48 protein-coding genes (2 of these 48 cut by a window edge) are annotated in these 56546 nt (G+C 70.1%); 30 read left to right on the top strand and 18 right to left on the bottom strand.

The annotated features are described in order from the left end of the window. A protein-coding gene (locus V7Q42_RS02435) for a L,D-transpeptidase (RefSeq protein ID WP_333822199.1) crosses the window boundary here: on the top strand, window positions 1-389 show its 3' portion. It extends 343 nt beyond the left edge of the window; the window shows 389 of its 732 coding nt (coding positions 344-732); its start codon lies beyond the left edge, outside the window; its stop codon occupies window positions 387-389. A 185-nt stretch (window positions 390-574) separates the two neighbouring features. Here the strand turns inward: V7Q42_RS02435 and V7Q42_RS02430 are convergent, their stop codons facing one another. After that, window positions 575-1369 (bottom strand): DUF2189 domain-containing protein, encoded by a 795-nt coding sequence (locus V7Q42_RS02430; protein ID WP_333822197.1) that lies wholly within the window; start codon window positions 1367-1369, stop codon window positions 575-577. A 369-nt stretch (window positions 1370-1738) separates the two neighbouring features. Between V7Q42_RS02430 and V7Q42_RS02425 the strand changes: the two genes are divergently transcribed. Continuing rightward, window positions 1739-2143: a c-type cytochrome gene (locus tag V7Q42_RS02425; protein ID WP_333822195.1), complete on the top strand. Its 405-nt coding sequence runs from the start codon at window positions 1739-1741 to the stop codon at window positions 2141-2143. Between the two features lie 112 nt (window positions 2144-2255). Here the strand turns inward: V7Q42_RS02425 and V7Q42_RS02420 are convergent, their stop codons facing one another. After that, a complete protein-coding gene (locus V7Q42_RS02420; RefSeq protein ID WP_333822193.1) occupies window positions 2256-3593 on the bottom strand; it encodes a DUF3422 family protein in 1338 nt (445 codons plus the stop codon). 288 nt (window positions 3594-3881) lie between these two features. Here V7Q42_RS02420 and V7Q42_RS02415 point away from each other — a divergent pair, with 288 nt between their 5' ends. The 6 genes from V7Q42_RS02415 to V7Q42_RS02390 all read left to right on the top strand — a co-directional run bounded on the left by V7Q42_RS02415 (window position 3882) and on the right by V7Q42_RS02390 (window position 9084). Next, on the top strand, window positions 3882-4667 hold the full coding sequence (locus V7Q42_RS02415; protein WP_333822190.1) for a (Fe-S)-binding protein: 786 nt from the start codon (window positions 3882-3884) through the stop codon (window positions 4665-4667). A gap of 2 nt (window positions 4668-4669) precedes the next feature. After that, window positions 4670-6097 carry a LutB/LldF family L-lactate oxidation iron-sulfur protein gene (locus V7Q42_RS02410; RefSeq protein ID WP_333822188.1) on the top strand — a complete coding sequence of 476 codons (1428 nt, stop codon included), beginning with the start codon at window positions 4670-4672 and terminating at the stop codon, window positions 6095-6097. 37 nt (window positions 6098-6134) lie between these two features. Continuing rightward, window positions 6135-6812 (top strand): LutC/YkgG family protein, encoded by a 678-nt coding sequence (locus tag V7Q42_RS02405; RefSeq protein ID WP_333822186.1) that lies wholly within the window; start codon window positions 6135-6137, stop codon window positions 6810-6812. Between the two features lie 123 nt (window positions 6813-6935). Then, the gene (locus tag V7Q42_RS02400) at window positions 6936-7412 is read left to right on the top strand and encodes a hypothetical protein (protein WP_333822185.1); all 477 of its coding nucleotides are present in this window, start codon (window positions 6936-6938) and stop codon (window positions 7410-7412) included. A gap of 167 nt (window positions 7413-7579) precedes the next feature. Then, complete coding sequence (locus V7Q42_RS02395; RefSeq protein ID WP_333822184.1) at window positions 7580-8503, top strand: DMT family transporter; 924 nt, start codon at window positions 7580-7582, stop codon at window positions 8501-8503. A gap of 167 nt (window positions 8504-8670) precedes the next feature. Beyond that, window positions 8671-9084 (top strand): hypothetical protein, encoded by a 414-nt coding sequence (locus tag V7Q42_RS02390; protein WP_333822183.1) that lies wholly within the window; start codon window positions 8671-8673, stop codon window positions 9082-9084. A gap of 63 nt (window positions 9085-9147) precedes the next feature. On the opposite strand, the gene V7Q42_RS02385 is transcribed toward V7Q42_RS02390, so the two are convergent. Further along, a complete protein-coding gene (locus V7Q42_RS02385) occupies window positions 9148-10026 on the bottom strand; it encodes a LysR substrate-binding domain-containing protein (RefSeq protein ID WP_333822182.1) in 879 nt (292 codons plus the stop codon). A 199-nt stretch (window positions 10027-10225) separates the two neighbouring features. Between V7Q42_RS02385 and V7Q42_RS02380 the strand changes: the two genes are divergently transcribed. After that, window positions 10226-10582 carry a DUF1127 domain-containing protein gene (locus V7Q42_RS02380; RefSeq protein ID WP_333822181.1) on the top strand — a complete coding sequence of 119 codons (357 nt, stop codon included), beginning with the start codon at window positions 10226-10228 and terminating at the stop codon, window positions 10580-10582. 68 nt (window positions 10583-10650) lie between these two features. On the opposite strand, the gene V7Q42_RS02375 is transcribed toward V7Q42_RS02380, so the two are convergent. Next, window positions 10651-11418: a DUF937 domain-containing protein gene (locus V7Q42_RS02375; RefSeq protein WP_333822180.1), complete on the bottom strand. Its 768-nt coding sequence runs from the start codon at window positions 11416-11418 to the stop codon at window positions 10651-10653. 166 nt (window positions 11419-11584) lie between these two features. Between V7Q42_RS02375 and V7Q42_RS02370 the strand changes: the two genes are divergently transcribed. Continuing rightward, window positions 11585-12958 carry a glutamate--cysteine ligase gene (locus V7Q42_RS02370; RefSeq protein ID WP_333822179.1) on the top strand — a complete coding sequence of 458 codons (1374 nt, stop codon included), beginning with the start codon at window positions 11585-11587 and terminating at the stop codon, window positions 12956-12958. A 129-nt stretch (window positions 12959-13087) separates the two neighbouring features. On the opposite strand, the gene V7Q42_RS02365 is transcribed toward V7Q42_RS02370, so the two are convergent. From V7Q42_RS02365 to V7Q42_RS02355, 3 genes are read right to left on the bottom strand one after another with little or no spacing between them, the layout of a single operon-like run. Beyond that, a complete protein-coding gene (locus V7Q42_RS02365; RefSeq protein ID WP_333822178.1) occupies window positions 13088-13474 on the bottom strand; it encodes a helix-turn-helix domain-containing protein in 387 nt (128 codons plus the stop codon). 10 nt (window positions 13475-13484) lie between these two features. After that, a complete protein-coding gene (locus tag V7Q42_RS02360) occupies window positions 13485-13736 on the bottom strand; it encodes a type II toxin-antitoxin system RelE family toxin (RefSeq protein WP_333822177.1) in 252 nt (83 codons plus the stop codon). A gap of 46 nt (window positions 13737-13782) precedes the next feature. Beyond that, window positions 13783-14529 (bottom strand): 16S rRNA (uracil(1498)-N(3))-methyltransferase, encoded by a 747-nt coding sequence (locus tag V7Q42_RS02355; protein WP_333822176.1) that lies wholly within the window; start codon window positions 14527-14529, stop codon window positions 13783-13785. Between the two features lie 169 nt (window positions 14530-14698). Between V7Q42_RS02355 and xseA the strand changes: the two genes are divergently transcribed. From xseA to V7Q42_RS02335, 4 genes are all read left to right on the top strand, one after another. After that, window positions 14699-16162: an exodeoxyribonuclease VII large subunit gene (gene xseA, locus V7Q42_RS02350; protein ID WP_333822175.1), complete on the top strand. Its 1464-nt coding sequence runs from the start codon at window positions 14699-14701 to the stop codon at window positions 16160-16162. A 24-nt stretch (window positions 16163-16186) separates the two neighbouring features. Beyond that, window positions 16187-16966 (top strand): SDR family oxidoreductase, encoded by a 780-nt coding sequence (locus V7Q42_RS02345; protein ID WP_333822174.1) that lies wholly within the window; start codon window positions 16187-16189, stop codon window positions 16964-16966. Between the two features lie 108 nt (window positions 16967-17074). Beyond that, on the top strand, window positions 17075-17962 hold the full coding sequence (locus tag V7Q42_RS02340) for a universal stress protein (protein ID WP_333822173.1): 888 nt from the start codon (window positions 17075-17077) through the stop codon (window positions 17960-17962). Window positions 17963-18263: 301 nt separating this feature from the next. Continuing rightward, window positions 18264-20990, top strand: coding sequence for a bifunctional acetate--CoA ligase family protein/GNAT family N-acetyltransferase (locus V7Q42_RS02335; protein WP_333822171.1), 2727 nt, complete (start codon window positions 18264-18266; stop codon window positions 20988-20990). Window positions 20991-20997: 7 nt separating this feature from the next. Here the strand turns inward: V7Q42_RS02335 and V7Q42_RS02330 are convergent, their stop codons facing one another. Next, complete coding sequence (locus V7Q42_RS02330) at window positions 20998-22680, bottom strand: bifunctional aminoglycoside phosphotransferase/ATP-binding protein (RefSeq protein ID WP_333822169.1); 1683 nt, start codon at window positions 22678-22680, stop codon at window positions 20998-21000. Between the two features lie 138 nt (window positions 22681-22818). Here V7Q42_RS02330 and V7Q42_RS02325 point away from each other — a divergent pair, with 138 nt between their 5' ends. Continuing rightward, entirely contained in the window at window positions 22819-23196 is a 378-nt protein-coding gene (locus V7Q42_RS02325) for a hypothetical protein (protein ID WP_333822168.1), read from the top strand. A gap of 279 nt (window positions 23197-23475) precedes the next feature. Next, window positions 23476-25152, top strand: a complete 1677-nt coding sequence (locus V7Q42_RS02320) for a thiamine pyrophosphate-binding protein (RefSeq protein WP_333822167.1) — start codon at window positions 23476-23478, stop codon at window positions 25150-25152. Between the two features lie 34 nt (window positions 25153-25186). Here the strand turns inward: V7Q42_RS02320 and V7Q42_RS02315 are convergent, their stop codons facing one another. After that, window positions 25187-26059, bottom strand: a complete 873-nt coding sequence (locus tag V7Q42_RS02315; protein ID WP_333822166.1) for a TIGR01459 family HAD-type hydrolase — start codon at window positions 26057-26059, stop codon at window positions 25187-25189. Between the two features lie 163 nt (window positions 26060-26222). Here V7Q42_RS02315 and mutL point away from each other — a divergent pair, with 163 nt between their 5' ends. Continuing rightward, a complete protein-coding gene (gene mutL / locus V7Q42_RS02310) occupies window positions 26223-28088 on the top strand; it encodes a DNA mismatch repair endonuclease MutL (protein ID WP_333822164.1) in 1866 nt (621 codons plus the stop codon). Window positions 28089-28262: 174 nt separating this feature from the next. On the opposite strand, the gene V7Q42_RS02305 is transcribed toward mutL, so the two are convergent. The 3 genes from V7Q42_RS02305 to V7Q42_RS02295 all read right to left on the bottom strand — a co-directional run bounded on the left by V7Q42_RS02305 (window position 28263) and on the right by V7Q42_RS02295 (window position 32538). Then, window positions 28263-29939: a methyl-accepting chemotaxis protein gene (locus V7Q42_RS02305; protein ID WP_333822162.1), complete on the bottom strand. Its 1677-nt coding sequence runs from the start codon at window positions 29937-29939 to the stop codon at window positions 28263-28265. 209 nt (window positions 29940-30148) lie between these two features. Further along, window positions 30149-30712, bottom strand: a complete 564-nt coding sequence (rsmD, locus tag V7Q42_RS02300) for a 16S rRNA (guanine(966)-N(2))-methyltransferase RsmD (protein ID WP_333822161.1) — start codon at window positions 30710-30712, stop codon at window positions 30149-30151. Continuing rightward, entirely contained in the window at window positions 30709-32538 is a 1830-nt protein-coding gene (locus tag V7Q42_RS02295) for a pseudouridine synthase (RefSeq protein WP_333822159.1), read from the bottom strand. Before V7Q42_RS02295 ends, rsmD begins: the two co-directional genes overlap by 4 nt. 218 nt (window positions 32539-32756) lie before the next feature. Here V7Q42_RS02295 and V7Q42_RS02290 point away from each other — a divergent pair, with 218 nt between their 5' ends. Continuing rightward, window positions 32757-33185 (top strand): nucleoside deaminase, encoded by a 429-nt coding sequence (locus V7Q42_RS02290; protein ID WP_333822215.1) that lies wholly within the window; start codon window positions 32757-32759, stop codon window positions 33183-33185. A gap of 67 nt (window positions 33186-33252) precedes the next feature. Here V7Q42_RS02290 and ubiA read toward each other — a convergent pair whose 3' ends face one another. Beyond that, the gene (ubiA, locus tag V7Q42_RS02285) at window positions 33253-34215 is read right to left on the bottom strand and encodes a 4-hydroxybenzoate octaprenyltransferase (protein ID WP_333822157.1); all 963 of its coding nucleotides are present in this window, start codon (window positions 34213-34215) and stop codon (window positions 33253-33255) included. Window positions 34216-34622: 407 nt separating this feature from the next. Between ubiA and purD the strand changes: the two genes are divergently transcribed. The 4 genes from purD (at window position 34623) to V7Q42_RS02265 (ending at window position 40272) form a co-directional block, all read left to right on the top strand. Beyond that, complete coding sequence (gene purD / locus V7Q42_RS02280) at window positions 34623-35900, top strand: phosphoribosylamine--glycine ligase (RefSeq protein ID WP_333822154.1); 1278 nt, start codon at window positions 34623-34625, stop codon at window positions 35898-35900. A gap of 323 nt (window positions 35901-36223) precedes the next feature. After that, window positions 36224-38194: an acyl CoA:acetate/3-ketoacid CoA transferase gene (locus V7Q42_RS02275; RefSeq protein ID WP_333822152.1), complete on the top strand. Its 1971-nt coding sequence runs from the start codon at window positions 36224-36226 to the stop codon at window positions 38192-38194. A gap of 46 nt (window positions 38195-38240) precedes the next feature. Further along, a complete protein-coding gene (locus V7Q42_RS02270; RefSeq protein ID WP_333822151.1) occupies window positions 38241-39167 on the top strand; it encodes an alpha/beta fold hydrolase in 927 nt (308 codons plus the stop codon). Between the two features lie 199 nt (window positions 39168-39366). Next, window positions 39367-40272: a patatin-like phospholipase family protein gene (locus V7Q42_RS02265; protein ID WP_333822149.1), complete on the top strand. Its 906-nt coding sequence runs from the start codon at window positions 39367-39369 to the stop codon at window positions 40270-40272. A 79-nt stretch (window positions 40273-40351) separates the two neighbouring features. On the opposite strand, the gene V7Q42_RS02260 is transcribed toward V7Q42_RS02265, so the two are convergent. Continuing rightward, the gene (locus tag V7Q42_RS02260) at window positions 40352-40957 is read right to left on the bottom strand and encodes a DUF6101 family protein (protein ID WP_333822147.1); all 606 of its coding nucleotides are present in this window, start codon (window positions 40955-40957) and stop codon (window positions 40352-40354) included. Between the two features lie 356 nt (window positions 40958-41313). Here V7Q42_RS02260 and V7Q42_RS02255 point away from each other — a divergent pair, with 356 nt between their 5' ends. From V7Q42_RS02255 to lpxK, 6 genes are all read left to right on the top strand, one after another. Next, complete coding sequence (locus tag V7Q42_RS02255; RefSeq protein ID WP_333822146.1) at window positions 41314-42657, top strand: TldD/PmbA family protein; 1344 nt, start codon at window positions 41314-41316, stop codon at window positions 42655-42657. After that, entirely contained in the window at window positions 42644-43459 is an 816-nt protein-coding gene (locus tag V7Q42_RS02250) for a 3'(2'),5'-bisphosphate nucleotidase CysQ (protein WP_333822145.1), read from the top strand. Before V7Q42_RS02255 ends, V7Q42_RS02250 begins: the two co-directional genes overlap by 14 nt. A 66-nt stretch (window positions 43460-43525) precedes the next feature. Further along, window positions 43526-43768, top strand: coding sequence for a DUF4170 domain-containing protein (locus V7Q42_RS02245; protein WP_333822143.1), 243 nt, complete (start codon window positions 43526-43528; stop codon window positions 43766-43768). A gap of 280 nt (window positions 43769-44048) precedes the next feature. Continuing rightward, window positions 44049-44753 carry a lysophospholipid acyltransferase family protein gene (locus V7Q42_RS02240; protein WP_333822141.1) on the top strand — a complete coding sequence of 235 codons (705 nt, stop codon included), beginning with the start codon at window positions 44049-44051 and terminating at the stop codon, window positions 44751-44753. Next, window positions 44746-46038, top strand: coding sequence for a 3-deoxy-D-manno-octulosonic acid transferase (locus V7Q42_RS02235; RefSeq protein ID WP_333822139.1), 1293 nt, complete (start codon window positions 44746-44748; stop codon window positions 46036-46038). Before V7Q42_RS02240 ends, V7Q42_RS02235 begins: the two co-directional genes overlap by 8 nt. Then, window positions 46038-47054: a tetraacyldisaccharide 4'-kinase gene (lpxK, locus tag V7Q42_RS02230; protein WP_333822137.1), complete on the top strand. Its 1017-nt coding sequence runs from the start codon at window positions 46038-46040 to the stop codon at window positions 47052-47054. The genes V7Q42_RS02235 and lpxK overlap by 1 nt, the downstream gene beginning before the upstream one ends. Window positions 47055-47128: 74 nt before the next feature. On the opposite strand, the gene V7Q42_RS02225 is transcribed toward lpxK, so the two are convergent. The 4 genes from V7Q42_RS02225 to tldD form a co-directional block, all read right to left on the bottom strand. Beyond that, complete coding sequence (locus V7Q42_RS02225; protein WP_333822134.1) at window positions 47129-47350, bottom strand: DUF2093 domain-containing protein; 222 nt, start codon at window positions 47348-47350, stop codon at window positions 47129-47131. A 561-nt stretch (window positions 47351-47911) separates the two neighbouring features. Next, window positions 47912-51046 (bottom strand): efflux RND transporter permease subunit, encoded by a 3135-nt coding sequence (locus tag V7Q42_RS02220; protein WP_333822130.1) that lies wholly within the window; start codon window positions 51044-51046, stop codon window positions 47912-47914. 4 nt (window positions 51047-51050) lie between these two features. After that, window positions 51051-52325, bottom strand: coding sequence for an efflux RND transporter periplasmic adaptor subunit (locus tag V7Q42_RS02215; RefSeq protein WP_333822129.1), 1275 nt, complete (start codon window positions 52323-52325; stop codon window positions 51051-51053). A gap of 215 nt (window positions 52326-52540) precedes the next feature. Further along, on the bottom strand, window positions 52541-53971 hold the full coding sequence (gene tldD, locus V7Q42_RS02210; RefSeq protein WP_333822128.1) for a metalloprotease TldD: 1431 nt from the start codon (window positions 53969-53971) through the stop codon (window positions 52541-52543). Window positions 53972-54401: 430 nt separating this feature from the next. Here tldD and thrC point away from each other — a divergent pair, with 430 nt between their 5' ends. Then, complete coding sequence (gene thrC, locus V7Q42_RS02205) at window positions 54402-55802, top strand: threonine synthase (RefSeq protein ID WP_333822214.1); 1401 nt, start codon at window positions 54402-54404, stop codon at window positions 55800-55802. A 71-nt stretch (window positions 55803-55873) separates the two neighbouring features. Continuing rightward, window positions 55874-56546, top strand: partial view of a M16 family metallopeptidase gene (locus tag V7Q42_RS02200; protein ID WP_333822126.1) — the 5' portion only. 596 nt of this gene lie beyond the right edge of the window; only the first 673 of its 1269 coding nucleotides appear in the window; its start codon is at window positions 55874-55876; the stop codon falls past the right edge of the window.

Raw genomic sequence — 56546 nt, 5'->3', positions numbered from 1 at the left:
CGATCGTCGTCGACACCGGCTCCCGCCATCTCTATCTCGTCCAGGCGGGCGGCAAGGCGCGCCGCTACGGCGTCGGCGTCGGCCGTCCCGGCTTCCGGTGGGCCGGCACCCACACCATCACCCGCAAGGCCGAATGGCCCGGCTGGACGCCGCCGCCGGCCATGCTGAAGCGCAAGCCCGACCTGCCCCGGCACATGGACGGCGGCCCCGACAACCCGCTCGGCGCCCGCGCTCTCTACCTCGGCTCGACCGAATACCGCATCCACGGCTCCAACGAGCCCTGGACCATCGGCAAGGCCGTCTCCTCCGGTTGCATCCGCATGCGCAACGAGGACGTCACCGACCTCTACGGCCGCGTCGGCGTCGGCACCAAGGTGGTGGTGTTGTGAGCTCCCCCGAGGGCGGCCGGTACGCCGCCCTCTGTTCGGCGACTCTCCGGGCGGCCGGTACGCCGCCCTCTGTTCGGCGACTCTCCGGGCGGCCGGTACGCCGCCCTCCGTTTCGTGAATCGAAGAGCCCTCGGGAAGCACCGCTTCCCGAGGGCTCTTCTTCGTCCGGTCGGGTCACTCGCCACTCAGGCCTCGACGGCGCGGCGGTAGAGGTGCCAGGTGGCGTGGCCGAGCAGCGGCAGGACGACGATCAGGCCGAGGAACATCGGCAGGATGGCGACGCCGAGCAGGGTGCCGACGAAGATGCCCCAGCCGAGCATCACCAACGGCGCCGCGAACACCGCCCGGATCGAGGTGATCATCGCGGTGACGAAATCGACGTCGCGATCGAGCAGCATCGGATAGGCGACGACGCTGACCGAGAAGATCACCGTGGCCATCACGGCGCCGATGATGTTGCCGGCGATCAGGAAGGCGATGCCGCGCGGCGTCGTGACCACCGCGGTGACGATGTCGGTGTAGTCGAGCGGCCGGAGCCCGAAGAACAGCGCATAGACGAAGCCGGCGGCGTAGATCCAGGCGATCATGCCGAAGGCCGTGACCAGCGCCATGTAGCCGAGTTCGCGGCGCGCATGCGCCGGCACCGCGCCGATCAGGGCGGTCACCGAGAGATCGCCACCGGTGGCGATCCGCCGGCTCGTCTCGTAGATGCCGACCGCGGCGAAGGGCGCCACCAGCGCGAAGCCGGCGGCGAGCGGGTAGGCGATGAACAGGAAGTCGAAAGAGGCCGCCGCCCAGAACATGAGATTGCCGCCGAGGGCATAGAGGGTGCCGATCAGCAGGCCGAAGGCGGGAGCGGCGCGGAAATCGCGCAGCCCGTCGGACAGCGCCGCGGAGATGTCGTCGACGGTGATGGCCCGGACCTTGGGTTCGGTCGCGGCGATTCCCGGAGGCGTATTCCCCACCACGAGTTCTGTCATGTCTCTTCCTCGCCCTGATGGCCTCGACTTATGGATGACGAGTGCTCTTATGCGACAGAGTGCCACAGATCGATCGCATTGCAACCGGTTCGCAGGAATCCCCCCGGATTCCGCGGTCCGAGACCGCGAAAAAGTCCGACATGCATTAGACTTCGCGTATATGACCAAGGGTGAGGCTTCGGATCTCGCGGTGTCGCCGGTATCGGCCGCGCGTCGGGCGCGGACCGGCGAAAATCGGCCGAAACTGCCGAAAAGGCATTTCCGGGGGTCTCGAATTGGTCCAATTTCCTGATATGAAAGCGGCCCGGCGTCGCCTAGAGCGTGCCGATCGGCTATCCGACCCGTTCATCACGCCATGGGAGTGAAGACATGAAGAAGGTTATCCTGCTCGCCGCCCTCGGTTTCGCCGCCGCCGCCGGCAACGCCTATGCGGGCGACGCCGCCGCCGGTGAAGGCCTGTTCAATTCGAAGTGCAAGATCTGCCACGCCATCGGCGAAGGCGCGAAGAACAAGGTCGGTCCGGAGCTGAACGGCGTCGACGGCCGCAAGATGGCCTCCATCGCCGACTTCAAGGGCTACGGCGCCGACCTCAAGGGCATGGGCGACGCCGGCAAGGCCTGGGACGCGGCGACCCTCGCGACCTACCTCGCCGACCCCAAGGCCTTCAACCCGGGCACCAAGATGGCCTTCGCCGGCTTCAAGGCCGACACCGCGGCCGCCGAGAACGTCGCCGCCTACGTCCTCTCCTTCGCCGCCGACGGCAAGAAGAAGTGAGTCTTCTCCCGGTCCGCGGCGCCCGACGCCGGTGACGGACCGACGGATGAGAACACGAGGCCTCGGGAGCGATTCCGGGGCCTTCGCCTTTTTCGATCGCCAATTTCGGCGATCAATGCCCTTCGCCGTCCGGCGCGTGCGCTTTGCGGATGCTGCGCACCACCCAGAAGACGCCGGCCAACACCACCGGCACGGCGAGGCCGGTGGCGATGCTGGCGTCGATCGGCAGCATATGCGCCTCCTTCGCCGCCTTGAAGGCGTAGCCGAGGAGGCCGACCACATAGTAGCTGACCGCCGCCACCGACAGCCCTTCGACCGTCTGCTGTAGCAGCAGCTGCTGACGGGCGCGCCTGTTCATCGATTCGAGCAGATCGCGATTCTGCTGTTCGAGGTCGACGTCGACCCGGGTGCGCAGCAGTTGCGCGGTGCGCGCCGCCCGCTCGGAGAGGTCGCTCATCCGCTCGGCGATGCCGTTCACCGTCCGCATCGCCGGCTTGGACCGGCGGGCGAGGAAGCTCGCCCAGGTCGAATGTCCCGGCACGCCGCGCTCGTCGAGGATCGCCAGCCGGTCGAGCACGATCTGGTCGTAGGCGCGGGTCGCGCCGAATCGATAGCTCGTTGCCGCCGAGCGATTCTCCACCTCGGCGCTGAGCGCCGACAGGCGCTCGAGCAGGCCGCGGTTGGCCGCGAGCCCCTCGGTGGCGCGGATCTCCGAGGTGACGGCCGCGAGTTCGCGCTCCAGCCGCCGTACCTCCGGCCCGACCTCCTGGGCCACCGGCAGCCCCAGCATGGCGAGCGACCGATAGGTCTCGATCTCGAGCAGCCGCTGCGACAGGGCGCCGGCCTGCTGGGCGGTCAGCCCGCGGTCGAGGACGAGGATGCGGGTGCGCCCGTCGCCGTCCTGGCGGAAGTCGGTCATGGTCACGGCCGAGCCGCCGTAGGCCTCCGAGATGCACAGGCTCGCCGGATCGAAACTCGCGGCAGCGCCCGTGAGGTCGCCGGGATCGGCGAGGAGATCGAGCCGCGCCGCGACCAGCATCGGCCCCGGCTGGACGAAGTCGGAGCCGAACGGGTGGTTCGACGGCAGCGGTCCGAACGGCGCCGCGCCCTCGGTGAGCGGCCCGTCCCAGGTGTAGGTGACGAACTCGGCGTGCCGTTCCCAGGCGAGCGTGCCGCCGGCGAAGGCGACGACATGGTGGCGGCTGTCCGCCCCCGGCCCCGGTGCGCCGCGCGCCCGGCAGAAGCGATCGAGAAAGGCGCGGTCCTTCTCCACCACGTGGCGATCGGCGGCGAAGGCGTGATGCAGGAAGATGCGCGGCGGCCTCGCTGCCCGGAAGGGCCGGGCGTGGATCTCGCCGACGATCTCGGCGCGGCGCGGATGAGGCGTGAAACCGCGGGACACCTGCGTCGCCGGGATGTCGGCGGAGGTCGGCTCGTCGAGATCGGGCATCTGTCGTCTCCGGGCGAAGGAGGTCGCGGCCGGCATGCGCCGCCGTCGAGATCCGTCGTTATCGCCTCGTTCGCATCGCAGCAAGACGAACGGCGGGACGTGGCTCTCCGGATGTAGTCACCGCCGCGATCGGCGCAAGTCATTGGCCAGAAAAACTTACCACGTGGTTTGACGGCTCTCTGCGGCCGATCTATGGTCCACCTTCGCGCGCGGCCCCCGCGCCACCCCGTCGACGGTGCCCGGCGCGACGGATCCGCCTCCTTCCGCGGCACGGTCGAACGCTCTCCCATGTCAGCAGCCGCTTCCGCCTCTCGTCCCAAGGTCGCGCTCTTCGTCACCTGCCTCGTCGACCTCTTTCGCCCGACCGTCGGCTTCGCCGCGGTCAAACTGATCGAGGACGCCGGCTGCGAGGTGGTGGTTCCGGCGGCGCAGACCTGCTGCGGCCAGCCCGCCTTCAACTCCGGAGACCGCAAGGACGCGGCGATGCTGGCGAAGAAGGTCATCGAGACCTTCGAGGGCTACGACCACCTCGTCGCCCCGTCGGGCTCCTGCGCCGGTCACATCGCCACCCATTACGTCGAGCTCTTCGACGACGGCGACCCGTGGAAGGCCCGCGCCGAACGCCTCGCCGCCAAGAGCCACGAGCTCGTCTCCTTCCTCGTCGACGTCCTCGGCGTCACCGCGACCGGGGCGAAGTTCGCCGGCACGGTGACCTATCACGACAGCTGCTCGGGCCTGCGCGAGCTGGGCGTCAAGGATCAGCCGCGCAAGCTGCTTTCCGCCGTCGACGGCCTGACCCTCACCGAGATGAAGGACCCCGACGTCTGCTGCGGCTTCGGCGGCGCCTTCTCGGTGAAGTACCCGGATCTCTCCGGCGCCATCGTCGACAAGAAGACCGACAACATCACCGACGCCGGCGCCTCGACGCTGCTCGCCGGTGACATGGGGTGCCTGATGAACATGGCCGGTCGCCTCTCCCGCAAGGGTTCGAAGGTCGAGGTCCGCCACGTCGCCGAAGTGCTCGCCGGCATGGCCGACGGCCCGGCGATCGGCGCGACGAAGAAGGGAGCCTGACGATGCAGGTCACGTCCCCCGCCTTCAAGGAGAACGCCACCCGCGCGCTCGCCGACGCGACGCTGCAGAAGGCGCTCAAGAACGTCGAGAAGGGCTTCATCGCCAAGCGCATCAAGGCGGCCGAGGCGCTGCCCGAGTTCGAAGCGCTGCGCGACGCCGGCCGCGATCTCAAGAGCCACGTGCTGAAGCACCTCGACCTCTATCTCGAGGCCTACGAGAAGAAGGTCGTCGAGGCCGGCGGCCACGTCCATTGGGCCGAGAGCGCCGAGGACGCCCGCCGCATCGTCACCGACATCTGCAAGCGCCTCGGTGCCAGGACGGTGACCAAGGGCAAGAGCATGATCACCGAGGAGATCGCCCTCAACGATCACCTCGAGAAGGAAGGCATCACGCCGGTCGAGACCGACCTCGGCGAATACATCATCCAGCTCCGCGGCGAGCACCCGAGCCACATCGTCGCCCCGGCGGTGCACCTCACCAAGGAGCAGGTCGCCGGCGACTTCCGCCGCGTCCACACCCATTTGGAGCCGGAGCGCGACCTCACCGAGCCGGTGACGCTGCTGACCGAGGCGCGCACCGTGTTGCGCGAGAAGTTCCTGGTCGCCGACGTCGGCATCACCGGCGCGAACTTCCTCATCGCCGAGACCGGCACCTCGATCATCGTCACCAACGAGGGCAACGGCGACCTTACCCAGACGCTGCCCAAGGCCCACATCGTCATGGCCTCGATCGAGAAGATCGTGCCCACCCTCGAGGACGTCGACACGCTGCTGCGTATCCTCGCCCGTTCGGCGACGGGGCAGGAGCTCTCGGTCTACACGACCTTCTCCACCGGCCCGCGTCGCGACGGCGACGTCGATGGGCCGGGCGAATACCACGTCGTCCTCCTCGACAACGGCCGTTCGGCGATGCTCGGCACCGAGTTCGAGGAGATGCTGCGCTGCATCCGCTGCGGCGCCTGCATGAACCATTGCCCGGTGTTCCAGGCGGTCGGTGGCCACGCCTACGGCTGGGTCTATCCCGGCCCGATGGGCGCGGTGCTGACCCCGACGCTGGTCGGCGTCGACAAGGCCGGCCATCTGCCCAACGCCTCGACCTTCTGCGGCCGCTGCGAGAGCGTCTGCCCGATGCGTATCCCGCTGCCGCGGATGATGCGCGCCTGGCGCAACCGCGAATGGGAGCGGGCGCTGAACCCGGCGGCGCTCAGGAGCGGTCTCGGCTTCTGGGCCTTCCTCGCCGCCCGGCCGGGGCTCTATCGCCTCGCCGCACGCGCCTCGTCGACCGCGCTGCGCCTGATGGGCGCTGGCAAGGGCCGCATCGCCAAGCTGCCCTTCTTCGCCTCCGGCTGGACGAAGATGCGCGACATGCCGGCCCCGGAAGGGGCGACCTTCATGGACCAGTGGAAAGCCAAGGGCGGACGCACCGCCTGATCCCACCGCGACCTTTCAACATGTGAGAGTCCTGCATATGACAGCTCGCGACGCCGTCCTCGGCAAGATCCGCCGCTCCCTCCACACCGGGTCGAACGACGACGCGCGCCGTGCCGCCGTCGTCGATCGCCTCGCCGCCCATCGCGCCGGTCTGGTGCCCGCCCGCGGCCAGCGCGACGCGCGCGGTCGCCTCGATCTCTTCCTCGAGATGGCCGACAAGGTCGCTGCCTCGACCGAGCGCCTCGCCTCGGCCGACGACGTGCCCGCCGCGGTCGCCCGCTACCTGCGCTCCAAGAACCTGCCGCAGGCGATCCGCCGCGGCGTCGATCCGCGCCTGACCGGCCTTCCCTTCGACCGCGAGCCGCAGCTCACCGTCGCCGAGGGTCGTTCCGACGGCCACGACCTCGCCGGCCTCTCCCACGCCTACGCCGGCGTCGCCGAGACCGGTACGGTGGCGCTCGTCTCCGGCGCCGACAATCCGACGACCCTCAACTTCCTGCCCGAGCATCACCTCGTGGTGGTCAAGGCCTCCGACATCGCCGGCGACTACGAGACGGTCTGGGCCCGCGTCCGCGCCACCTTCGGCGAGGGCAAGATGCCGCGCACCGTCAACTGGATCACCGGCCCGTCACGCTCCGGCGACATCGAGCAGACCATCCTGCTCGGCGCCCACGGCCCCCGCTCGCTGCATCTCCTCGTCGTCGACGATCTCTGATCGCGCCCCCTCGTCGGACGTGGCGAAGGGCCTCGGCCTCGCGCCCGCCCGCACCCGCGTGCTACTGTGCCGATCCGATCCGCGCTGGCGGGTCGGTCGATCGTCCACGTTCGGAGGTGACCGATGGGCTGGCTGACCGATTGGCTCCGGCGCCGCGAGGCTTCGCCGGCGAACGGCTCGAAAGCGGCCGGCCCGCAGGACACGGCCTCCGTCTCCGACCGGGTCACGGGCGAGGCCCCGCCGCGGGTCGCGAGCGTTCGCCGGGCCGCATCCTCGCAGGAAGGCGGTGGAGCCGCCTCGCCGAATGCCCCGGCCGCCGGCGCCGTCGCCGCAGCGGCCGGCGGCGCCGTGCTGCTCGGCGCCGAAGCGCTCCATATGCTCGCCGCCGAACCGGCCGAACCCTCCGCCTCCGCTCCGACGTCGGCGGGGCACCACGGCGACGGCGCCGCGGCGACCGCCGGTCCGCCGGACGCCGATTCCGCTTCGTCGCCGTCTCACGCCGACGACGGTTCGGCGGATGGCGATGGCGGAGGAGGGGGCGACGGCGATAGCGGAGGAGGCGGTGACGGCAGCGGCGATGACGGCGGCGGTGGTGACTGACGCCCCACCCGGCACCGCACGGTTTCACGATCCGCTGCGCCGCGGACATCAAGTGGCGTGATCGATCGAATCAGCAACATTCGCTGGACCGCGACGACCCGGCGGGCGACATGGAAACGGGGCCGCCTGCCGCCTCGTGTCGCGACCTCTTCTGACCGGAACCCGTGATGACCGCCACGCCGTCCGCCGCCTCGCCCGTCGACCCGGCCGCCACGCGCTTCGGCGGCTACGACGCGGTCCTCTACGCGGTCACCGTCTTCGGCTGGTCGACCAGCTGGATCGCCATGAAGGCGCAGGTCGCCACCGTTCCCCCCGAGGTGTCGCTGCTCTGGCGCTTCCTGATCTCGGCGGCGATCGTGTGGATCTGGGTGTCGGCGCGCGGCGATCGTCTGCGCTGGCCGCTCGCCACCCATCTCGGCTTCGCCGGCCTCGGATTCTTCATCTTCTCGATGAATTTCAACCTGTTCTACCACGGTGCCAAGGGACTGCCGTCGGGCCTCCTGTCGGTCGTCTTCTCGCTCGCGTCGGTGATCAACCTGCTGCTCGGCTTCCTGGTCTTCCGCCAGAAGATCTCGCCGCGGGTGCTCTTCGGCGGCCTCCTCGGCTTCTCCGGCGTGGCGGCGATGTTCTGGCCGAAGATCGCCGGTACCGATTTCGACACCGGGGCGGCGATCGGTCTGGCGCTGTGCGTCGCCGGCACCACCTTCTTCTGCATCGGCAACATGCTGTCGTCGGCGATTCAGCGCCGCGGCATCCCCGTGCTCGTCGCCACCGCCTGGGGCATGGTGTGGGGCTGCGTCTTCCTCTTCGCCGCGATCCTGATCCAGGGTCTGCCCTTCACCTTCGATCCGTCGTTCCCCTACGTGACCTCGCTCCTGTGGCTGGCGATCGTCTCTTCGGTTGCCGCCTTCTGGGCCTATCTCACTCTGCTCGGACGTATAGGTGCCGCTAGGGCAGGTTATGCCACCGTGATGTTCCCGGTCTTCGCCCTCGCCATTTCCACTGTCGTCGAAGATTATCACTGGACGGTGCCGGCGGTCGTCGGTCTCTGTCTGGTTCTGGCCGGCAATCTCTTCGTTCTGAGACGCTGACGACGACGCCCGCTTTACTCATTCGGAAGGGTTGCGGGCGTAGACTGTCCTCGAAAGATCGATGCGGCGGTGTTCGCGATATCGAAGACGAGAGGACGACGAGGATGGTGATCACGGTCAGACCGCGACCGATGCCGGCGCATGCGGCGCGTCCCGCACCTCGATCGATGCCCCGCACGGCTCACACCGGCGGTGCGACGCTGACCCACAAAGAAGTCACGTCGCGGCAACTGTCGCTTCTCGTCGTGCAGGGCACGCTGATCGGCTGCGTCATCCTCGGCATCCTCGGCGGCGTGATCTATTTCTTCGGCGATACCTTGCGGGCGCACTTCGCTTCGGTCGGCGACACCTCCGACGCCAAGGTGCCGGCCGGCCCCGGCCCGACCGTGTTCTATCGCGATCGCGGCGACGGCACCGTCACGGTGATGGAGATCGACGGTGCCGGCACCCGGCTCAAGGGCACCATCAGCCGCTACGACGTCCCCCTGCTCCAGGCCGACAAGGTCCGTGAAGGCTGGGGCAACAGCGGTGCGGTCAACCCCAACGCCCGCGTCAACGCGCTCGGTTCCGCCTTCCGCTGATCCGCGCCGCCGTCCCACCGATCCATCGAAGCGGCGCCGCGACGATCCCGTCCGGCGCCGCCTTCATTCCGCCCGCCCGAAGCCCGGCGACAGGTTGTCGAGCGAGGAGACGATGTGGCCGGCGAGCGCTTCGGCGACCGGGTTCTTTCCCCGCCCACGCAGCAGGCCGATGTCGACCGGCGGCAGTTTCGGAAACCCTTCGTGCTCGCCGAGCACCCGCATCCCGGTCCTGAGCGCCGATTCCGGCAGCACCGACACCGCCAGCCCGGCGAGCACGGCCGCGCCCACCGCCGTCGAGTTCCAACTGACGTAGAGCAGGTGATGCCGCCGCCCGCTCCGCTCCAGTCCGTCGAGCGCGGCGCGCCGCCAGTCGCAGGTCGGTCGACCGAGGGCGAGAGGAATGGGATCGATCTCGTGCACCGCGTGGCGCTGTGAGCCGACCCACAGCAACGGCTCGCGCCGGATCACTTCCGCCGACCCCTTCTCGCGCACATGGGTGATGATGGCGACATCCAGCTCCCCCGCCGCCATCGATTGGACGAGGAGCGGCGTCGGCGCACACACGACCGTCACTTCGGCGCGCGGATTGGAGCGGGCGAAGCGCGCGAGGATCTCAGGCAGGAAGCGATCGGCGTAGTCGTCGGGCGTGCCCAGCCGCACCCGGCCGGTCAGTTCCGCCTCGTCGAAGGCGGCGAGCGTCTCGTCGTTGAGCCGCATCATCCGCCGCGCATAGGCGAGCAGCCGCTCGCCGTCCTCGGTCGGCTTCGAGGCGCGGCCGTCGCGGGCGAACAGCGCCTTGCCCACCCGCTCCTCGAGCCGCCGCATCTGCATGGAGACCGCCGACTGCGTCTTGTGCACGAGATCGGCAGCGCGGGTGAAGCTGCCGGTTTCGGCGATGGCGACGAAGGTCTTGAGCTGGTCGAGATCGAGAGGCGAGGGCATCGGTCGATCCATCAAAATATGTGCGATGCCGTATCTATAACATTCGTTTGATCGATCGATCCAGTTCCCTCACATGTGATGACGTTCCGTTCGCGTCCCCGCGTCGCGCCGCCCGATCGTCCGATCCCGCGGCTCGCGGCCGCGCGCCCCCTTCCTCCAACGAACCTGCCCTCGGAGATCCCTCGAAAGGAGCTTTCCCATGATCTCGTCCCTGTCGTCCTCGAAGAGCCCCATCCGTGTCGCCGTTCTCCTCGCCGCCGCCGGCGCGAACCTGAACGCCGCCGTGGCCTTCGTGCGCGCGGCATGGAAAGCGCGCCGCCACCGTCACGAGGTGACGCGACTGCTCGCCTTCGACGATCATGCGTTGCGCGACATCGGCCTGACCCGGGGCGACGTTCTCGTCTCGCTCGCCGGCCCGGCCTTCGACGATCCGTCGACGCGGCTGCGTATCCTGGCGGTCGAGCGCCGCGCCGCCCGGCGGGCCCGGTCGCGAGAGTGGCCGAGCCGCGACCCGGCGCCGGCGCCGCAGGGCGAACAGACGCGCCTTCCGGTGTGATCGGGAGACATCGCTCGGATGCATCCGAGTGACGCGGGGAGGGGCCGTGCCGGCTCCTCCCGCCCGGTTCAGCCGCTGCCGGTGAGCACGGTGTGCGGCCCGTCTTTCCAATAGCGGTCGAACAGTGCCTCGATGGCGCGCGCCTGCTCGGCCTGGGCGTCTCGCCCGGCCTCAAACAGGCGGTCGACCATCTCGCTCGGTTGCGGCACCTCGTCCTCCGGCGCGATCTCCTCGTCGATCGGCGGGCCGCCGTTGTTGAAGCCGCGGAGGAACTCGCCGAGCACTTCGCCGAAGAGGGTCGTCGGACCGATCGGATTGGGCGTCTGGCGCAGTGTGTCGCCGACCAACCGCGACGTCTCCGGCCCGAACGCGTCGGTCAGCATCTCGTCGAGGGTCGGCGCGGCGCGCGGTTTCGGCTCGAAGATCTTGCCGAGCCCTTCGGTCAGCGGGTGGCTCTTCAAGGTGTCGGCGAAACTCGCCATCACCGTCTCGGAGGCGAGCGGCAGCACGATCTCCAGGCTGCGCCTGTCGACGCCGCTCGTCCGCGCGATCTGATCGATGATCGCCGCCGTCAGTTCCCGTGAACCGAAGAGCTTGCCCAGCGCCTCGCCGCCCGGCATGGCGGCGGCGAAATCCGGCTTGGGTTTGACCCAGCCGAGCATCTCCGCGATACCGCGCGGATCGGCGGCACGCCGCTTGATCGCCGCATCGAGCGCCGGTTTCAGCGCCAGCGTCGCCGCCGACGCCTGCATCGGATCGAGGCCGAAGCGCGCGGCCATTTCACCCAGCTGCGCCGGATCGAGAAATCGCTTCGTCCATTCCGTCGGATCGACCATGGAATCCCCCGCCAGGAGAGGCGGAATGATCGGTGCGAAACCCTTCGTCGTCAAATCGATCCGCGGCGATCGGTGAACGGGACCGAAAACATCGTTCGAGAAAACGCATTTGTTCCGTCATCGTCCCGCGCGTATGTTGCGCGCCCCGAACTCCCGAGGATGCCACATGGCGCGCGATACCAGCGATCATCGACCCATCGAGAGCCGCGACGCTCTCGTCGCCTGGATCGAGGCCGGCGCACGGCCACGCGATCGCTGGAAGCTCGGCACCGAACACGAGAAGTTCCCCTTCCACGTCGCCGATCGCGCGCCCGTTCCCTACGACGGTGCGGTCGGCATCCATGCCCTGCTCGAAGGCCTGCGCGACCGCACCGGCTGGGAACCGATCTTCGACGGCGAGGCGATCATCGGCCTCGCCGACGATCACGGCGGTGGCGCCATCAGCCTCGAGCCCGGCGGCCAGTTCGAGCTTTCCGGCGCCCCCCTCGCCGACGTCCACGCGACGAAGCGCGAGTTCGACGTCCACCTCGCCGATCTCCACGCCGTCGCCGATCCGCTCGGTATCCGCTTCGCCGGCCTCGGCGCCTCGCCGAAGTGGCATCTCACCGAGACCCCGGTGATGCCCAAGTCGCGCTACGCCATCATGCGCAACTACATGCCGAAAGTCGGCTCCCGCGGCCTCGACATGATGTTCCGCACCTCGACGGTGCAGGTGAACCTCGACTTCTCGAGCGAAGCCGACATGGCGGCCAAGATGCGCGTCGGCCTGGCGTTGCAGCCGCTGGCGACCGCTCTCTTCGCCGTCTCGCCTTTCCTCGACGGCGCGCCGACCGGCTTCCTCTCGACCCGTTCCGAGATCTGGCGCGACACCGATCGCAACCGCACCGGCATGCTGCCGCGCGCCTTCGAGGCCGGCTTCGGCTTCGAGTCCTATGTCGAGTGGGCGCTCGACGTGCCGATGTACTTCGTCAAGCGCGGCGACACCTATCACGACGCCACCGACGTCACCTTCCGTGAGTTCATGGCCGGAGCCCTGGCGAAGCGCCTGCCCGGCGTCGTCCCGGAGATGGGCGACTGGGTGAACCACGTCGGCACGCTCTTTCCCGAGGTGCGGCTCAAGCGCTACATCGAGATGCGCGGCGCCGACGCCGGCTCGCGAGCCTCGGTTCCCGCGCTACCGGCCTTCTGGGTCGGCCTCCTCTACGACGCCGACACCCTCGACGCCGCCTCCCGCCTCGTCGCCGATTGGACGACCGAGGAGCGCCAGGGCTTGCGCGACACCGTCCCGCGCCTCGGTCTCGCCACGCCGTTCCGCGGCCGCACGCTGCGCGACGTCGCCGTCGAGGTGTTGGCCATCGCCCGCGCCGGCCTGAAGGCTCGCGCCCGCCTCGACGACGACGGCCGCGACGAGACCATCCACCTCGAGATGCTCGAGGAGATCGCCGAAAGCGGCCGGACGCAGGCCGACCGCCTGCTCGAGGCCTGGCGCGGCGAATGGGGCGGAAACATCGATCGGGTCCTCGACGCGACGATGTGGTGATACCATCGGCCATTGAAAATGACCGATGGTATTCCGGGCGCGAATTTCTCATGCCCCTGATGCAGATGAGAAATTTGCACGCCTTCGAAGGCCGGGCGCGTCAGCGCCTCCGGCCTCCGGCATGAAGGATCACCCCACCAACCATTTCGCCGGCACGTCGAGCGCCATGGCGATGCGGGTGAGCGTTTCTGTCGTTCCTTGGCGGCGGCCGCGTTCGAGGTCCGAAAGATACCCTTGAGCGAGCCCGGTCGCTTCTGCGAGCCGCATCTGGGTCATGCCGCGCCAATCGCGTAGGGCCACGAGCAGGCGAGCGCCACGCAGCAGTGCCGCACTCACCGGCGCCGGTAGGATGTCGTCGGGAACTGCGAGTTCCGCCTTCCGAGCATCGTAGACGGCGAGGTCGGCGGCATCTTCTTCGGCTTCGGCCAAGGCTTCGAGCAGCGCGTCGTAATCGGCGCGCGTCAACACCACCAGTTCTTCGCCGGATGGCGTACGGATGAACTGCGGGTCTCCCAAGATGGTCTCCTCAGTTGCGCCGATAGGTCGTCGTCTCGCGCTTGCCGACGTGGATCGCCAGGATCGTTCGGGTGTCTTCGTCGAACAGAACCCGATAGCGACCGATGCGGAGGCGAAAACCCGACCGGCCGGTGAGCGCCTTGACGTCACCGCGACCGGTCATCGCGTAGAGGTCCAGCCCACGCAGGACATCCTCCCGGGCCTCGGCAGGCAACGCATCGAGGTCCTTCGCCGCAGCATGCGTGAAAGCGATCGTCTTCATCTGGAAAATCGCTCGTTATCGCCCGAAAATCAAGCGCAATATCGCTCTACCAATCCCCCAGCGTCGCCTGCACCACGGCCAGCGCCGCCACCGCCGCGGTGTCGGCCCTGAGGATCCGTGGGCCCAGCGGGATCGCGGTGACGAAGGCTTTCGAGCGCAGCACCGCCCGCTCCTCGCGCGAGAAGCCGCCCTCCGGCCCGATCAGCACCGCGAGCGGACCGCGCTCCAGGGTTCGCAGGATGTCGAGCGGGTTCGACGTCTCCTCGTGCTCGTCGCAATAGAGCAGGCGGCGGCCGGGATCGGTCGCCTCCCAGGCGTCGAGGAGGCGCTCGAGGTCGACCGGCTCGGCGATCGGCGGCACCGAGATGACGCCGCACTGCTCCGCCGCCTCGATCACGTTGGCTTCCATGCGTTCGAGGTTGATGCGCGACACCTGGGTGTGGCGGGTGATCACCGGGCGGATGCGCGCGACCCCCATCTCCACCGCCTTCTGCACCATGTAGTCGAGCCGCGCGTGTTTCAGCGGCGCGAACAGCCAGTCGACGTCGCCGGGGGCGGTCTGCGGCCGGACGCACTCGACGAGATGCAGCCGGCAGTCGCGCCGGCCGGTCGCGCGTACCGTCGCCAGCCATTCGCCGTGGGCGCCGTCGAAGACCAGCAGGCGGTCGCCGTCGCCCATCCGGAGGACGTTGAGGAGATAGTTCGCCTGTTCCCGCGTCGGCTCGACCTCGCCCCCCTCTCGCAAGGAAGCGCGGACGAAGAGGCGTTGCAGGCGGAAATCGTAGCGGGCCATGGCGGTCCTTCGGCTCGGGGCGCGTCGCGCCGTCTTATCACGGTGGAAGACGGCGGGCGAAGGGCGGGGCGAAGCGCATTCCTCCTGCGCTTAGCCTCCCTTGACGCGGCCCGCCGCCCCCGCCAACCTCCGCTCGCACTTTCGTCGAATCCGTCGCCCGGAGCCTCGCTTGGCCGAATCTCTGCCCAATGTCGCGGAATTCACCGTTTCGGAACTGTCCCAGGCGGTGAAGCGGGCGATCGAGGACGGGTTCGGCTTCGTCCGCGTCCGCGGCGAGATCTCCGGCTATCGCGGCCCCCACTCCTCCGGCCACGCCTATTTCGCCCTCAAGGACGAGGGCGCCAAGATCGACGCCGTCGTCTGGCGCGGCTCCTTCTCCAAGCTCCGCTTCAAGCCGGAGGAGGGGATGGAGGTGATCGCCACCGGCCGCATGACCACCTTCCCCGGCTCGTCGAAGTACCAGATCGTCATCGAGGCGCTGGAGCCGGCCGGCGTCGGCGCGCTGATGGCGCTGCTCGAGGAGCGCAAGAAGAAGCTCGCCGCCGAAGGTCTGTTCGATCAGGCTCGCAAGGTGGCGCTGCCGCGCCTGCCCGAGGTCGTCGGCGTCGTCACCTCGCCGACGGGCGCGGTGATCCGTGACATCCTCCACCGCATCGCCGACCGCTTCCCCGTCCGGGTGATCGTCTGGCCGGTGCGTGTCCAGGGCGATACCTCGGCCGCCGAAGTGGCCGCCGCCATCGCCGGCTTCGACGCGCTCCCGCCCGCGGGCGCGAACGGCATCCCGCGCCCGGACGTCGTCATCGTCGCCCGCGGCGGCGGATCGCTCGAGGATCTGTGGAGCTTCAACGAGGAGATCGTGGTTCGGGCGGTGGCCGCCTGTTCGATCCCGCTCGTTTCGGCGATCGGCCACGAGACCGACTGGACGCTGATCGACCTCGCGGCCGACCTGCGCGCCCCCACCCCGACCGGCGCCGCCGAGATGGTGCTGCCGGTGCGTGCCGAACTCCTCGATCAGGTGGGCACCGCCGGCCTGCGCCTCTCCGGCGCCGTCCTGCGCCGCCTCGAGGCGCTGAAGACCGAGCTGCGCTCCGCCGCCCGCGCCCTGCCGTCCGCCGCGACCCTGCTCGACACCCGCCGCCAGCGCTTCGATCTCGCCTGCGGTCGCCTCGCCCATGCGCTCTCCGCCGCCGTCTCGGTCAAGGCGACCCGCTTCGCCGCGGTGCGCGGCCGGCTCGCCCCGGCGGCGCTTTCGACCCGGCTCGCCACGGCGCGCGATCGCCTGAGCGGCCTCGGCGACCGGGCCGATCGCGCCCTCCGCGTCGGCCAGGAGCGCCGCGCCGCCCGCCTCGACGGTCTGACCAAGCTCCTCGCCGCGCTCTCCTATCGCGGCGTCCTGTCGCGCGGCTACGCGCTGGTGCGCGATGCCGCGGGTGCGCCGGTCCGTGCCGCCGCTGGCCTCGTCACCGGCCAGGGCCTCGACATCGAATTCGCCGACGGCCGCGTCGCCGCGACGGTGGGCGCGGGCGCCGCCCCGCCCCCGGTCGCCCCGCGTCCGGCCGACGTCGCCTCTCCCTCGCCTCGGCCGCGGCGCAAGCCCGGCCGGGATCCGTCCGATCAGGGCTCGCTCTTCTGAGCCCGCACACCCGGAGTACCCGCCATGGATCTCGGAATCGCCGGTCGCAAGGCCGTCGTCTGCGCCGCTTCGAAGGGGTTGGGCAAGGCCTGCGCCATGTCGCTCGCCCGCGCCGGCGTCGACGTCCTCATCACCGCGCGCGGCGCCGAGACGCTGGAGAAGACGGCCGAGGAGATCCGCGCCGCCACCGGCGCGACCGTCTCGACGCTCGCCTGCGACGTCACCTCCAAGGAGGGCCGCGCCGCCATCCTCGCCGCCCGGCCCGAGACCGACATCCTGGTCAACAACGCCGGCGGTCCGCCGGCCGGCGACTTCCACGACTGGGACGAGGACACGTGGCACAAGGCCGTCGAGGCCAACATGGTGACGCCGATCATGCTGATGCGCGCCTATGTCGACGCCATGGCGGCGAAGGGCTGGGGCCGCGTCGTCAACATCACCTCCGGCGCGGTCAAGGCGCCGATCCCGGTCCTCGGCCTGTCCAACGGCGCCCGCTCGGGGCTGACCGGCTTCGTCGCCGGTCTGGCGCGCGATCTCGCCGGCAAGGGCGTGGTGATCAACAACCTGTTGCCCGGCCAGTTCGCCACCGACCGCATCGCCACCCAGATCGACGCCAACTCCAAGCGTCAGGGTGTGTCGCGCGAACAGGCCGCCGCCGATCTCGTCAAGGCGATCCCCGTCGGCCGCTTCGGCGATCCGGCGGAGTTCGGCGAAGTCTGCGCCTTCCTCTGCTCCGATCAGGCCGCTTTCCTCGTCGGGCAGAACATTCTGCTCGATGGTGGCCGGTATCCGGGAACCTTCTGAACCGTTGCGTTCGATCAAAGCGGTTCGACCATCTTTCGGTGAGACTCGATATGACGGCCCCGGCGCCGAGCGCGCTCGGAGGGCGAACTTCGAAAGGGAGAATCCGTCATGGCGATCAAGGACATGTTGGTACTCCTGGACAACGGCTACGCGACCTCCGACCGACCGGTCGTGCCGCGTGGCACCGGCAACGCCGACGTCGACGCCATAGGCCCCGGACCGACCCTCGCCGTCGATCTGGCGCGCCGGCTCGAAGCCCACGTCACCGGCGTGGCCCTGGCGGTCGATCCGATCGTCCCCGGCTTCGTCGTCGCGCCGCTTCCCGTCGAGGTGATCGAGCAGGCCCGCACCCAGGCGATGGAGGTGGCGCGCACCGCCACCGACAGGTTCCGCGTCATCGCCGAACGCGGCGGCGTGGCGGCCGAAACCCGCGTCGCCGAGATCCTGATGGGCGGTGCGCCGGAAGGCTTCGTCGTCAACTGCCGCTCGACCGACCTCGTGGTGATCGGCCAGGACGATCCCGATCGCCCCGAGCCGATGCGTGAGGCGATGATCGAGACGGCGCTGTTCGAGGGAACGGCGCCGTTGTTGGTCGTGCCCTACATCTCGCGCGGCGCCATCGCGCTGGATCGGGTGATGATCGGCTGGGACGGCTCGCGCACCGCCGCCCGCGCCGTCCAGGCGGCGATGCCGCTTCTGGCGCTCGCCAAGAAGATCTCGGTGGTGATGATCGAGAAGGCCGGATCCACTCCGGGCCAACCCGGCGCCGAACTGGCCACGTGGCTCGCCCGCCACGGCCTCGACGTCGAACTGGTCCAGGTCGAGGCTCCCGACATCTCGGTCGCCGACGCGCTTCTCGATCATGCTGCCGACAAGGCGTTCGACCTCTTGATCATGGGCGGCTATGGTCACTCGCGGGTTCGCGAATTCCTGCTCGGCGGGGCGACGCGCGGCATCCTCGCCACCATGACGATCCCCGTCCTGATGGCGCACTGATACGGGATCCGGCGGATCGCTTCGCGACGCCGGACCCGGCTCGTCGAAAAGTCCCGGTCGGGACAGGACTTGTTCAACGAACGGAAGACGAGGCCCGGACGTGTTCATCCGGGCTTCCTATGAGATCACCGCCGGCGGTCCCGCGACCGCCGCACCCGGCCGAAAAGAAGGCGGTACGAACCGCCCGCGGCGAAAGATCGGGAGAGACGACCCGGGGAGTGGCCGGACCAGTCCGCGCGCGTGGGACGCTGCTCCGACCGGAGCGGTGCAGTCCGTTCGCCGTATCCCACGGGGGGGCCACATGGCCGTTCGGAATCTCGACGGAATCTTCCAGCCGCGCTCGATCCTGGTGGTCGGTCCCGAACGCATCGGCAAGGCCGCCTGCGATCTGTTCTTCGCCAATCTGGCGCGCAGCGGCTATCGCGGCAAGGTGACGCTGGCCGGCATCGCCGCGCCGGAAGGCTGGACCGGCGGCGTCGCCGCCTCGCTCGCCGACATCTCCGAGAAGGCCGATCTCGCCGTCGTCCTGTGCGGCGGGTCCGCCGCGGTCGAGGTGATCGAACGGCTCGGCGCCCTGCGCATCAAGGCGGCGCTGTTCTTGTCGCGCGGCTACGACGAATGGTCCTTCGCCACTTCGCGTCTGGCGCTGCAGACGGCGCGTAAGCACGGCCTGCGCCTCATCGGCCCCGGCTCGCTCGGCGTGATGTCGCTGCACGGCGCTCTCGACCTGTCGCTCGCCGCCCGTCCCGCCAAGAAGGGCGATCTGGCGCTCGTCTCCCGCTCCGCCGCGGTCATCAACTCGACGCTCGCCTGGGCCGAGGCCAACGGCGTCGGCTTCTCCTCGGTGGTCTCGCTCGGCCAGAAGGTCGACGTCGACGTCGGCGACCTGCTCGACCACTTCACCGCCGACTACAAGACCCGCGCCGTCCTGGTGCATCTCGAGAGCATCTGGTCGCCGTCGAAGTTCCTCTCCGCCGCCCGCGCCTGCGCCCGCACCAAGCCGGTGATCGTCCTGCGCTCCGGCACCAGCCGCGACAAGCGCATGATCGGCAACACCCATTCGAGCCGGCTCGCCACCGTCGACTGGGTCTACGACGCCGCCTTCCGCCGTGCCGGCCTCGTCCGCGTCGACAGCATCGACGAGCTCTTCGACGCCGCCGAGACCATCACCCGGGTGAAGCCGTCGCCGAGCCGCAAGGTGGCGGTGGTCGCCAACGGCCGCAGCCTCGCCACCATCGTCGCCGACCACCTCGACCACAGCGGCGGCTCGATGGCCGAGATCTCGGCCGAGACGATCGAGTCGCTCGCCTCCCTGGTGCGTTACGGCCGCGATGCCGGCAATCCGCTGGTGCTCGCCGACGACGCCGACGCGAGCGTCTTCGGCACCGCCATCGAGGCGGTCCTCGCCGATCCCGGCGTCGAGGCGGTGATGGTGCTGCACGCGCCCTCCGCCTTCGCCGACACCACCGCGGTCGCCACCAAGGTCGCCGAGATCGCCGCCGCCCAGGCCAAGAAGATCGGCCGCCGCAAGCCGGTGATGGCCTCCTTCCTCGATCTCTCCGAGGAGGCCGACCGCATCCTCCATGCGAGCGGCGTGCCCTGCCATCCGACGCCGGAAGAGGCGGTCCGCTCCTTCGGCCATCTGGTGCGCTACGTCGCCGCCCAGGAGCGGCTGACCGCCATTCCCGAGCCGTTGCCGGCGGAGTTCCGGCCCGATCCGGACGCCGCCCGTGCGGTCGTCGCCGCCGCCCTCGCCGAGGATCGCGAATGGCTCTCCCCGGTGGCGGTGCGCGATCTCCTCGCCGCCTACGACATCCCGGTGCTTCCCACCGTGCTCGCCGCCGACCCCCGCGAGGCCGCCGACGCGGCGCGCCCGCATCTGAAGGAGAACAGGCGGGTGGTGCTGAAGATCGCCTCCCGCGAGATCGCCTTCAAATCCGACGTCGACGGCGTGCGCCTGGGGCTGGAGAGCGAGGAGGAGGTGGCCGAGGCGGCCTGCGAGATGCTGGAGCGCATCCGTGCCCGCTTCCCCGACAAGGTCATCGACGGCGTCATCGTCATGCCGATGGTCGAGAAGCGCTTCGGCATCGAACTGGTCGCCGGCATCGCCGACGACTTCGTCTTCGGTCCGGTCGTCGTCTTCGGTCAGGGCGGCACCTCGGTCGAGGTGGTGGGCGACCGCGCCCTCGACCTCGTACCCCTCGACATGAACCTCGCCCACGCCATGATCGCCGAGACCCGGGTGTCGAAGCTGATGGCGGGCTACCGCAACCGTCCCCCGGTCGACGAGGAGGCGGTGGCGCTGACCCTGTGCAAGCTCAGCCAGCTCGCCTGCGACATCCCGGAGATCCGCGAACTCGATCTCAATCCGATCGTCGCCGACCACGAGGGCGTCGTCTGCCTCGACGCCCGCGTCCGCATCGCCCCGATCACCCAGCGCGCCGGCCAGATCGGCCATCCCCGCCTCGCCATCCGGCCCTATCCGAAGGAATGGGAACGCGAGACCGCGCTCAAGGACGGCCGCGAGGTGCAGATGCGGCCGATCCGTCCGGAGGACGAGGCGCTCTATCCCGACTTCTTCTCCGAGGTGACGCCGGAGGACCTGCGGCTGCGCTTCTTCGCGCCGATCAAGGACTTCTCCCACGCCTTCCTGGCCAAGCTGACCCAGCTCGACTATGAGCGCGCCATCGCCTTCGCCGCCATCGAGAAGGAGACCGGCAAGCTCCTCGGCGTCGTCCGCCTGCATGCCGATCCCGATCACATCACCGGCGAATACGCCATCCTGCTGCGCTCCAACCTCAAGGGGCAGGGGCTCGGTTGGAAGCTGATGAAGCTGATGATCGAATGGGCCAAGGCCGACGGCCTGTCGGCGGTCAAGGGCGAGGTGCTGCGCGAGAACCGCACCATGATCCAGATGTGCGAGGCGCTCGGCTTCTCGGTGAAATCGTCGCCCGACGACGAGTCGATCGCCCTCGTCATCCTGCCCATCGCCGCCGTCGCCGACGCCGCGTCGCTGCCCGGCGAGTGATCGCCGATCAGGGCCGTTCGAGGACGGCGCGCGCCGCCGCGAGCGTTGCCTCCGGCGTCCCGTTCGCGTCGATCCGCGCCCAGTCGATCGGCCCGAGATCGTAGCCGCGTTGCAGGCGCACCACGGCGGCGTCGGCGTCCGAGGCGTCGCCACGCCGCGCGCCGACCCGCGCCGTCGCCACGGCCTCGTCGACGTCCAGCCACAGGCCGGTGAAGGCCACCTCCGCCCGCGCCGCGATCGCCGCGAAAGCGGCACGCTCGGCCGGCTTCGCCGCCACCGCGTCGACGATCACCGACCGCCCGGCGGCGAGCGCCCGGCCGGCCGCTCGGTCGATGAGGTCGTAGACCCGTCGCGAGGCGTCCGCCGTGTAGTGCGCTGCCGCCAGCCGCGTCGTCGTCACCACGCCGGCGAGGAGTTTGCGGATCTCGTCGGCGCGCAACACCACCGCCCCCGGCGTCGGGTCGAGACGCGGCGCGACGTCGACCGCCAGCCGCGATTTACCCGAGCCGGACAATCCGCCGATCGCGACCAGCCGCGGCACCTTCGCCGAAAGATGGTCGATCGCGTCGGCGAAGAGACGCCGCGCCTCGGCTTCCGCCGCGTGGCGCTCGTGGGTCGCCAGATGCGGCGCCCGCGCCGCGGCGATCTTCGCCCGGAGCGCCGCGCGGATCGACAGGAAGAGATCGAGCCCGGCGAGCCCGTCGATGCGTTCGAGAAAGGCCTCGGCGATCCGCTCCGGGTTCATCGGCCGGCCGGTGGCGCCCGTCGCCTCCGTCTCGAGCCGTGTCCCGTCGACCAGCAGCCGATCGAGGAAGTGCCGCGCCGCCACCCGATCGCCGCGGTCGGCGAGGTCCATCACCAGGAACCCGGCGTCGTAGAGAATGTCGCCGGTGGCGATGGCATCGTCGAACTCGATGGCGTCGAAGGGCTGCGCCCGGCCGTCGATCACCGCGATGTTGCCGCTGTGCAGGTCGCCGTGCCCGAGCCGGACGAAGCCGAGACGGCCGCGGGCCTCGAGATGGTCCGCGAGGTCGGCGAGCCGCGTCCGGGCGCGGCGGGTCAGGTTCGCCGCCCGCTCGCGCGGGAAGAGATCCGGCCGCGCCGCGAAGGCCTCGGCGTTCTGATCGAGGTAGCGCCCGAGATCGGCGATCCACGGCGCCGCCTCGCGCCGCTCGGCCCGCGCCTGCATCCGCGCGACGGTCGTGGCGAGATCGTCGACGAAGGCGGGGGTGAGCGGCCCCTTCGCCACCACCCGGTCGAGCGTCGCGGTCTCGTCGAAGCGGTTCATCTCCACCGCCCATTCGATCGGCGTGCCGCTGCCGCCGATCGCCGGGGCACCGCCCGATTCGCGGGTGATCGCCACCACCCGGCGATAGATCTGCGGTGCGATCGGCCGATCGACCGCCATCTCGCGCCGGCAGGCCGCCTCGCGCCGGTCGAGGGTGGAGAAGTCGAGGAAGGGGAAGGTGACCGGTCGTTTGATCTTGTAGGCGAGCGGACCGGCGAGGAACACGACCGCCGCATGGGTGTCGATTCGCGTCGGTGCCTCGGCGAGACCGTGTGTCTCGGCGCGGCCGAGGAAATCGGCGACCTCTTCCCAGGCGCGAAGGTCTCCCGGCGTCGAGGGCGGAGCCGCGGCGCGCCTCGGCGGGGGTGCTCTATCGGGTGGGGTCGGAGTGTCGTGCACCATGAGGATCGCTCCCGTCCGAGCCGCGGTCGACGATCGCCGACATCTTGGCCGTCATGTCGAATCCATACGTTGACCGAGGTCAATGTCGGTGCGATGGGGAGCGGAAAGAATACCGATGGACCGAACGGAGACGCCGCCATGCCCGGCACGGGATTGAAGAAGATCCGCCTCAACCTCGCTCGCACCAAGGAGCATCCGATGGGGTCGGCCCGGCACGGCTACGAGTTCTTCGCGCCGCTCGACGCCGAGGGCCGCATCGACGCCGAAGCCTGGAAGCGACTGCGCGACAAGTGCCGCGTCCGCCGCTTCTGGGGCACCGAGGAGGAGGACGTCGGCCATCTCGTCCATCGCCCCGGCGGCAGCTGGGCGTTCCGCTACGACATCTCCGGCGACGAGGACGACGAGGCCGGCTATCGCTTCGGCGCCCACCCCTTCGTCGTCGGCGAGTACGTTTCGATCAAGGACGAGGACGGCGACCTCAACACCTTCACCGTGGTGACCGTCCTCGACGTCTGACCGCCGAGTCGTCCCAACGCCGGTGCACGATGGTTCGAGGCTCGCTCCGCTCGCACCTCACCATGAAGCGCCTGCTTTCGTGCCGATGATCACCAACGCTTCATGGTGAGGTGCCCGGCCGAGAGGCCGGGCCTCGAACCATCGCACGCCACCACCCGCGCCGGCTCCCGTTCGCGGCGTCCGCGCCACGCCGCATGGCGGCTTCGCATCGTCCCCCTTCCATCCGCCGGTCCGACATGGGATGACCCTCGCGGCGAACAGGCTGCGCGGAGGACGATCATGAGCGGCGAAGGCAAGACCGGGGCGAGGCTTCTCGTCGACACCCTCGAGGCCAACGGTGTCGAGCGCGTCTTCCTGGTCCCCGGCGAGAGCTATCTCGCGGTCATCGACGCCCTCGCCGACAGTCCCATCGACACGGTGCTCGCGCGCCAGGAATCCGGCGCTGCCTTCATGGCCGATGCGGTCGGCAAACTCACCGGCAAGCCGGGCATCTGCATGGTGACCCGCGCCCCCGGTGCCATGAACGCCGCCGCCGGCCTCCACGTCGCCGAACACGACAGTACCCCGATGATCCTCTTCGTCGGCCAGATCGAGCGTGGCTTCCGCGAGCGTGGCGCCTTCCAGGAGATGGACTTCCGCAAGGTCTTCGGTTCCGTCGCCAAATGGGTGGCGGAGATCGACACGCCCGATCGGGTGGTCGAGATGGTCAACCGCGCCTTCGCCGTCGCCACCTCCGGCCGCCCCGGCCCGGTGGTGCTGGTGCTGCCCGAGGACATGCTGGTCGAGGAGGCGCCGGCCGTCGACGTGCGCCCGGCGACCGTGGTCGAGACCCATCCCGGCCTCAATCAGATGTGGGATCTGCAGAAGCGCCTGTGGGCGGCCGAGCGGCCGATCGCCATCCTCGGCGGCTCGCGCTGGAGCGAGAAGGCGGTCCGCCAATTCGCCCGCTTCGCCGAGAAGTTCGATCTGCCGGTCGCCTGTTCCTTCCGTCGCCAGATGCTCTTCGATCACCTCGATCCGCACTACGCCGGCGACGTCGGCATCGGCATCAATCCGGCGCTGCAGAAGCGCATCCGCGACGCCGATCTCGTGCTCCTGGTCGGCGGCCGCATGGCCGAGATGCCGAGCCAGAGCTACACGCTCTTCGACATTCCCTTCCCGACGCAGGCCTTCGTCCACGTCCACGCCGACGCCGAAGAACTCGGTCGCGTCTATCGCCCCGATCTCGCCATCCACGCCTCCGGCACGGCCTTCGCCGCCGCCGCCGAGAGCCTGGAGCCGCCGCCCGGCGACATCCGCTGGAAGGACTGGACCGCCGCCGCCCGCGCCGACTATCTCGCCTGGTCGGAAGACCTGCCGTCGACGCCCGGCGCGGTGCAGATGGGCAAGGTGATGGCGGCGCTGCGCGCCCGCCTGCCCGACGACGTGATCATCGCCAACGGCGCCGGCAACTACGCCACCTGGATCCACCGCTTCTGGCGCTTCCGCAAATTCGCCACCCAGGCCGCGCCGGTCTCCGGCACCATGGGCTACGGCCTGCCCGGCGCCATCGCCGCGGCGCTGCAGTTCCCCGAGCGCCGCGTCGTCTCGTTCTCCGGCGACGGCTGTTTCCAGATGAACAGCCAGGAACTGGCGACGGCGATGCAATCGGGGGCGAAACTCGTCGCCTTCGTCGTCGACAACGGCATCTACGGCACCATCCGCATGCACCAGGAGCGCGAGTTCCCGGCCCGCGTCCACGCCACCACCCTGGTCAATCCCGATTTCGCCGCGCTCGCCCGCGCCCACGGCGCCGTCGGCCTGACGCTCGCCCGTGACGAGGACATCGAGACGGTGATCGACGAGGCGCTCGCCGTCGACGGGCTGGTGCTCGTCCACGTCCTGACCGCACCGGAGGCGATCACCCCGACGACGACGCTGACCAAGCTGCGCGAAACGGCACTGGCGAAGAAGTGAGGACGGCCGCGACCGGCTCACCGGTCGCTTCGGCTCACCAGACGAGGCGCGGCAGGAAGGCGGTCACCGACAGTCCCTCGGCCCGCAGGCGCTCCGCCACCCGATCCGGATCCGGCGCATCGGCCGGGCCGAAGTCGGCCGCATGGATGCCGGCGGTGACGAACAGCACGTCGAGCCCCTGGCCGACGGCGCCGCGGATGTCGGTCGGTAGACCGTCGCCGATCGCCAGCAGGCGATCGTCGGCGACCGGCGCGCCGAAGAGCTTCTCGATCCGCCGCCGAACCTCGCCGTAGACCGGCCCGTGGGGCTTGCCGAGCAGCGTCACCTCGCCACCGAATTCTTCCGCGTAGAGCTTGGCCAGCGCGCCGGCGCACCACACCTTTTCCTCGCCGCGCTCGACGATCAGGTCCGGATTGGCGCACAGCATGTGCAGCCCGCGCGCCGCCAGCGCCGCGAGCCGGTCGCGATAGTCGTCCGGCGTCTCGGTGAGGTCGTCGACGAGGCCCGAGCAGACGATGATGTCGGCTTGCGCGTCGCCGACGAGCTCGTGCGGCAGGCCCTCGTAGATCGGCAGGTCGCGATCGGGGCCGACATGGGTGATGCGGCGCTCCGGCCGCGCCATCAGCATCTCGCGGGTGACGTCGCCGGAGGTGACGAGATCGTCGTAGGCCTCGCGCGGGACGCCGAGCTCGGCGAGCTGACGATGGATCGACCCGCAGGGACGCGGTGCGTTGGTGAGCAGAACCACCCGTCCGCCACGGCGGCGGTACTCGACCAGCGCCTCGCAGGCGGCGGGATGGGCCGCGAGACCGTTGTGGACCACGCCCCAGACGTCGCTGATCAGCGCGTCGTAGTCCTCCGCCAGAGCGGAAAGGCCGGAGACGAGCGGAGCGGCGGGTCTGAGCATGGCGGGGTAAGTCCTCGGGAAATCGAAATGGCGTCAGACAAGTAGCGATGCTCCCGCTGCGTCGCAACATGAGTGAACTCGAATTCCAGTCACATCCTGCCGAAACAGGTGACGCGTTCGTGCGAATCCGAGAAGATCGCCGCCTTTCGAGGGTTCCCGCTCCATGATCGTGCATCGCCTGTCGGACACCACCGTCGACCGCATCGCCGCCGGCGAGGTGATCGAACGGCCGGCGAGTGTGGTCAAGGAACTGGTCGAGAACGCCCTCGACGCCGGCGCCACCCGCATCGACGTGGTCACCGCCGGCGGCGGCAAGACGCTGATCCGCGTCACCGACGACGGTATCGGCATGGTGCGCGAGGATCTGGCGCTGGCCGTGCAGCGCCACTGCACCTCGAAGCTCTCCGACGACGACATCTTCCTGATCGAGAACCTCGGCTTCCGCGGCGAGGCGCTGCCCTCGATCGGCGCGGTGGCCCGTCTGTCGATCGCCTCGCGCCACGCGAGCGACGAGCACGGCTGGGAGATCGCCCTCGACGGCGGCCTCGTCGGCGAGCCACGCCCGGCCCCGATCACCCGCGGCACCCGCGTCGAGGTGCGCGACCTCTTCTTCGCCACGCCGGCCCGCCTGAAGTTCCTCAAATCCGACCGCGCCGAGACCGCCGCCATCACCGAAGTGGTCAAGCGTCTGGCATTGTCGCGTCCCGACGTGCGCTTCTCGCTCGCCGGCTCCGACCGTTCGACCCTCGACTGGCCGGCCGGCCGCGGCGAGGGGGCCGACCTCACCCGCATCGCCGCGATCGTCGGCGACGACTTCGTCGACAACGCGCTCGCCGTCGACGCCGAGCGCGAGGGCGTGCGGCTGACCGGTTGGGTCGGCCTGCCGACCTACCACCGCGCCTCCTCGGTGCATCAGTACCTGACGGTCAACGGCCGCCCGGTGCGCGACAAGATGCTGTTCGGGGCGATCCGCGGCGCCTATGCCGACGTCATGTCGTCGGATCGCCACGCCGTCGTCGTCCTCGACGTGGCCCTCGACCCGCGCGAGGTCGACGTCAACGTCCACCCGACCAAAGCCGACGTGCGTTTCCGCGATTCTGCGCTGGTGCGCGGCCTCCTGGTCGGTGCGGTGCGCCAGCAACTCGCCGCCGCCGGCCATCGCGCCACCTCGACCGGTGGCGCGGCGACCCTCGCCGCCCTGCGCTCCGGCTTCGACGCGACGGTCGGCGCCGCGCCGCGCGCCGGGTGGACGCCCCCTGCCGGCCCGCTGTGGCGCGGCGACGAGCGTCGGCCGACGACGCCCTTCGACTGGCGCGTCGCCCCCGAGCGCCCGGGCGGTTCTCCGGCGCCCGGCCTCGCCGAGACCGCGCCGTCGCCCTTCGATGCGGTGATCGTGCCCTCCGCCGACGCTCGCGCCCATGTCGCGCCCCTCGACGAGACGGCCGAGGCGCGCCCGCTCGGGGCGGCGCGCGCCCAGATCCACGCCAACTACATCGTCGCCCAGACCCGCGACGGCCTCGTCATCGTCGACGCCCACGCCGCCCACGAGCGCCTCACCTACGAGAAGCTCAAGCGCCAGATGGCCGAGACCGGGGTCGCCCGCCAGATGTTGCTGATTCCCGAAGTGGTGGAATTGCCGGAGGAGGATGTCGCCCGCCTGCTCGCCCGCGCCGACGACTTCGAGAAGGTCGGCCTCACGCTCGAGAGCTTCGGCGGCGGCGCCGTGGCGGTGCGCGAGGTGCCGGCGATCCTCGGCGCCGGCGACGTCGCCGGCCTGGTGCGCGATCTCGCCGACGATCTCGCCGAATGGGACGCCTCCGACCGCGTCGGCCGCCACGTCGACGAGGTGCTCGCCACCATGGCCTGCCACGGCTCGGTGCGCTCCGGCCGCCGCCTCAGGCCGGAGGAGATGGACGCTCTGTTGCGCGAGATGGAGGCGACCCCCGCCTCGGGTCAGTGCAACCACGGCCGCCCGACCTGGGTCGAGCTGAAACTCGCCGACATCGAGCGGCTCTTCGGCCGCAAGTGAGCCTCGACGACGCGGCACTCCGCGACGGCGTGAAGGCACACCCCGAAAAGAGATCGGCCCGGACACCGCGTGGGGAACGCGATGTCCGGGCCGAGGGCGTGTCGTCGGAGCTGTGATCGACGGTCACGCGGGGAGCTGGAGCCGGCGTCGCGAAGCGGTCCGCCGAAATCTCGATCAGGCGGCGCGCAGCGTCGCCACGAAGCTTTCGACCTGCCGGGTGAGCTCGTCGGCTTGGCTGGAGAGGTCGGCGGAGAGGCCCATCAGCCGGTTCGCCGCGGCACCCGTCGTCTCCGCCGCCCGGCCGACGCCGGCGATGGTGTCGGTGACCTGCGCCGCACCCTGCGCGGCGCGATGGGTGTTCTGCGAGATCTCCTGGGCCGCGGCGCCCTGCTGGGTCACCGCGCCGGCGATCGACGAGGTGACCTCGCGGATCGAGCCGATGGTGCCGACGATGCGCGAGATCGAGCCGACCGTCTCGGCGGTCGCCGACTGGATCTCGCCGATCTTCAGCGCGATCTCGTCGGTCGCCTTGGCGGTCTGCGCGGCGAGCTGCTTGACCTCGGAGGCGACCACCGCGAAGCCCTTGCCGGCCTCGCCGGCGCGCGCCGCTTCGATGGTGGCGTTGAGCGCCAGGAGATTGGTCTGCCCGGCGATGTCCTTGATCAGCTCGACGACGTCGCCGATCTTCTCCGCCGCTTGCGACAGCAGCCGGATGTTCGCTTCGGTGTTGGCCGCTTCCTCGGCCGCCGCCTGGGCCACTTCGGTCGACTGGCCGACGCGGCCGGTGATCTCGCGCACCGACGCCGCCAGTTCCTCGCTCGAGGTGGCCACCGTCTGCACGTTGGTCGCCGCGTCGCTCGCCGCGTCGGCGACCGAACCGGCCTGACGCGAGGTCTCCTCCGCCGTCGCCGACAGGTCGCTCGCCGCGCCGGCCACATCGCCGGAGGACTTCACGAAGCCGCGCGCCAGCGTTCCCATGGTGGCCATGAAACGATCGGCGATCTCGCGGCGCTCCTTGGCCATACGCTCGCCGACTGCCCGGTCCTTCTCCGACTGTTCGCTGCGCAGCCGCTCCGCCTCGGCGAGGCCGTCGCGGAAGACGACCAGGGTGCGTGCCATGTCGCCGATCTCGTTGGCGCGGCCGACCGAGGGGATGTTCGCATCGAGACGCCCGCCGGCGATCGCCTGCATCGCCGTGGTCAGACCGCGCAAGGGGCCGGAGACGCCGAAGACGACGAACGCGCCGGCGCCGAGACCTATGACGAGGCCGACCGCCGCCAGCACCAGAGACACGAAGAGGCTCGAGCGATAGGCCCCGTCGATGTGGCCACTCTCCTCGTCGGCATGCCGCGTCTGCACGCCGATCGAGCGATCGAGTAGCTGGAGGGTCTTGTCGAAATCGGGAACCGATCGGGCGAGTGCGCTCGCCGCGCCCGAACGGTCGGTGAGGCGCTTCAGCGACAGCGCCTCGTTCAACGCCTTGCCGTCTTCGGCCCAGCGCTGCTCGAACTCGGTCCACAGCGCCTGTTCTTCCGCGTCGAGACCGCTTTCCTCATAGGAGCGGAACAGCGCGTCGAGCTTCTTGGCGTTGATGTTGATTCGCTCGTCGATCGCCTGGCTGGCGGTCGGGTCCTCGTCGATCACCAGGCTCGCCACCTGGAGGCGATGTTCGGTGACCGCCTGTTTGATGTCGGCGATCCGCCTGAGCGACGGCATCGCGTTGGTGGTCACGTCCGTGGCGCCCTGCTGGATCGTGCGCAGCTGCAGCACCCCCAGGCCGCTCTGCACGCCCAGAAACACCACGAGCACGCCGACGACGGCGATCAACGACGCCTTGACCGAAATACGCATGTCTCGTCCCCGTTCCCCGACCGTCGCCACACCGGCGATCTTTTTCATCGACCCGGGGAGATCTTGGCGGAGGAGCGTTAAACGGGAATTAAATCGGCGGTACTCGTCGAGAAGACGACGGTCTCTTTCGAGCGCGGGCCGGCCATGACCTTACGACAGGACAGAAAACGGCCGCCGAATTCATGCGTCGGCGACCCTTCGGCGAAATTTCAGCCGAGGATTACGTGGCGTAAAAAGATCAGCTGCGTCTCGCCCTGCGCGCGGGCGTCGATGGTCTCGAAGCCGGCGGGGATCGAGACCTCCGCCGCGGCGCTCTCCTCGACCACCACGATCGCCGGCGGCTTCAGCCAGCCGCCGGCCAGCAGGGCGGCGAGCGCCGCGTCGGCCAGCCCCTTGCCGTAGGGCGGATCGAGGAAGGCGATGTCGAAGGGCTCCATCGGCGCGCAGCGCCCGAGCTTCGTCGCGTCGCGCCGCCACAGCTTGGTGACGCCGGTCGTATGGGTCGCTTCGATGTTGGTGTGGATCAGACCGCGGGCCTCCGCCGCCTCCTCGACGAAGAGGCAGAAGCGGGCGCCGCGCGACAGCGCCTCGAGGCCGAGCGCCCCGGTGCCGGAGAACAGGTCGAGGACGCGGGCGCCGTCGACCGGATCGCCGAGGCCGTGGGCGAGGATGTTGAACAGGCTCTCGCGCAGCCGGTCCGAGGTCGGTCGGATCGCCTGGGACTTCGGTCCCTGGAGATGCGTGCCCCGGAACCGTCCGCCGACGATCCTCACGAACGGCCCCCGCGCGGCCCCTTGCCGCTGCCGCGCGGCCCTTTCGGTCCCGGCCCCTTGCCGCCGCGGCCCTTCGGTCCGTCGGGACCGGGACGCCCGCCCGACTTCGGCGCGAAGCCGCCGGCCTCACCGTCGCGGCCGCCCTTCTTGCCGCCCGGGTTCATGCCACGCGGCCCACGCGGGCCGAAGCTCGAGCCCTCCGGACGGGGCTTGAACCCCTTGCTCTTCGACGCGCCTTCGGGCCGATCGCGGAAGCCGGCGGTGCGGCCCGCTCCCTCGCCCTGGGGACGATCGCGGAAGCCTTCCGAGCGCGGACGCCCTTCGCCACCCGGGCCGCGATCGCGATACCCTTCCGAGCGATGGCCGCCGTCACGGTAGCCTTCCGAGCGGAAGCCGCGCTCGCCGCGCGGCCGATCGCCGAACCCGCCGGGTTTGCCGCGACCTTCGCCGCGCGGGCGCTCGTCGCGCTGCGGCCGGCCGCGCCCCCCCTCGCTCCGGCCGCCGCCTTCGCCGCGATCGCGGTAGCCTTCACCGCGCGGACGGTCGTCGCCCGGCCGTCCACGGAACCCTTCCGACCGCGGCCGCAGATCCTCGCTGCGGTCGCGGAAGCCGGCCGAACGATTGCCACCGTCGCGGAACCCTTCCGAACGATAGCGACGTTCGCCACTCTCGCCGCGGCCTTCGCCCTGCGGCCGATCGCGGAAGCCGGCGCTTTTCGGCGCGCCGCCCGGCCGTCCGCGGAACCCTTCCGACCGGAACGGCCGATCGCCGCGGTCGTCGCCGCGACGGTCCTCGGAGAACCGCCCGCCGCGTCCCTTGCCGGCCTCGTCCCGCTCGCCGCGTTCGTCGCGGCGGCGCTCGCCGGTGCCGACGAATTCCATCTTGGTCCGCTCGCGTCCGCGGCCCTTGTCGTCGCGGCCGCCGCGCTTCGGGCGATCGGCCTCCTCGCCCGCCGGGGTGAAGCCCTTGATGCGACGCTTCGGGGCCTCGTCGCCGTCGCCCTCGCCGTGGATGTGATGAACCAGCGGCGCGTCGAAGTCGGCGCCCGATTCCGTCACCAGTCGCTTGCCGAGCTGGTCGCGCAGCACCCGGCCGCGGATCTCGCGGATCTCGCCTTCCTCCAGGTCGGCGAGCTGGAACGGCCCGAAGGAGATGCGGATCAGTCGGTTGACGGTGAGCCCGAGAGTGGCGAGCACGCGCTTCACTTCGCGGTTCTTGCCTTCGCGCAGGCCCAGCACCAGCCAGATGTTGGAGCCCTGCACCCGGTCGATCATCGCCTCGATCGGCCCGTAGTCGACGCCGTCGATCGAGATGCCGTTCTTCAGTTCGTCGAGCGCCGCCTGATCGACCTCGCCATAGGCGCGCACCCGGTAGCGCCGGAGCCAGCCGGTCGACGGCAGCTCGAGCACGCGGGCGAGGCCGCCGTCGTTGGTCAGCAGCAACAGCCCCTCGGTGTTGATGTCGAGACGGCCGACGGTGATCACCCGCGGCATGTCGTCGGGCAGCACCGAGAAGACGGTCGGCCGACCCTCCGGATCGGAGGTGGTGGTGACGAGGCCGCGCGGCTTGTGGAACAGCCACAGTCGCGTGCGTTCGCGCGTCGGCAGCGGCTTGCCGTCGACGGTGACGCGGTTCGCCGGGCCGACGGTCACCGCCGGCGTGGTCAGCACCACCCCGTCGACCGCGACGCGGCCGGCCGCCACCCATTCTTCCGCCTCGCGGCGCGAGCACAGGCCCGCGCGCGCCAGCACCTTGGCGATGCGTTCCTGCTCGCCGCCCTTCGCGTCGCTTTCGCGCGCGGTCTCGTCCTTCGGGGTCTTGGTCATGGCGCCCATCTAGAGCAAAGCCTCGGGAAATGTAAGCGGCGAACCGCGGATTTCTCGCGCCTTTCCCGCCCGTGGCCGGCGTCGGGACGGCGGGGTTCCCGGCGGCGGCGCTCTTCGGGGCTCCGCCGCCTCTTGGTGGGGGCGCGGACGGGGTCTATTCTCGCGGGCGCTCCCCGAGCCGCGGAGACGACATGGCCGAGACGCATTACGAGTCGCACATGGATCGCGCCCTGCGCGAAGCCGCCGCCGCGGCCGAGGACGGCGAGGTGCCGGTCGGCGCCGTGGTCGTCCACGAAGGCGTGGTGGTCGCCACCGGCCGCAATCGCGTCGTCGCCGACCACGATCCGACGGCGCATGCCGAAATCGTCGCCCTGCGCGAGGCCGGCCGCGAACTCGGGTCCGAGCGCCTCACCGACTGTGATCTGTGGGTGACGCTCGAGCCCTGTCCGATGTGTGCCGGAGCGATCTCCTTCGCCCGCATCCGCCGCCTCTACTACGCAGCACAGGACCCCAAGGGCGGTGCGGTCGAGAACGGCGTGCGCTTCTTCTCCTCGCCCTCCTGCCACCATGTGCCCGAGGTCTATTCCGGCCTCGCCGAGCGCGAGGCGAGCGAGATGCTGAAGGAGTTCTTCAAGGTGAGGCGGTGAGAAGCCGCCGGATGGGTCGGGCCCGTGCGACGAGCTGCAGGCGAACGACACCGGTGGCCTCGCCCTCTCACATCAGATGCCGCGCCGCGTCCGCCACCAGTCCGGCGAAGAAGATCCATCCGGTCCAGCGGTTGGCGCGGAACAGCATCAGGCAGACGTCCGGGTCGTCGATGTCGAGGCGGAAGATCTGCCAGACGAGGTGGGCGGCGAAGGCGGCGAGCCCGGCCCAGGCGAAGGGGCCGACCCCGGCGAGGGTGAGCGCAACGCCGAGAAGGATCACCGTCGCGCCGTAGAGGCCGGTGAGCCACGCCTTGGTGTGGTGAGCGAAGAGCCGTGCCGTCGAGCGCACGCCGACGATCTCGTCGTCCTCCTTGTCCTGGTGCGCGTAGATCGTGTCGTAGCCGATCGTCCACAGGATGCAGGCGACGTAGAGCACGAAGGGCGCGACATCGAGCCGGCCGAGCGCCGCCGCCCAGCCCATGAACGCGCCCCAGGAGAAGGCGAGGCCGAGAAAGAACTGCGGCCAGTCGGTGATCCGCTTCATGAACGGATAGATCGCCACGACGATGAGCGAGGCGAAGCCGACCAGGATGGTGAACCGATCGAACTGCAGGAGGACCAGGAGACCGACCAGCGCCTGCACTCCGAGGAAGATCCGCGCCTGTCGCACCGTGACCTGCCCCGAGGGGATCGGTCGCGACCGGGTGCGGGCGACCTTCTCGTCGATGTCGCGATCGACGAGGTCGTTCCAGGTGCAGCCCGCGCCGCGCATGGCGACCGCGCCGATCAGGAACAGCACGAGATGCCACGGGTTCGGCCACGGCCGCCCGGCATGATCGGCCGCCAGCGCCGCCGACCACCAGCACGGCCACAGCAGCAACCACCAGCCGATCGGCCGCTCCCACCGCGCCAGACGCGAATAGGGCCGCAGCCACTTCGGCAGCAGCGTGTCGGCCCAATGGCCCCGAACCGCATCCGAGACGATGCCGGCGTCGGTCGGACCGGGTGACGGGGAGGGGGCGGTGGTCATCGGCGGGATCTCCGGGCTGCCATTGGGGGTGCCCCGATCGGCGGCCGGCGTCAAGGGCGGAGGCTCCACCTTCGAACCGCACCGGCGATCGAACGAACACGAGGCCGTCATCCCCGGTGGGACGCGAAGCGGAGGGGAAGGGGATCCAGCGGCGGTTCGACCTGCGGATGGGCCGATGGATCCCCTTCCCTCGCTCCGCTCGCCGGGGATGACGGTCGTGGGCGTATCGACGGATCGCGCCGAGTCGTATGCCGTCCGAGTTGAGCGAAGGACGTGGCGTCCGGGTGTGTGTGCGGATGATCGGCGCCGACGCGAGCTGCGAGGTCGTCCCCTCATCCGGACTCGACGCTTCTCCCCCCGGCTGCTAGATCGCGGGCCGAAAGCGCGGTGATCCGGGGAGACATGCGATGAAGGTGCTGCTGATCGGTTCGGGTGGCCGCGAGGATGCGCTCGCCCATGCGCTCGCCCGCTCGCCCAGCCTGACGAAGCTCTTCGCCGCCCCCGGCAATCCCGGTATCGCCCGCGTCGCGACTTGCGTCGCCCTCGACACCGCCGACCACGCCGCGGTGATCGCCTTCTGCAAGGCCGAGGCGATCGATTTCGTCGTCGTCGGCCCGGAAGTGCCGCTGGTCGCCGGCATCGTCGACGATCTGGCGGCCGCCGGCATCGCCGCTTTCGGCCCGTCGAAGCTCGCCGCCCGGCTCGAGGGCTCCAAGGGCTTCACCAAGGACATCTGCGCCAGGTACGGCATCCCGACCGCCGCCTACGGCCGCTTCGGCGACCTGTCCGCCGCGCTCGCCTATCTCGAAAAGGTCGGCGCGCCGATCGTCGTCAAGGCCGACGGGCTGGCCGCCGGCAAGGGCGTCACCGTCGCCACGACCATGGACGAGGCCCGTGCCGCCGTCTCCGACTGCTTCTCCGGCGCTTTCGGCGCGGCCGGCGCCGAGGTGGTGATCGAAGCGTTCCTGGAGGGCGAGGAGGCGAGCTTCTTCGCGCTGTGCGACGGCGACACCGCGCTGCCCTTCGCCTCGGCCCAGGACCACAAGCGCGTCGGCGACGGCGACACCGGCCCCAACACCGGCGGTATGGGCGCCTATTCGCCCGCCCCGGTGATGACGCCCGAGATGTCCGAGCGCGTCATGGCCGAGATCATCCGCCCGACGGTGGCGGCGATGAAGGCGGAAGGCTGCCCGTTCAAGGGCGTCTTCTTCGCCGGCCTGATGATCACCGCGAAGGGTCCCGAGCTCATCGAATACAACACCCGTTTCGGCGACCCCGAGACCCAGGTGATGGTGGAGCGCCTGGAGAGCGACCTGCTCGACCTGCTCCTCGCCTGCGCCGAGGGGACGCTGGCCGAGAAGACCGTCGCGCTGCGCGACGAGACGGCGCTCACCGTCGTCATGGCGGCGAAGGGCTACCCGGGTGCCGTCGAGAAGGGCTCCGAGATCCGCGGCATCGATCGCGCCGAGGCGATGGCGGGCGTCAAGGTCTATCACGCCGGCACCAGGGCCGCCGGCGACCGTATCCTCGCCGCCGGCGGTCGCGTGCTCAACGTCACGGCCCGCGGTGCCTCGGTCGCCGAGGCGCAATCCCGCGCCTATGCCGCGGTCGACGTCCTCGACTGGCCCGAGGGCTTCTGCCGCCGCGACATCGGCTGGCGCGCCGTGGCGCGCGAGAACGCGTGAGCGCGGGTGCCCCGCGGGGCCCACGGTTCGCCGCGACGCACGAAGGGCACGGGTAGGGACGGAGGCTGCCACGATCTCCCCCTTCTCCCCTTGCGGGAGAAGGTGCCCGAAGGGCGGATGAGGGGTCTGGACCTCGCCTCCGTTACGGAGTTCGTGGCTCGCGCCCGGATGCCGCTTCGCGGCGCCCCCTCATCCGGCCCTGCGGGCCACCTTCTCCCGCGAGGGGAGAAGGGGAGTGCGCGGAACGGCTACTCGCCCCGCCCGCTTCCCCCTCTCGCCCTCCTCTGGCAGTCTCTTCCCTCGAACCATCGTGAGGAAGACCCATGCCGCAGCATCCGGCCCTGCCGTTCCTGAGATCCGCTGAGAAGGGCAAGGTCGTCACCGCGGCCGAGGCCGTGCGGCTCATCCACGACGGCGACACGGTGGCGACCGGCGGCTTCGTCGGCATCGGCTTCGCCGAGGAGATCGCCGTGGCGCTGGAGGAGCGCTTCGTCGCCGGCGAGGGGCCGCGCGATCTCACTCTCGTCTACGCCGCCGGCCAGGGCGACGGGAAGCATCGCGGCCTCAATCACTTCGCCCACGACGGGATGGTGAGGCGCATCGTCGGCGGCCACTGGGGGCTCGTCCCGAAACTGCAGAAGATGGCGGTGGACAACAAGGTCGAGGCCTACAACCTCCCCCAGGGAGTCATCAGCCATCTCTTCCGCGACATCGCCGCCCATCGCCCCGGCCATCTCACCTCGGTCGGCCTCGGCACCTTCGTCGATCCGGTGAACGGCGGCGGCAAGCTCAACGCGCGCACCACCGAGGACATCGTCGAGCGCGTCCACATCGCCGGCGGCGATCATCTCTTCTATCGCGCCTTCCCGATCCAGGTCGGCATCATACGCGCCACCACCGGCGACAGTGACGGCAACCTCACCATGGAGAAGGAGGCGCTGACCCTCGAGGCATTGGCCATCGCCATGGCGGTGAGGAATTCCGGCGGCATCGTCATCGCCCAGGTCGAGCGTGTCGCCGAGGGCGGCAGCCTCGACCCGCGGCAGGTGAAGATCCCCGGCGTCATGGTCGACTGCGTCGTCGTCGCCCGCCCCGAGAACCACTGGCAGACCTTCGCCACCCCCTACGATCCGGCCTTCTCCGCCGAGATCCGGGTGCGCGCCGGCTCGATCCCGGCGATGGCGATGAGCGAGCGCAAGATCATCGCCCGCCGCGCCGCGCTGGAACTGAAGCCCAACGCCGTGGTCAATCTCGGTATCGGCATGCCCGAGGGCGTCGCCGCGGTGGCGGCGGAGGAGAAGATCATCGATCTGATCACGCTGACCGCCGAGCCCGGCGTCATCGGCGGCGTGCCGGCGAGCGGTCTCAACTTCGGTGCGGCGATCAACACCCAAGCGGTGATCGATCAGCCCTATCAGTTCGACTTCTACGACGGCGGCGGCCTCGACGTCGCCGTCCTCGGCCTCGCCCAGGCCGACGCCCACGGCAATCTCAACGTCTCGAAGTTCGGCCCGAAACTCGCCGGCGCCGGCGGCTTCATCAACATCTCGCAGAACGCCAAGCGCGTGGTCTTCGTCGGCACCTTCACCGCCGGCGGCCTCCAGGTCGCGGTGGAGGACGGCAAGCTGCGGATCTCGAAGGAAGGCCACACCCGCAAATTCGTCCGCGAGGTCGAGCACAAGACCTTCTCCGGTGCGCTCGCCGCGGCGCGCGGCAAGTCGGTCCTCTACGTCACCGAGCGCTGCGTCTTCGCGCTCCGCCCCGACGGTCTCGAACTGGTCGAAGTGGCCCCGGGCATCGACGTCGACCGCGACATCCTCGCCCACATGGCCTTCCGCCCGCTCCTCCCGCGCGATCCCGCCCCGATGAACCCGCGCATCTTCGAAGAGCCGACCATGGGCCTGCGCGAGGACCTGCTCGGCCAGCCGCTCGCCCAGCGCTTCGTCCTCGATCCGGCGCGCGGCGTCTTCTTCGTCAATCTCGAGCGCTACGCCCTGCGCCACGCCTCCGACATCGACGCCATTCGCGCCATCGTCGAGGAGAAGCTGGGGCCGCTCGCCGGCAAGGTGCGGGCGGTGGTCAACTACGACAACTTCACCATCGTGCCGGAACTGCTCGACCCCTACACCGCCATGGTCCAAGGTCTGGTCGAGCGCTTCTATTCCGATGTCGCCCGTTACACGACGAGCGGCTTCCTCAGGATGAAGCTCGGCGACGCGCTGGCCGAACGCGGCCTCGCGCCACACATCTACGAGACCGTCGAAGCGGCCACCAAGGCGCGCGGATCGTCCTGAGCCTTCGACCGTCGTTTTTTCCCGCCCGTCCCAACGGAGGCGTTCCATGGATCTCGCCGATCTCTTTCCCGGTTTCGAAGCCAAGACCGTCGACACCGGCGAAGTGAAGATCTTCTGCCGCATCGGCGGGCGCGAAGACGCCCCGCCGCTCGTCTGTCTGCACGGTTTCCCCGAGACCCACGTCATGTGGGCGAAGGTCGCGCCGAAGCTCGCCGAACGCTTTCGCATCGTCCTGCCCGACCTGCGCGGCTACGGCTGGTCGGGCGTGCCCGAGGTCGAGCCCGACCACACCCAGATGTCGAAGCGCACCATGGCCCGCGACGTGGTGGCCCTCATGGAGGATCTCGGCCACGCCCGCTTCGCCCTCGTCGGTCACGATCGCGGCGCCCGTGTCGGCTACCGCTTGGCGCTCGATCATCCGGGACGGCTGACCAAACTCGCCCTCCTCGACATCGTCCCGACCTCGGCGATGTGGGCCCGCATGGACGCCGGCTTCGCCATGAAGACCTACCACTGGCTCTTCCTCGCCCAGCCGGCGCCGATGCCCGAGCGGCTCATCGCCCGCGGTCCGGAGGAATGGCTCGAACACACGCTGGCGAGCTGGACCAGGGCGAAAGACCTCTCGCCCTTCGGCAGGAAGGCTCTGGCCCACTATCGCGCCTTCTTCTCCGTCCCCGAGCGCATCGCCGCCACCTGCGAGGACTATCGCGCCGGCGCGACCTTCGATCGCGCCCTCGACGAGGCCGATCTCGCCGGAGGTCGCCGCATCGACGTGCCGACCCTGGTGCTGTGGGGCACCGCCGGCATTCCCGCCGGCCCGACCGGCTCGGATCCCGCAGCCGGCCCGCTCGCGGCTTGGCGACCCTTCATGGCCGAGGGAACGCCACTCACCGGCGACGGCGTCGACGCCGGACACTTCCTCCCCGAGGAAGCGCCGGAGGAGACGGCGGCGAAACTCCTGGCCTTCCTCTGACGATCGGGCCGGAGCCCTTTCCTTCGCGGTCGCGAGATCCCATGTGATACCGGAGAGCATCGGAAATGCCCGAGGCCATTCGTCACGCGAATTTCTCATGCCTCTGATGAAAATGAGAAAACACGTGTCGTCGAAGGCCGGGTGCGCCCGCACCTTCGGCCTCGGCACCGAAGGGAAGTGCAGCGAAGGACGGAAGGCGATGTCCGAACCCAGGATCGGATTGGTGCTCGGCGGTGGCGGCGCCCGCGGCATCACCCATGTGCCGGTGATGGAGGCGCTCGACGACCTCGGGCTGACGCCGACGGCGATCGCCGGCACCTCGATCGGCGCCGTCTACGGCGCCGGCCGGGCGGCGGGTCACACGGGCGCGGACCTGCGCGCCATGACGCTCGAAAGCTTCGGCAATCGCGCCGCCGCGCTCGCCAAGCTGTGGGCGCTGCGGCCGAAGAAGCTCGGCGACCTCCTCACTTCGGGTTTCGGCCTCGGCCAGATCGATCCGGAGAAGATCCTGGCGACTTTCGCCGGCGACGCCATCCGGCCGCGCTACGAAGATCTCGCCATCCCGCTCACCGTCGTCGCCACGGACTTCTACGGCGGTCGCGCCGCGCTCCTCACCTCCGGTGACCTGCGCCGCGCCGTCGCCGCCTCGATGGCCATCCCGACGCTGTTCCGCCCGGTGACGATCGACGGCCGTGTCCTGGTCGACGGCGGCATCGTCGAGCCGGTGCCGGTCGGGGCACTGCCGGTCGAGGTCGATCTGCTGATCGCCGTCGACGTCGTCTCCTATCCCGAGCCGGCCGACGGCAAGGCGCTGCCCGGTGCGCTCGAGGCGGTCTTCGGCGCCAGCCAGCTGATGATGCAGCAACTCGCCGCCGCCCGCTTCGAGCGCCATCCCCCCGACGTGCTGATCCGCCCGCCGGTCAACCACATCCGCGTCCTCGACTTCCTCGAGGCCAAGCGCATCCTGACCGAGAGCGAGAGCGTCAAGGAGGAGGCGAAGCGCCGGATCGCCCGCCTCGTCGAGGCGCACATGGCCGAACCGGTGGCGAGCCTCGAGGCGCCGCGCCGCCGCCGTTGGCTGCCGCTGATGCTCGGCCGCGGCTGACCCGCTCGATCGGCGCGCACGAAAGAGAAGAGCCCGGCGTGTCGGCACCGGGCTCCGGATCTTCCCATCGATGGACGCGTCACTCTCTCCCGAACAATTCGTTCTTCGCCATCACCACCGGCTCGGCCGGCATGCGGCCGGTCTTGCGGCGGGTGAGGAACCGCGGCCGACGGCCGTTCATCACCGAACGCGCCCGGCGCGGCCGCGCCCGACCGACGACCACCTGACCGATGCGGGTCTCGATCTCGCGCCACGATCCGTCGACCTCGACGATCAGCATCGGCAGTCCGAGGACCCGCGCCCAGGCCTTCCAATCCGCCACGACCTCGGCGAGGTCACTCGCCATGGTCAGCGGCAGTGACAGCTGCGGGTCGCGGTGCATCAGCTCGACCACGGCGATCCCGTCGCCGTCGCCGGCCCCGTCGGCGCCGATCGTCTCGGGCACCATGCGCACCGCCACGCCTTCGAAGGCGGCCATCGGCAGCCGCATCGCCATCGGGATGCCCGACGGCAGATGGCGACAGATCGACGCCATGTGCTTTTCCAGGAACACCGCCGCCGGCCCCATCGGCTCGCCGCTGCGCGGATCGATGCCGGTGTCGTAACGGAACCGGTGCGGCAGGGAGAACGGGTCCAGTCTGACCGGCTCCACCGCGTGATGGAAGGTCTCTTCGACCGTCTCCATCGTCTTCGTCGCTCGACGTCCCAAATTCGCCTCCTGCGGGCCTCTGTTCTTCTGATGAAGACCTCGCTTGTTCGGACGGATCTTGACTCGCCGACGATGAAAGCCGGCTTGAGAAAGCTGGTTGAATTTTCGTTGATGGGGAAAGGGTTATCGGAGTCTCACCGGAGCGGAGAGGAAATCTTCATCATTCGGGTGCCGCGGCCGCCGAACCGGCCGTCCCCGCTCGGCCGCCGCCGCTCCGACGGGGAGGGGCACGGCCGCCGCTGCACCGCTCGCCCTTGCCCGGCGGGCTCGCGGACCGTACATCGGACAGGAGCGCCCCTCCCGCCGACGGGCGCCATTCCTTGCGAGGTGCCATGCTCGACGTGCTCGACCAGTCCGATCTCGAGAAGAAGGCCCACCGTCTCGTCGAGGCGGCGAAACGCGCCGGCGCCGACCGCGCCGATGCGGTGGCGATCCGCGGCGTGTCGCTGTCGGTCGGTGTGCGCCTCGGCGAGGTCGAGGACAGCGAGCGGTCCGAGGGCGACGATTTCGGCCTGCGCGTCTTCGTCGGCCGCCGCTTCGCCACCGTCTCGGCCAATGCGCTCGGCGATGCCGACGAGCTCGCCACCCGCGCCGTCGCCATGGCCCGGGTCGCACCCGAGGACCCGTGGGCCGATCTGATCGATCCGGCGCTCTTCGCCACCTCCTTCCCCGACCTCGACCTGCTCGATCCCACCGCGCCGACCGCCGCCGAGCTGACCGCCCGGGCGCTCGCCTGCGAGGACGCCGCCCGCGCCGTCGCCGGCGTCACCAACTCCGGCGGGGCGCACGCCGCCTGGTCGCTCGGCGGCATGGTGCTCGCCACGTCGCACGGCTTCTCCGGCGCCTGGCTGCGCTCCGGTCATTCGCTGTCGGTCACCGCGGTGGCCGGCGAAGGCACCGCCATGCAGCGCGACTGGGAGGCCTCCTCCAAGATCCACGCCGGCGACCTCGACACCCCCGAATGGATCGGCCGCAGCGCCGGCGAGCGCGCCGTCCGCCGCCTGAACCCGCGCAAGGTGGCGACCGTCACCGCGCCGGTGATCTGGGAGCCGCGCGCCGCCACCGGCCTCGTCGGCCATCTCCTCGGCGCCATCAACGGCGCGGCGATCGCCCGCAAGACCTCCTTCCTCAAGGATCGTCTCGGCACCCCGGTCTTCGCCCCCGGCATCACCATCGTCGACGACCCCTATCGTCCGCGCGGCCTCGCCTCGCGTCCCTTCGACGGTGAGGGCGTCGCCGGTCCGGTCATGAAACTGATCGAGAACGGCGTGTTGAACCACTGGCTGCTCGACGGCGCCACCGGTCGTGAACTCGGGCTGGCCACCAACGGCCGCGCCTCGCGCGGCACCGGGTCGCCCTCTCCGGGTTCGACCAACGTCACGCTGCTCGCCGGCATGGTGAGCCGCGACGACATGCTGAAGTCGGTGAAGTCGGGTCTCTACGTCACCGACATGATCGGCTCCGGCGTCAACGGCATCACCGGCGACTATTCGCGTGGCGCTTCCGGCTTCTGGATCGAGAACGGCGAGTTGACCGACGCGGTGAGCGAGATCACCGTCGCCGGGAACCTGAAGGACATGTACGCCCGCCTCGTCGCCGCCGACGATCTCGAGTATCGCTTCGCCATCGCCGCGCCGAGCCTGATGATCGAGGGCCTCACCATTGCCGGACGTTGACCGCCACTGGTCGACCTTCGCCGGCGAGCTCGCCGACGACGTGGCGCTGCTGACGCTCGCCGTACAGGAAGCCGGTGAGATCGCCATGCGGTGGTTCCGCCGCGACCCGCAGGTCTGGCACAAGGACGGCGGTTCGCCGGTGAGCGAGGCCGACCTCGCCGTCGATCGCCATCTGAAGGAGCGCCTCACCGCCGCCCGGCCGGATTACGGCTGGCTCTCGGAGGAGACCGCCGACGGCCCCGAGCGCCTCGATCGCATCCGCGTCTTCGTCGTCGACCCGATCGACGGAACCCGCGCCTTCGTCGGCGGCGACGAGGGCTGGACCGTGTCGCTCGCCGTTGTCGAAGCCGGCCGGCCGATCGTCGCGGCGCTGATGCAGCCGGCGACCGGCCTGCTCTGGCAGGCGGCGTCCGGCGGTGGCGTCCGCCGCAACGGCGAACTCGTCGGCGCCTCCGACCGCACCGACCTCGCCGGCGCCCGCGTCTCGGGGCCGCCGAAGCTCCTCGACCGCACGGTGATGAAGGAAGCGGGCTTCGCGTCGCGACAGGTGGTACCGTCCTTGGCGCTCCGGATCGCCCACGTCGCCGACGGCCGGCTCGACATCGCCTACGGTTCGGGCAATGCCCATGATTGGGACCTTGCCGCCGCCGACCTTTTGGTGCAGGAAGCCGGCGGCAGGCTCTCCGTCCCGAGCGGGGAGATCCTCGCCTACAACAGGGCCGTTCCCCGCCATCCTGCACTGGTGGCCGCCGCGCCCGGACTGTTCGACGCGGCGCGTGCTCTGCTCGCCCGGGTCGTCTGATCGGCGCCGCGGGATACGGAGCGTGAGGCCCGTCGCAGTGATCAACCCGGGATCGGAACCTTCCACATGACCGCGTCATCGCCCAAGCCGCAGTTGCTCCATCTCGTCCTCGGTGGCGAACTCGTCGACCTCCACGGTCACGAATTCCGCGACCTCTCCAAGGTCGACGTCGTCGGCGTCTTCCCCAACTACGAATCCGCCCGCGTCGCCTGGAAGGCGAAGGCACAGTCGACCGTCGACAACGCCCACATGCGTTACTACATCGTCCACCTGCACCGCCTCATGGACCCGGATCATCCGGAGGAATGAGCGCCGCCGCCGCCGCAGGACCATCGTGAGGCCCGATTTCCGGGGGGAGGTCGGGCCTTTCGTTCGAGTTTCGCGATCGCCGCGATCGCCGGCGCGTGACGGCGAGCCGCCGAGGCGCTATGAACCCGGCGGGGAGACGTGGAGCGCGCCCGCGCGCCGAATGCCCGCCCCGAACCGCGAACCGGTGAGACCGCCTCTCCGGATCACCGGGCAGCCGACCCGAGCGGCCGGCCGAAGGATCGAACCGCCGCCCGCGTTCGCGCCTGGAGTGAAATACGGAATGCTGAAGAAACTGGTCCGCAGCGAACGCTTCCGCGCCTTCGCCGGAACCGCCCTCGCCGGGTGGTTCCGCTTCGTGCATCGCTCGTGCCGGACCGTCGTCGAACCCGCCGATTTCTTCGATCGCCTCGGCGAGCCGCGCCCGTTGATCGTCACCACCTGGCACGGCGAGCATTTCATGCTGCCGTTCATCAAGCCGAACGACCGCTGGCCGGTGAAGGCGATGATCTCGCGCTCCCGCGACGGCGAGATGAACGTCATCGTCTGCGAGAAGCTCGGCATCGGCGCCATCCGCGCCTCGGCCGGCAAGACCGGCGACGAGGTGCGTCGCCGCGGCGGCGTCGCGGGCTTCGTCGCGGCCCTGCGCGAGCTGCGCGAAGGCACCGTGGTCTGCCTCACCGCCGACCTGCCCAAAGGCCCGGCCAAGGTCGCCGGCGAGGGCATCGTCCAGATCGCCCGCCGTTCCGGCGTGCCGATCGTCCCTCTCGCCACGGCCACCACCAATCGCAAGCGCATGGTGCGCTCCTGGGATCGCGCCGCCTTCAATCTGCCCTTCGGCCGCTTCGCCATCGTCATCGGCGAACCGATCGAGGTGCCGAACGACGCCGACGCCGAGATGCTCGAAGAAAAGCGCAAGGCGGTCGAGGACGAACTGAACCGCGTCACCGCCCGCGCCTACGAGATCGTCGGGGGGCGGGATGTCTGAGATCCTCGCCGATCTCGCACTCCGCTCCTACCGCGCCGCCGGCCGCCTCGCCGCTCCCCTGGTCGCCCTCGCCCTGCGCCGCCGCGAGCGCGCCGGCAAGGAGGACGCCGCCCGTCGCGGCGAGCGCCGCGGCCGGGCGAGCCTGCCGCGCCCCGCCGGCCGATTGGTCTGGCTCCATGCGGCGAGCGTCGGCGAGACCATGGCGGCGCTCGGCCTCGTCGAGCGTCTCGCCGCCACCGGCGCATCGGTGCTGGTGACCACCGGCACCGTCACCTCCGCCGAGGTCGCCGCCGCGCGCCTGCCCGCCGGCGCGTTCCACCAATACGTCCCCGCCGACGTCGCCGCGTGGGTCGATCGCTTCCTCGATCATTGGCGCCCCGACCTCGCCGTCTTCGTCGAGAGCGAGATCTGGCCCGCCACCATTCTCGCCCTCGCCATGCGCGGCACCCCTCAGGTCCTGGTCAACGCCCGCATCTCGGAGCGCTCCGCTCGCCGCTGGGGCTCGCTCGACGGTCTGCCGCGTGCGCTCTTCGGCCGCCTCGCCCTGGTCCTCGCCCAGTCGGAGGACGACGCGGTGCGTCTGCGCCGCCTGGGTGCGCCGCAGGTGACGGTGTCCGGCAATCTCAAGTTCGACGGGTCGCCGCTCGCCGTCGACGAAGCGGAACTCTTCCGGCTCACCGCCGCCTTCGACGGCCGCCCGACCTGGGTCGCGGCCTCCACCCATGCCGGTGAGGAGGCCGTCGTCGCCGCCGCCCATCCGAAGGCGCGCGACGCGGTGCCACGGCTCCTCTGCGTGTTGGCTCCGCGTCATCCCCGCCGCGGCGACGAGGTGCGCGCGGTTCTCGCCGCGGCCGGGCTCTCCGTCGCCTCGCGTTCCCTCGGCGAGACCCCAGGCCCCGAAACCGACGTCTATCTCGCCGACACCATCGGCGAGATGGGGCTCGTCTACCGCCTCGCCCCCGTCGCCTTCGTCGGCGGCTCGCTGGTGCCGCGCGGTGGGCAGAACCCGATCGAACCGGCCCGCCTCGGCGTCGCCGTCCTGCACGGCCCCCAGGTGCGCAACTTCGCCGACATCTACCGTGTCCTCGACGCGACCTGCGGCGCCCGCGCCGTCGCCGATGCCGACGCCCTCGCCACCGCGATCGTCGACGCCCACGCCGACCCGGCGACGCTCGCCGGCTGCATCGACCGCGCCCGCGTCGTGATCGACGCCTCGACCGGCGCCGTCGAGCGCACATTCGCCGCACTGGCGCCGTGGATCCCGCCCGTGGCGGAGGGCTCGTGATGAGCCGGCTGAGACGCGCCCCGGACTTCTGGCGAAGCGAGGGCGGCGTCTCGCGGCTGCTCGGCCCCGTCGCCGCGATCTGGGGCGCCGTCGCCGCCCGACGGATGTGCGAACCGGCGAAGCACCGTGCGCCGGTGCCGGTGATCGCCGTCGGCAACTTCACCGCCGGCGGCGCCGGCAAGACGCCGACGACGGCCGCGCTGGTCGGCCTCGCCCGTCGCGTGGGGTTCTCGCCCGCTGTCGTCACCCGCGGCTTCGGCGGACGCCTGGCCGGGCCGCTCGTCGTCGATCCCGCCCGCCACGACGCGACGCAGGTCGGCGACGAGCCGCTGCTCCACGCCCGGATCGCCCCGACCATCGTCGCCCGCGATCGCGCCGCCGCACTGGCGCTTCTCGGCGGCTGCGGCGCCGATCTCGTCATCCTCGACGACGGCTTCCAGAACCCGACCCTCGCCAAGGATCTCTCGATCGTCGTCGTCGATCGCGGCTACGGCATCGGCAACGGCCGGGTGCTGCCGGCCGGTCCCTTGCGCGCGCCGCTCGACATCCAACTCGATCACGCTTCGGCTCTTGTTGTGATCGACGCCGGCGAACCCGATGCGCCGAGCCTCGCGCCGCTCCTCGCCGAGGCGCGTCGGCGAGGTCTCCCGGTCGCTTCGGCGCGGCTGGTGCTGCGTGAGCCCGCTCGCTTCGCCGGCCACCGCCTCCTGGCCTGGGCCGGTATCGGCCGGCCGGAGAAACTCGCTGCGACCCTCACCGCCGCCGGCGCCGAGGCGGTCGATCTCGTCGCCTACGGCGATCATCAGCATCTCGGCGAGACCGACGCGGCGGCTCTCCTCGCCCGCGCCGCCGAAGGAGGTCGCGACCTCGTCACCACCGCGAAGGACGCCGCTCGCCTCGCCGGAACGACCTCGGCGGCGTTGCGGCGATTGGTCGAGGCGAGCGACGTCGCCGCCGTCGATCTCGTCTTCGACGACGAGGCGGCGATCACCGCGCTGCTCGCACGGCTACGGTGACGGAAACGGTGGATCGAACGTCGATCCGCGCCGCCCGATCGTGAGCGGGGTGACGGTCGGCGAGTGCGTCCGGCTCAGCGCGACGAGCCGAGCTGGAGGTGGCGCTGCAGCGACGCCTTGGCGTCGACATAGGGCTCCTGGCGCTCGACACTCCAATATTTGAGTTCGTCGAGCGGGATCTGCAGACCGGTCACCGCGCACACCACGAAGGCGCCGTTGGCGAGGATCTGGAAATCCCCGTCGAGATAGCGGACCTGGGCTTCGCCGTTGCGGCGCGGTGTCTCGTGGCGGTTCATGCGATCGTCGGTCTCGTGTCGCCGTGGGGGAAGGACGCCATTCTAGCGATCTCTGCCCGCCCGTTCCACGAATTCTTCTCCTCCCGATGCGCCATCGGCGTGGGCGAAAAAGAAACGGCACCGGTGTCGCCACCGATGCCGTATCCGATGGATGATCGTCGCGTCCGCGCGCCCCCCTGAAGTGGTACGCGCGGCCTGCTGCGTCGCGATCAGCCCTTGACGACGGCCGGAGCCGGAGCCGGAGCCTTGGCGCAGCCGGCGACGGAGAGGCCGGCAGCGGCGACGAGAGCGAGAACGACGATACGAGCGGTCTTCATGAGTAATCCCCCTGGGAAGGTGTTGCGATTCGAATCGTAGCACGTCGGACTCGCGAAGGAATCCCCCCTCGTGACGTCGGAATCCGTCGTTGCCGCGAGGACGGGCGATGGCTCGTCTATTTCATCCCGAGTTGCTCGAAAGACACACCGGTGGTCGCAACCTGGCCCACGGTAATTCGATCGATGGTTGCATCGAAGGTCGGCAGACTCGCAGAAGCAGCCCGGCGGGACCGCTCGTGCCGAATCACTCGGCGGCGTGGCCGTGCGCGGCATCGATCACGCCCTCCGCCGCCGCCTCGTGCGGCCGCTGCGACCGCGTCAGCGGATCGAGCAGCAGATAGACGACCGGCGTCATGTAGAGGGTGAGGATCTGCGACACGATCAGGCCGCCGACCACGGCGAGGCCGAGCGGTTGGCGCAGTTCGGCACCGGCGCCGACCCCGAGCGCGATCGGCAGGGTGCCGAGGATGGCGGCGAGCGAGGTCATCATGATCGGCCGGAAGCGCAGCAGACAGGCTTCGTGGACCGCCTCGAAGGCCGAGAGACCGTTCGAGCGTCGCTCCACCGCGAAGTCGACGATCATGATGGCGTTCTTCTTGACGATGCCGATCAGCATGATCACGCCGATCATGGCGATGACCGAGAGATCGAGCTTGAACAACTGCAGCGTCAGCAGCGCGCCGATACCGGCCGACGGCAGACCCGACAGGATGGTGATCGGGTGGACGAAGCTCTCGTAGAGGATGCCGAGCACGATGTAGATGACCAGGATCGCCGCGAAGACCAGAAGGCCCTGGCCGGCGACCGCGTCCTGGAAGATCTGCGCCGTGCCGGAGAAGCCGGTGAGGACCGTCTGCGGCAGGCCGACCTCGCCTTCGATCCCCTTGATCGCGTCGACCGCCTGACCCAGCGCGAAGCCCGGTTGCAGGTTGAACGAGATCGTCACCGCCGGCAGTTGGCCCTTGTGGTTGACCAGGGTGGGGGCGGGGGCCTCGCGCACCGTGGCGATGGCGTCGAGCGGCACCGAGGCGCCGGACGGCGTCTTGATCGTCAACTTGCGCAGCTGCTGCGGGCTCGAGGTGTAGCCGTCGGCCGCTTCGAGGATCACCGGATAGCTCGACGTGTCGGTGAAGATCGTCGAGACGACGCGGGTGCCGTAGGCCGAATAGAGCCGCGAACGCACCTGATCGACCGTCAACCCGAGCTTGGAGGCGCGGTCGCGATCGATGTCGACGACCGCCTGACGGCCGCGGATCTGCAGATCCGAGGAGACGTCGAGGATGCCGGGCACCTGACGGATGCGCCCCTCCAGCCGCGGCGCCCAGGTGCGCAATTCGTCGAAGTCGGAGGACTGCAACGTGTACTGCCACTGGGCGCGGGAGAAGGTGGCGCCGATGTTGATGTTCTGGACGTTCTGGAAATAGACGTTGATGCCCGGCACCCGCCCGGTGGCGCGCCGCAGCCGCTGCATCACCGCGTCGGACGACGAGGTGCGCTCCTTCTTCGGCTTCAGCGTGATGAACATGCGCCCGTTCGACTGGTTGGCCGACGCTGAACCGGCGCCGACCGTCGACATCACGTTGACCACGTCCGGGTCGGTCTTGATGATCGCCGCCACTTCCTTCTGGCGCTCCGCCATCGCCGCGAAGGAGGTGTCGTCGGCGCCCTGCGTCGACACCGTGAGCATACCGGTGTCTTCCTGCGGGAAGAAGCCCTTGGGCGTGTCGCGATAGAGCACCAGGGTCCAGGCGATGGTCGCCGCCAGCACCAGCAGCATGAGCCACTTCGCCCTGAGCACCAGATCGAGCGTCCACGAATAGAAGCGTGTCAGGGCCGAGAAGAGGAGGTCGAACAGGCGGACGACGAAGTTCGGCCGCTTGTGCAGATGGTTCTCGTCGATGATCCGCGACGCCAGCATCGGCGTCAGCGTCAGCGACACCACGCCGGAGATCAGGATCGCCAGGGTGATGGTGACGCCGAACTCGAAGAACATGCGCCCGACGACGCCGCCCATGAACAGCACGGGGATGAACACCGCGACGAGACTGATGGTCATCGACACGATGGTGAAGCCGACCTCCTTCGCGCCGAGAAAGGCGGCCTTCATCGGCGGTTCGCCCAGTTCGACGTGACGCACGATGTTCTCGAGCATGACGATGGCGTCGTCGACGACGAAGCCGACGGCGAGGGTGAGGGCGAGCAGCGAGATGTTGTCGAGGCTGAAGCCGAAGAGATACATGCCGGCGAAGGTGCCGACGAGCGACACCGGCAGCGCCAGTGCCGGGATGATCGTCGCCCGCGCCGACTTCAGGAACAGGTAGATGACGCCGATGACCAGCCCCATGGCGATCAGCAGCGTGATCTCGACGTCCTCGATCGAATGCCGGATCGACACCGACCGGTCGTTGAGGATCTGCACCTCGATCGCCGGCGGCATGTCGGCCGTGATCGTCGGAAGCGTCGCCCGGATGCGGTCGACCACTTCGACGGTGTTGGCGTCCGGCTGGCGCTGGATCGCCAGCATGATGGCGCGGGTGCCGTCGAGCCAGGCGGCGACCTTGTCGTTCTCGACGCTGTCGATCGCTCGTGCCACGTCCTGGACGCGCACCGGCGAGCCGTTCTGATAGGTGACGATCAGCGGCATGTAGCCGGTCGCGCGCTCGATCGGCCCGGTCGCCTGCAGCGTCACGTTGCGCGACGGGCCGGTGAGCGAACCGACCGGCGAATTGGTGTTGGCCGCCGCGATCGCCGTTCGGAGGTCGTCGACGGTCAGGCCGCGCGCCGCCAGCGCGTCGAGATCGGCCTTGATGCGGACGGCGTATTTCTGCGCCCCGTAGACGTTGACCTGAGCGACGCCCGGCAGCGTCGACAGGCGCTGCGCGATGTTGGTCTGGGCGAAGTCGTCGACGTCGGAGAGCCGCATCACCTCCGACTTCAGCGCCACGAACAGCACCGGCTGATCCGCCGGATTGACCTTCCGGAAGCTCGGCGGTTCGTTCATCTCGGCCGGCAACTGACGTTGCGCCGCACCGATCGCCGCCTGCACGTCGAGCGCCGCACCGTCGATGGCGCGGGCGAGGTCGAATTGCAGGGTCACGTTGGAGGAGCCGTTGGTCGACACCGACGCCATCGACGACAGACCGGCGATGCCGGAGAACTGGCGCTCGAGCACCGAGGCGACCGAACTCGCCATGGTCTCCGGACTGGCGCCCGGCAGTTTGGCCGTCACCGAGATCGTCGGATAGTCGACCCGCGGCACCGCCGCCACGGGCAGTTGCCGGTAGCTGAAGAGGCCGGCGGCGATGAACGCGACCATCACCAGGATGGTGGCGACCGGCCGGCGGATGAAGGGCGCGGAGATCGACGACATCGACGACATGGGCTCAGGTCCCCGACTTCGCGGCCTGCGGTTTGCCGCCACCCTCGTTCGGCTTGCCGCCGCTCTCGGCCGGCTTGCCCGTCACCACGCTGGCGCCGGGGAAGAGCCGGAGCTGTCCGTCGACCACCACCTTCTCGCCGGCGGCGAGCCCCTTGGCGATCACCGTCACGCGGTCGACGGTGCGGTCGATGGTGACGCGCCGCGCCTCCACCGTGGCATCGTCCTTGACCACGTAGACGAAGGTGCCGTTCTGGCCGAGCTGGATCGCCTGATCCGGCACCACCAGGGCGTTCGGATCGGTGCGCAGCACGGCGCGCACCTGGACGAATTCACCCGGCAACAGCCGTTCGGCCGGATTGTCGACCACCGCTTTGACCCCGAGGGTTCCCGAGGCGGCGTCGAGCATGTTTTCGATGTAGGCGATGCGGCCCGAAAGCGGCGCGCCATCGACGTTCGGCTGGTGCACCGCCACGGTGACGTCGCCGGCCGCCATGGCGGCGCGCAGCGCCGGGATCGAGGCCTGCGGCACCGAGAAGGCGACATAGATCGGATCGAGCTGGTTCACCGTGGCCAGCAGCGAGCTGTCGTTGGCGCGGATCGCCGATCCGGCCTTGAGCGCGATCGAGCCGACACGGCCGGCGATCGGGCTCGAGATGACGTACCAGCTCGCCTGCACCTCGAGGTTCTGCAACGCCGCGCGATCCGCCTCGATCGTCGCCATCTGCGCCGCCACCAGCGTCTTGGCGCTCTCGAGATCGCGGTTCGACTTGGTCTTGGTCTGGACGAGCTGTTCGGTGCGTTCGAGGTCGGAGCGCAGCAGCGCGAGCTGCGCCTCGTCGCGGGCGAGCACGGCGCGCGCCTGGGCGACCTGCGCCTTCACCGCCCGATCGTCGAGTTGGAAGATGCCCTGGCCGGCCTGGACCCGGTCGCCCTCCTTCACCAGCACCTTGTCGATCATGCTGTCGACCCGGGTCTTGAGCGGCACCGAGGCCATCGCCTGGGCGGTGCCGACCACGTCGAGCACCGCCGGCATCGGCTTCACCGCCACCTGCGCCACCGTCACCGGCGCCGGGGGACGAGCCAGCGCCGGCTTGGCCGGAGCCGCCGCTTTCGCGGCTTCCGCCGGTTTCGCCGTATCCGCACCGGCTGCCGCGGGCTTGCCGTCGCCGGCGGGCGCCTGAGCGAAGGCGAGGGTCGCGCCGAGTGCGACGAGGGCGAGCGCCGGGGCGAACCGGCCGAGCCGCCGGAACGAGGAAACGTCGGAACGCGTGTCGATCATGGAGGCTTTCGCGCGGTATCGGATGGTGATCCGTCGTCGCCGCCGACCATCGGCGCGCCGCGGATCTCCATCGGGAACAGTCGTAGAGCCGATCCCGGTGTCTGTATATGGGCGCGACGTGACGAACCGACTGAATTCGCGACCGAACTCGCGCTCGCGACGGGGTCCCGCGGGGCCCCGTCGATCACTTCCGCGTGTTCACCATCCGCCCGGCTTCACCGCCGCGCTTCGGTGCCGCCGATGGTGAGCCCGTCGAGCCTGAGCGTCGGCTGGCCGACGCCGACCGGCACGCCCTGTCCGCCCTTGCCGCAGGTGCCGATGCCGGGGTCGAGCATCAGGTCGTCGCCGATCATCTTCACCCGGGTCAGCGCATCGGCGCCGTTGCCGATCAGCATGGCGCCCTTGAGCGGCGCCCCCACCTTGCCCTTCTCGATCCGATAGGCCTCGGTGCATTCGAAGACGAACTTGCCCGAGGTGATGTCGACCTGTCCGCCGCCGAAGTTGACCGCATAGATGCCGTCCTCGACCGAGGCGAGGATCTCGGCCGGGTCCATCGAACCGGCGCGCATGTAGGTGTTGGTCATCCGCGGCAACGGCATGTGGGCGAAGGACTGGCGCCGGCCGTTGCCGGTCGGCTCGACGCCCATCAGGCGGGCGTTCTGCCGGTCCTGCATGAAGCCGACGAGGATGCCGTCCTCGATCAGCGTGGTGCAGGAGGTCGGCGTGCCCTCGTCGTCGATGGTCAGCGACCCGCGCAGGTCCGGCAGCGTGCCGTCGTCGACGATGGTGACGCCGGGCGCTGCCACCCGCTCGCCGAGGAGACCGGCGAAGGCCGAGGTCTTCTTGCGATTGAAGTCGCCCTCGAGCCCGTGGCCGACCGCCTCGTGCAGCAGCACCGCCGGCCAGCCGGGACCGAGCACCACGTCGAAGGTGCCGGCCGGGGCGGGAACCGACTCGAGGTTCACCAGCGCCTGCCTGAGCGCCTCGTCGACCGCATGCTGCCAGCGATCGACGGCGACGAAGCGCTGGAAGCCCTCGCGCCCGCCGAAGCCGTGGCTGCCGCTCTCCTGCCGGTCGCCGGATCCGGCGACCACCGAGACGTTGACCCGGACGAGCGGCCGGACGTCGCGGGCACGGCTACCGTCGGGGCGCAGGATCTCGACGATCTGCCACGAGGCGGCGAGCGACGCCGTCACCTGCCGGACACGGCTGTCGCGATCGCGCGCATAGGCGTCGATCTCGGCGAGCAGCTTGACCTTGTCCTCGAAGGCGGGGGCGCCGATCGGGTTCACGTCGCCGTAGAGGCGCGCGTTGGTGCGGGCCGGGGCCGCCGCATAGGTGCCGGAGCGTCCGCCCTTCACCGCCTTCACCGCATCCGCCGCCCGCTTCAGCGCGCTCTCCGAGATCTCGCCGGAATGGGCGAAACCGGAGACCTCGCCGGTCACCGCGCGCAGGCCGAAGCCCTGGGTGGTGTCGAACGACGCCGACTTCAGCCGGCCGTTGTCGAACATCAGCGATTCCGACTGGCGGTATTCGAGATAGAGCTCGCCGTCGTCCGCCCCCTCGGTCGCCTCGGCCGTGATGCGCCGGGCGATCTCCGGATCGAGCCCGGCGGTGGCGAGGAGGTCGTGGCTGGAGGAGGTCATCGGCGGACTTTCGCGAAGTGGCTGTTCCCGGAGAACTTAGGGCACGCGCCGTAGGGTGCAAAGAGCGAAGCGAATTGCATGGTTCGGCGATGGGCGATCGTCACGCGGACGGCCCCGCCATGTTCCCCCCGCTCGCCCCGTTTCGGCCCGTCCTCCGCCTCTCGCTCCGTCATTGCCGGGCTCGACCCGGCAACCCATGGGCCTCGCGACACCCCCGGAGCCCGCCATGGGGCGCCGGGTCGAGCCCGGCGATGACGAGGAGGAGAAGGGTTCGCGACCATCGGGCGTCGCCGTGGCGGATCACCGGAGTGAACCGTCCCCCCGCTTCCCCTTGCCCCCGGCCCCCGCCGGCCCTAGTGTCCCGGCCGATTTCGCCGTCGGGGCCCGCGTCCCGGCGGTCGGCCGTCTCCGTCGACGAAGGATGTCGAACGTGCGTTACGTCTCCACCCGCGGCGAGGCTCCGAGCCTCGGCTTCTCCGACGTGCTCCTCGCCGGCCTCGCCCGCGACGGCGGCCTCTACGTGCCGGCCGAATGGCCGACCCTGACGCCGGAAGAGATCGCCGACTTCGCCGGCAAGCCCTACGCCGAGGTCGCCTTTCGCGTCATCTCGCGCTTCACCGGCTCCGACATCCGTCCCGACGACCTGCGCGCCATGATCGACGGCGCCTATGCGACCTTCCGCCATCCGGCGGTGACGCCGCTTTCTCAGCTCGGGCCGAACCACTTCCTGCTCGAGCTCTCCCACGGGCCGACGCTCGCCTTCAAGGACGTGGCGATGCAGTTCCTCGGCCGGGCGATGGACTTCGTCCTGGCCAAGCGCAACAAGCGCGCCACCATCGTCGGGGCCACCTCCGGCGACACCGGCGGCGCGGCGATCGACGCCTTCAAGGGCCGCGAGCGGGTCGACGTCTTCATCATGTACCCGCACGGCCGCGTCTCCGACGTCCAGCGCCGGCAGATGACCACCTGTTCGGACGCCAACGTCCACGCCATCGCGCTGGAAGGCACCTTCGACGACGCCCAGGCGATCCTGAAGGGGATGTTCAACCACTTCTCCTTCCGCGACCGCATCGGCCTTTCCGGCGTCAATTCGATCAACTGGGCCCGCGTGGTGGCGCAGGTGGTCTACTACTTCGTCGCCGGCGCCGCCCTCGGCAGCCCGCACCGCAAGGTGTCGTTCTGCGTGCCGACCGGCAATTTCGGCGACATCTTCGCCGGCTACGTCGCGGTGAAGATGGGACTGCCGGTCGAGCGGCTGGTGGTCGCCACCAATGTCAACGACATCCTCCATCGCACCCTCGAGACCGGCACCTACGAAGTGCGTGGCGTCACCCCGTCGATCTCGCCGTCGATGGACATCCAGGTGTCGTCGAACTTCGAGCGTCTGCTGTTCGAGGCGATGGGTCGCGACGGTGCGGCCGTGCAGGGCCTGATGGCGAGCCTCTCCCAGGGCGGCGCCTTCACCATCCCCGACGGACCGCTCGCCGAGATCCGCGCTCTCTTCGCCTCCGGCCGCGCCGACGAGGAGCAGACCTCGGCGACCATCGCGGCGACGCTCGAGAAGACCGGCCTCACGATCGACCCGCACACCGCCGTGGCGGTCGCGGTGGCCGAGCCGTTCCTCTCCGAGACGACGCCGATGATCACGCTGTCGACCGCCCATCCGGCCAAGTTCCCGGCGGCGGTCGAGGCGGCGACCGGCGTCCATCCGGCGCTGCCCGGCTGGCTCGGCGACCTGATGGAGCGCGAGGAACGCTTCGACGTGGTGGCGAACGATCTCATGGCGGTCGAACACTTCGTCGAGGAACGGTCGCGCGCCGTGAAGATCTGAGGCACGATGGCGAGCCGGGAGAAACTCGGCCGCCGGGGCCGCGAACGCGGACCCCAGGGACGGAGACGCCGATGAGCGTGGAAGTGACGAAGCTGGCGAGCGGCCTCACCGTCGCCACCGAGACGATGCCGCAGGTCGAGACCGCGTCGATCGGGGTCTGGGTCGGTGCCGGCTCGCGCTCGGAAGACGCCCACGAGCACGGCATCTCGCACCTCCTCGAGCACATGGCCTTCAAGGGCACGACCCGGCGCTCGGCCCGCCGCATCGCCGAGGAGATCGAGGCGGTCGGCGGCGAGATCAATGCCGCCACCTCGGTGGAGAACACCTGCTACTACGCCCGCATCCTCAAGGACGATCTGTCGCTCGCCGTCGACATCCTCGCCGACATCCTGACCGAGTCGGTCTTCGATTCGGAGGAACTGGAGCGCGAGAGCCACGTCGTTCTCCAGGAGATCGGCGCCGCCCACGACATGCCCGAGGACGTCGTCTTCGACCTCCTCCAGGAGCGCGCCTTCCCCGACCAGCCGATCGGCCGGCCGATCCTCGGCACCCCCGAGACGGTGAAGTCCTTCGATTCCGGCTCGCTCAGGACCTATCTCGACCGCCACTACCGCACCCCGCAGATGGTGGTGGCGGCGGCCGGCAATCTCTCTCACGCGGAGGTCGTCCGCCTTGCCGAAGAGCGCTTCGAGCGGCTTCCGACCGGTGATGCCCCGCCGCTCGCCGAGGCCGTCTATCACGGCG

Origin of the sequence: Pinisolibacter sp., assembly GCF_036782435.1 — a bacterium.
Lineage (GTDB): Bacteria > Pseudomonadota > Alphaproteobacteria > Rhizobiales > Ancalomicrobiaceae > CALBKH01.
The sequence above is the reverse complement of the archived record's forward strand: the minus strand, read 5'-3'. Positions and strand labels throughout refer to the sequence as shown.

What these genes read in the sequence shown, in the direction of transcription:
- V7Q42_RS02430 (WP_333822197.1), bottom strand. Translation starts at nt 1,369, where the DNA reads ATGACAGAACTCGTGGTGGGGAATACGCCTCCGGGAATCGCCGCGACC.
- V7Q42_RS02425 (WP_333822195.1), top strand. Translation starts at nt 1,739, where the DNA reads ATGAAGAAGGTTATCCTGCTCGCCGCCCTCGGTTTCGCCGCCGCCGCC.
- V7Q42_RS02420 (WP_333822193.1), bottom strand. Translation starts at nt 3,593, where the DNA reads ATGCCCGATCTCGACGAGCCGACCTCCGCCGACATCCCGGCGACGCAG.
- V7Q42_RS02415 (WP_333822190.1), top strand. Translation starts at nt 3,882, where the DNA reads ATGTCAGCAGCCGCTTCCGCCTCTCGTCCCAAGGTCGCGCTCTTCGTC.
- V7Q42_RS02410 (WP_333822188.1), top strand. Translation starts at nt 4,670, where the DNA reads ATGCAGGTCACGTCCCCCGCCTTCAAGGAGAACGCCACCCGCGCGCTC.
- V7Q42_RS02405 (WP_333822186.1), top strand. Translation starts at nt 6,135, where the DNA reads ATGACAGCTCGCGACGCCGTCCTCGGCAAGATCCGCCGCTCCCTCCAC.
- V7Q42_RS02400 (WP_333822185.1), top strand. Translation starts at nt 6,936, where the DNA reads ATGGGCTGGCTGACCGATTGGCTCCGGCGCCGCGAGGCTTCGCCGGCG.
- V7Q42_RS02395 (WP_333822184.1), top strand. Translation starts at nt 7,580, where the DNA reads ATGACCGCCACGCCGTCCGCCGCCTCGCCCGTCGACCCGGCCGCCACG.
- V7Q42_RS02390 (WP_333822183.1), top strand. Translation starts at nt 8,671, where the DNA reads ATGCCCCGCACGGCTCACACCGGCGGTGCGACGCTGACCCACAAAGAA.
- V7Q42_RS02385 (WP_333822182.1), bottom strand. Translation starts at nt 10,026, where the DNA reads ATGCCCTCGCCTCTCGATCTCGACCAGCTCAAGACCTTCGTCGCCATC.
- V7Q42_RS02380 (WP_333822181.1), top strand. Translation starts at nt 10,226, where the DNA reads ATGATCTCGTCCCTGTCGTCCTCGAAGAGCCCCATCCGTGTCGCCGTT.
- V7Q42_RS02375 (WP_333822180.1), bottom strand. Translation starts at nt 11,418, where the DNA reads ATGGTCGATCCGACGGAATGGACGAAGCGATTTCTCGATCCGGCGCAG.
- V7Q42_RS02370 (WP_333822179.1), top strand. Translation starts at nt 11,585, where the DNA reads ATGGCGCGCGATACCAGCGATCATCGACCCATCGAGAGCCGCGACGCT.
- V7Q42_RS02360 (WP_333822177.1), bottom strand. Translation starts at nt 13,736, where the DNA reads ATGAAGACGATCGCTTTCACGCATGCTGCGGCGAAGGACCTCGATGCG.
- V7Q42_RS02355 (WP_333822176.1), bottom strand. Translation starts at nt 14,529, where the DNA reads ATGGCCCGCTACGATTTCCGCCTGCAACGCCTCTTCGTCCGCGCTTCC.
- V7Q42_RS02345 (WP_333822174.1), top strand. Translation starts at nt 16,187, where the DNA reads ATGGATCTCGGAATCGCCGGTCGCAAGGCCGTCGTCTGCGCCGCTTCG.
- V7Q42_RS02340 (WP_333822173.1), top strand. Translation starts at nt 17,075, where the DNA reads ATGGCGATCAAGGACATGTTGGTACTCCTGGACAACGGCTACGCGACC.
- V7Q42_RS02335 (WP_333822171.1), top strand. Translation starts at nt 18,264, where the DNA reads ATGGCCGTTCGGAATCTCGACGGAATCTTCCAGCCGCGCTCGATCCTG.
- V7Q42_RS02330 (WP_333822169.1), bottom strand. Translation starts at nt 22,680, where the DNA reads ATGGTGCACGACACTCCGACCCCACCCGATAGAGCACCCCCGCCGAGG.
- V7Q42_RS02325 (WP_333822168.1), top strand. Translation starts at nt 22,819, where the DNA reads ATGCCCGGCACGGGATTGAAGAAGATCCGCCTCAACCTCGCTCGCACC.
- V7Q42_RS02320 (WP_333822167.1), top strand. Translation starts at nt 23,476, where the DNA reads ATGAGCGGCGAAGGCAAGACCGGGGCGAGGCTTCTCGTCGACACCCTC.
- V7Q42_RS02315 (WP_333822166.1), bottom strand. Translation starts at nt 26,059, where the DNA reads ATGCTCAGACCCGCCGCTCCGCTCGTCTCCGGCCTTTCCGCTCTGGCG.
- mutL (WP_333822164.1), top strand. Translation starts at nt 26,223, where the DNA reads ATGATCGTGCATCGCCTGTCGGACACCACCGTCGACCGCATCGCCGCC.
- V7Q42_RS02305 (WP_333822162.1), bottom strand. Translation starts at nt 29,939, where the DNA reads ATGCGTATTTCGGTCAAGGCGTCGTTGATCGCCGTCGTCGGCGTGCTC.
- V7Q42_RS02295 (WP_333822159.1), bottom strand. Translation starts at nt 32,538, where the DNA reads ATGACCAAGACCCCGAAGGACGAGACCGCGCGCGAAAGCGACGCGAAG.
- V7Q42_RS02290 (WP_333822215.1), top strand. Translation starts at nt 32,757, where the DNA reads ATGGATCGCGCCCTGCGCGAAGCCGCCGCCGCGGCCGAGGACGGCGAG.
- ubiA (WP_333822157.1), bottom strand. Translation starts at nt 34,215, where the DNA reads ATGACCACCGCCCCCTCCCCGTCACCCGGTCCGACCGACGCCGGCATC.
- purD (WP_333822154.1), top strand. Translation starts at nt 34,623, where the DNA reads ATGAAGGTGCTGCTGATCGGTTCGGGTGGCCGCGAGGATGCGCTCGCC.
- V7Q42_RS02275 (WP_333822152.1), top strand. Translation starts at nt 36,224, where the DNA reads ATGCCGCAGCATCCGGCCCTGCCGTTCCTGAGATCCGCTGAGAAGGGC.
- V7Q42_RS02270 (WP_333822151.1), top strand. Translation starts at nt 38,241, where the DNA reads ATGGATCTCGCCGATCTCTTTCCCGGTTTCGAAGCCAAGACCGTCGAC.
- V7Q42_RS02265 (WP_333822149.1), top strand. Translation starts at nt 39,367, where the DNA reads ATGTCCGAACCCAGGATCGGATTGGTGCTCGGCGGTGGCGGCGCCCGC.
- V7Q42_RS02260 (WP_333822147.1), bottom strand. Translation starts at nt 40,957, where the DNA reads ATGGAGACGGTCGAAGAGACCTTCCATCACGCGGTGGAGCCGGTCAGA.
- V7Q42_RS02255 (WP_333822146.1), top strand. Translation starts at nt 41,314, where the DNA reads ATGCTCGACGTGCTCGACCAGTCCGATCTCGAGAAGAAGGCCCACCGT.
- V7Q42_RS02245 (WP_333822143.1), top strand. Translation starts at nt 43,526, where the DNA reads ATGACCGCGTCATCGCCCAAGCCGCAGTTGCTCCATCTCGTCCTCGGT.
- V7Q42_RS02240 (WP_333822141.1), top strand. Translation starts at nt 44,049, where the DNA reads ATGCTGAAGAAACTGGTCCGCAGCGAACGCTTCCGCGCCTTCGCCGGA.
- V7Q42_RS02235 (WP_333822139.1), top strand. Translation starts at nt 44,746, where the DNA reads ATGTCTGAGATCCTCGCCGATCTCGCACTCCGCTCCTACCGCGCCGCC.
- lpxK (WP_333822137.1), top strand. Translation starts at nt 46,038, where the DNA reads ATGAGCCGGCTGAGACGCGCCCCGGACTTCTGGCGAAGCGAGGGCGGC.
- V7Q42_RS02225 (WP_333822134.1), bottom strand. Translation starts at nt 47,350, where the DNA reads ATGAACCGCCACGAGACACCGCGCCGCAACGGCGAAGCCCAGGTCCGC.
- V7Q42_RS02220 (WP_333822130.1), bottom strand. Translation starts at nt 51,046, where the DNA reads ATGTCGTCGATGTCGTCGATCTCCGCGCCCTTCATCCGCCGGCCGGTC.
- V7Q42_RS02215 (WP_333822129.1), bottom strand. Translation starts at nt 52,325, where the DNA reads ATGATCGACACGCGTTCCGACGTTTCCTCGTTCCGGCGGCTCGGCCGG.
- tldD (WP_333822128.1), bottom strand. Translation starts at nt 53,971, where the DNA reads ATGACCTCCTCCAGCCACGACCTCCTCGCCACCGCCGGGCTCGATCCG.